This is a genomic window from Caulobacter sp. GW821-FHT11A05, assembly GCF_058809015.1.
In genome coordinates this window covers 1-48,545 of record NZ_JBXASF010000024.1, presented here as the reverse complement: position 1 = coordinate 48,545, position 48,545 = coordinate 1, and the positions used below count along the sequence as shown (strand labels likewise).

Below are 48,545 nucleotides of genomic sequence, written 5' to 3'. Positions count from 1 at the left end.
ACGCCGGCAAGCGGCGCGGCGACTGCGCGGCCGCCCGGGCCGGTCTGGCCGAGGCGGGCCGGCGCGAGCGCATGGCCGCCTATCGGCGAGCCTTCTAAAGGAGGGGCGGCCATGCAGTTCCGGGTCTTCGAGCCGAGCTACGACTTCATCGACGCGCGGCTGAACGACTTCCTCGGCGACCGGCTGTCGTCGGTGATCGCCCAGGTGGAAGGGCCGCTGCGCGTCGCGCTGGTGCTCTATATCGTGCTCTACGGCTACGCCATCTTCCGGGGCGCGATCAGCGAACCGATCATGGATTTCGCGATCCGCGGCATCAAGCTGGTCTTCATCTACCTGCTGGCCACCACCGCCGCTTACGGCGACTTCGTCACCCGGCCGCTGTTCACCGACCTGCCCAACGCCCTGACCCAAGCGATCAGCGGGGCCGGAACGCCCAGCGTCGGCGCCGCCTTCGACCAGTTCTTCGCCTATGCGGCCTACCTCGGCGAAAAGATCAGCCGCGACGCCTCCGCCTTCAATCCCGCGCCCTATGTGGTCTCGGCGGCGGTGTTCATCATCGGGGCCCTGGCCGCGGCGCTCGGCTTCGGCGTGGTGCTCGTCGCCAAGCTGGCCCTGGCCCTGCTGGTCACGCTCGGACCGATCTTCATCGCCTGCGCCCTGTTCGACGCCACCCGCCGCTTCTTCTTCGGCTGGTTGAGCCAGGCGGTGAACTATCTGGTCCTGTTCGCCCTGATCATCGTCATCTTCCAGCTGGTGCTGGCCTTGGTGCGCGACCAGTGGGGCGCGATCGAGGGCGGCGACCCGATGATCGGCGGCTTGATCTTCATCGCCCTGTGCCTGCTCGGCGCGATCTTCTTCCTGCAGACCCCGGCCATCGCCGCCGGCATCGCCGGCGGGGCCAGCGCCGGCCTGGCCGATTTCGCCAACGCCGCCGCGCTCGGGACCAGCGGCTCCGGCCGCGCCCTCGGACCGCAGGAAGCAGGCCGGCAGCCGCCGCGCGGCGGCGGATCCATTCGACCCACCGGAGCCCGCTCATGACCTTCCCCCGCCTTCTGATGCTCGCCGCCGCCGCCACGAGCCTGACAGGGTGCGCCAGCCTCGGCGGCGACGACGCCCCGGTCTGCGACGGCCGCCATCGCCGGCCGGCCAATCCACACGGCTCGACGCTGATCGCCGCCCCGGCGCCGGCGCAGCCGCAGCCCTCCGAGGCCGCGCCCCCGTCCGGCGGAGGCTGCGCATGACCGGCGTTCCCGCCCCTGATCTGAAGACCTATTTCGCCGAGGCCCGGCGATGGGACCAGGACCGCCTGGCCGAAGCCCTGCGTTCGCGCCGCCTGGCCTGGGCGGCGGCCGCAACGGCGGCGGCCCTGGCGGCGATTTCGGTCGCCGCCGTGGCGGCGCTGACGCCCCTGAAGACCACCGAACCGTTCGTGATCCGCGTCGACCAGGCGACGGGGGCCGTGGACGTGGTCCGCGGCCTCGGCGGGGGCGAGGGCCCGGCGACCTATGACGAGGCGATCAGCAAATTCTTCCTGGCCCAATATGTGCGGGCCCGCGAGGGCTATCTCGACGCGGCGGCCGAGGACAGCTTCCGCCTGGTCTCGATCCTGTCGGGCGGCGGCGAGCAGCGGCGCTGGGCCGACGTCTACCGCGGCTCCAACCCGCAGAGCCCGCAGAACCTCTACGGGCCAGAGGCGGAGGCGGTGATCTCCATCCGGGCGATCGGCTTCATCAACGACGGCGTCGCCAACGTGCGCTTCCACCGCGTGGAGCGGCGGGCGCAGCAGGTCGTCGAGAGCGACTGGATCGCCACCATCGCCTTCACCTACACCCGCGCGCCGATGTCCGAGGCCGACCGCCTGCGCAATCCGCTCGGCTTCCAGGTCACCTCGTACCGCGCCGATCCGGAGGTCATCCGATGAACCGTCTGCTGCCTGCCCTCGTCATGGCCCTGGCCGTGTTCGGGGCGCCCGCCGCCGCCCTCGCGGGCGATCCCGCCGACCCGCGCATCCGCGTCATCGACTACGACCCCGACGCCATCTACCGGGTCGTCGGGGCCTACCGCACCGCCACCCAGGTGGTGTTCGCGCCCGACGAGACCATCCGCCATGTGGCGGTCGGCGACAGCGTCGCCTGGGAAGTCGCCGCCGAGGGCTCGGTGCTGTTTCTCAAGCCCCGGGAGCGGCATCAGGCCACCAACCTGCTGGTGGTGACCGACCGCGGCGGCCAGGCCCGGCATTACGCCTTCGAGCTCGCCGCCGGCGAGGCACGCGGCCGGACGCCCGCCTATCAGATCCGCTTCCGCTATCCGGCCGACGAACAGGCGCGGGCCCTGCGGGCGGTGGAAGCGGCGGCCGCCGCGGTCGAGGCCCGCCTGGTCGGCCTCGCCCTGCAGCAGGGCGCGGCCGAAGGCCCTCGCAATCTCGCCTATTCCGTCCAGGGCTCGGCCGACCTGCAGCCCAGCGAGGTCTCCGACAACGGCCGCTTCACCGTGCTGCGCTTCCCCGGCGCCCAGGCGGTGCCGGCCATCTTCGCCGTCGCCGAGGACGGCAGCGAGCGGCTGGTTCCGTTCGATGTGCGCGGCGACTACGTCGTCATCCACGGCGTCGAGCGCGGCCTGCGCCTGCGGCGCGGACGCCAGGTGCTGTGCATCTACAACGAGGCGTTCGACCCCAGAGGCGTCGGCGGCCAGACCGCCACCGCCTCGCCGCAGGTCGAGCGCGCTCCCGCGGGAGGCCGCCCATGACCGCCGAAAATCCCAAGCCCCCGGCCGATGAAGGCCCGGCCAGAACCGCTCCGGCGGAGGCGGACCGGGCGATCTCGCCGATCGCCGGCCGTTTCGGCGGGCAGCGGCGCTGGATCAGCCTGGCGGCCCTGGCCGCCGGCTGCGGCGTCTTCCTGCTGGCCACCTGGGACCGCGACGGCGCCGCCGAGCGGCCGGCCGACGCCGACGCGCCGGCCCGGCAGCTGGTCCCGTTCGAGCCGGCGCGGCGCGAGCCCCCGCCGCGGCTGGTCGACGCCGCCACTGACCCGCTCGCCCCCGGTCTCGGGAGCGAGCCGGGTCCCGAGGTCCCGGCGCTGGAGCCCCGCGCCGCCGGGGCCGGCGCCGCCCCGGCCGATGCGCGACGCACGCTGCTGGAGAGCGCCCAGCGGGCGCCGGTGCTGGCCTACAGCCGTCCGGCCCTGTCGGCGCCGGCCTCCGTGGGGGCGGCTTCGGTCCCGACAGCGCCAGCCGCGCCGCCGACGTCGCTCGACACCCTGCGCCAGGCGGGCCCGGTCGCCCGGGCGCGGGCCGACCGGCTGCCCGACCGCAACCTGCTGCTGGTCGCCGGCGCCGCCCTGCCCTGCGTCCTGCAGACGGCGATGGACAGTTCGACACCCGGCTACGTCAGCTGCGTCGTCCCCAAGGACGTCTATTCCGACAACGGCGCCGTGGTGCTGATGGAGCGCGGCACCCGGGTGCTGGGCGAATACCGCGGCGGCCTGCAGCAGGGGCAGGGCCGCCTCTTCGTGCTGTGGACCCGCGCGGTGACCCCGACCGGCGTCACCGTCACCCTGGCCTCGCCGGCGGCCGACGCGCTGGGGCGGGCCGGCTTCGACGGCGACGTCGACACCCATTTCTGGCAGCGCTTCGGCGGCGCCCTGCTGCTCTCGGTCGTCGACGACGGCGTCCAGGCCGCCATCGGCGAGGACGGCGCGAGCGGCACGACCCGGCTGCCCTCCGACGCCGCCGGCGTCGCCCTGCAGGGCTCGATCGGCATCCCGCCGACCCTGCGCAAGGCGCAGGGGGCGGAGGTGTCGATCTTCGTGGCCCAGGATCTCGACTTCGCCGGCGTCTACCGGCTGCGGGCCCGCTGATGGACGACACCGCCGTCCTCGACCACTACCTGGCGCCGATCCGCGTCTTCCTCGAGCCGGACGACGTCACCGAGGTGGTCATCAACCGGCCCGGCGAGGTGGGAGTCGAGCACGCCGGCCGCTGGGTCTGGCACGAGGCGCCGCAGCTCACCGAGGCGTGGCTGCGCACCCTGGCCACCGCGGCGGCGGCCTTCACCAAGCAGGACGTCGGCGCGGAGCGGCCGATCTGCTCCACCGTCCTGCCCGGCGACGAACGCTGCCAGATCGTCCTGCCGCCGGCGACTCCGGCCGGCGCGGTCTCCCTGACCATTCGCAAGCCCTCGCGGCGCCAGCTCGGGCTGGCCGATTTCCAGGCCGCCGGCCTGTTCGACCAGGTGGCCTCGGCGCGGAGCGGCGACCAGGACGGGACCGATGCCGAGCTGGTGCGGCGGCGCGAGGCCGCGGACTGGGCGGGCTTCTTCGCCCTGGCGGTGCGGTCCCGGCGCAATATCCTGATCTCGGGCGCGACCGGCTCGGGCAAGACCACCTTCGCCAAGGCCCTGGTGGCGCTGATCCCCGACCAGGAGCGGTTGCTGACCATCGAGGACACCCGCGAGCTGGTCGTGCCGCACCGCAACGTCGTCCACCTGATCTATTCCAAGGACGGTCAGGGCTTGGCCAAAGTCACCGCCAAGGCCCTGCTGGAAAGCGCCCTGCGCATGCGGCCCGACCGCATCCTGCTGCAGGAGCTGCGCGACGGGACCGCCTTCTTCTACCTGCGCAACGTCAACTCCGGCCATCCCGGCTCGATCACCACGGTGCACGCCGATTCCGCCGCCCTCGCCTTCGAGCAGCTGACCCTGCTGGTCCGCGAGTCCGAAGGCGGGCGCGACCTGCCGCGCGACGACATCCGCGCCTTGCTGCACCTGCTGATCGACGTGGTCGTGCAGATGAAGAAGGTCGACGGCGTCTTTCGGCTGACGGAGGTCTGGCATGAGCCGGCTCGAAAGCGCCAGCCCGGCGGCTAGGGCCGCCCTGATCGTCGCCGCCCTCCTGGCGCTGCTGGCGACCGCCGCCGTCGGCACGGCGCTGGTCGCCTTGGCCGGCCTCGGCCGGCTGGAGGCGGACGTCGACCTCACCCGCGCGCCAGCCTGGTTCTGGTACTACCGCGAGGACCCGCAGGTGCGGCGCTGGCTGCGCATCGCCGCCAGCGCCCACGGCCTGCTGCTGCTGGTCGTCGGGGTCGCCGTGGTCGTCAACCGCCGCCGGCCCCTGCACGGCGCCGCCCGCTGGTCGACCCCGGGCGAACAGCGCGCCGCCGGCCTTCGGGCGCGCCAGGGCATCCTGCTGGGCCGCGCCGGCGGCGGCCTGCTGATCTCGGGCGGCCCCGAGCACGTCATGCTCTATGCGCCCACCCGCACCGGCAAGGGCGTCGGCGTGGTCATCCCCAACCTGCTGGCCTGGCCGGGTTCGGTGGTGGTGCTCGACATCAAGCGCGAGAACTTCGCCGCCACCGCCGGCTTTCGCGCCGCCGCCGGCCAGACGGTGCTGCTGTTCGACCCTCTCGCGCGCGACGGCCGCACCGCTCGGTTCAATCCCCTGAGCCACGTCGATCGCGAACAGCCCGGCGCGGTCCTCGACGAACTGCAGCGCATGGCGGTCATGCTGTTCCCGGGCCACGACCATGCCGATCCGTTCTGGGCGGAGGCGGCCCGCGTCGGCTTCATCGGCGTCGGCGCCTATGTCGCCGAAACCCCGGAGCTGCCCTTCACGCTCGGCGAGATCTTCCGCCAGCTGACCCGGGGCGATCCGCGCGCCCGCTTCCCGGCCCTGATCGCCGCGCGTCGGCGCGAGGGCCGGCCGCTGTCGGGGCCCTGCGCCGCGGCCCTCACCGACTTCTGCGCCTCCAGCGAAAACACCTTCGCCTCGATCCGCCAGACGATCACCACGCGGATGGGCCTGTGGCTGAACCCGGCGGTCGACGCCGCCACGGCCGCCAGCGATTTCGACCTGCGCGCCCTGCGCCGGGGCGGGGTGTCGCTCTATCTGGGCGCCACGCCGGACAACATGCAGCGGGTGGCGCCGCTCTACAGCCTGCTGTTTCAGCAGCTGATCGACTTGAGCAGCCGCGCCCTCCCCGGTCCCGACGACCGGCCGGTGCTGGTGCTGCTCGACGAGTTCGCCCGGCTGGGCTCCGCGCCCGTGCTGGCCCACGCCTTCTCCTTCGTCGCCGGCTATGGGCTGCGGCTGTTGCCGGTGATCCAGAGCCCCTCGCAGCTGCGCGCCCTCTACGGGCCGGACGTGACCGAGGAGATCCTGACCAACTGCGGGGTCGAGGTGGTCTTCGCGCCCAAGGAACTGAAGGTCGCCCAGGACCTCAGCGAACGGCTCGGGTCCTACACCTACAGCGCCCGCAGCCGCAGCCGGCCGACCGGCCTCAGTCCCGGGCGACGCAGCACCACCGCCTCGGATCAGCGCCGGCCGCTGATGCTGCCGCAGGAGCTGATGCAGCTGCCCGCCGACGCCCTGCTGGTCCTCAAGGCCGGCCTGCCGCCCACCCGCGGGCGCAAGATCGTCTACTGGCGCGAGAGAGCCTTCACCGACCGCCAGCGCCCGCCGCCGGAAATCCCGGTGGCCCCCCGCCCGTCGCCGGGCGAGCCGGTCGAGAGCGACCTGGTCGCATCTCATGAGGACGACGCGCCCCCGCCGCTGGAGTTCGACGCCATCGTGCGCGCCTTCGCCGAGGAGGGCGTGCCGCCGCCGCGGGCCGGCGCCACCGAGGAAGAGGTGGGCGACTGGCTGGACCGGATGGTCGATGCGGCCGTCCCGCCCGTCTACCCGGAGCGCGAACCATGAGGCCCCCGTCCCGACCCGACAAAACACCAACCGATCCTGCGCCGAACCGGCTGGCGCCGTCAGGCCAGCCGGCCGCCGTGTCGCGGCTCAAGGGCGATCTGCCGCCCACGCTCCTCGACCGCTATCTGATCGAGCACGACGGGCGCGGGCGCGCCGAGCGCTTCTTCCGCGACCATCGCGCCGCCGAGCCGGCGTTCCGGGACGCCGGTCGCGTCCTCGTCGCCGCCCATGCCTATCCCGACGTCGTCGCCGATCTGCTGAAGATCGCCCGCCATCGCGGCTGGACGGCAGTCCGGGTGCAGGGCGACGCCGCCTTCAAGCGCGAGGTCTGGATCCAGGCCCAGGCCCTGGACATCACGGTGAAGGGCCATCGGCCGGGCGAGCGCGACCGGCAGGCCGCCGGCCAGCCCGCCAGGGCCCAGGATCGGCGGACCGGACGCGCGCCAGACGACGCGGCGCCTCTGCGCGCGGCCGATCTGGAAGACCGCCTGCGGCGCGCCGCCGTCGTCGTCCGCGGCCTGATCGGCGATCCGGAGGCGCGGGCTCGCCTGCTCGCCCGGGCCTGGAGTCGCGCCGCCGAACATCTCGAGCGGAATGCGCCGGTCCGAGGCCGCTCCGAACCGCCCGGCCCGGTTCGGATCGACGCCGGGCGACGCCGGGACCGCGACCGGTAGGGGCTCAGCCGCCGACCGGCGCAGCCGCGGCGTTGGCCCGGGCCGCCAGGTCGGCGCAGGTGTCCATCAAGGCCTCGAAGGGCTCGGCGTTCTCCTGGAGCAGGCCGTCCTCGATCATCCGGCGATAGTCCTCGCCCAAGGCCTCCAGCGAGGCCCCCTCCGGCTTCAGGCGCAGCCCGCCTGAGACGGCCTGGCCGTAGTCGATGACCTGGCCGTCGGCCGTCTCACGGAAGAACATCGCCTTGTGGCGCGCGACCGCCGTCGCCAGTCCCCGATCAGCGATCGCCGTCGCGGCGAAGCCGGCGGCGTCGAGCCGCGCCAGATCGTGCCAATGCCGGGAGAAACGGTCGCCGCGCAGACGCCCCTGCGCACAGTAGACGTGCGCCGCCGTGGCCTTTTCCCAGAAGGTCCGTTCGGCCGCCATCACCCGCGGCGTGGCGGCAGGAAAGACCAGCCCGACCAGGTGCGGGGCGGCGTCGCAGGCCACCGGCCTCGGCGCGCTCGGCTCGCCGGTCGCCCGCGCGCCGAACTCCAGCATCACGCTGGGCGAGACATAGCCCGTGCCGGTCCGGGTCGGCGCATAGTCGATGAAGGCCTTGGCGTCCTCGATGCGCACGGTCGCGGCGATCCCGTCGGCGACCAGGCGCGCCTCCAGCGCCGGCCGGACCTGCGCCTCGACCCACTCGGGCAGGCGCCGCCGAACCTCGTCCGACCAGCGCCTTTCCTCGGCGCGACTGGCCGGCAGGGGATCCTCCCCGGCCTCGGCCAGGGCCGGCAGCAGCCGCCGGATGTCGTAGGTGAGATCGACGTCCTCGGAGAAGCGCTGGATGACGTCATAGGCCTTGGACAGGGAGGTGCCGCCCTTGAAGACGAGGTGTTCCCCGAAGGGCGCCTCGAACAGGGCCTGCAGGGCCCAGACCACCCAGACGTCCTTCTCCAACAGGTGGGCCGGACGGCCCGAGGCCTCGGCGGCCACGCCCAGGGCGTCGCGCCGCTCCGCCTCGGACAGACGCAGGAAGAGCTCAGCCATGCGCCGCCGACTGGCTGACGGACCGAGCCAGCCAGGTCGGCAGGCGCGGCCCCACCGCCACCAGTTCGCCGAACGCCGAGGGGCCCAGCTTGCGCTTGAGCACTTCCAAGGCCCGCTCAGCCTTCTCAGGCCCCAGCCAGACGAGCGCGCGCACCGCCTCCCCGGCGGGGCGGCCGGCGAGCAGGAGTTGCCAGGGCGGCGCGTGTTTGAACTCGATGGTCTGCTTGCCGAGGCTGAGGGTGCGATTGGGTCCGCTGGTCAGATAGACCATGCGGATCGGCACCTGGGTCGTCAGGCCCAGGGCGTTCGCCGCCGCCGCCCCGTTGGCGGCGATCACCTCGCCACGTTGCGCCCCGACCGCCTGCACCACCTTCTCGACGGCGGGCGGCCGAATGCCGAAGCGGCTTTCCAGCGGACGGACATAGAGGCCGCGGCCGGCGCGCAGCAGCCGGCCGGCGCGCAGCAGTCGTGACAGCGCCTGGTCCACGGCCGCGCGGCTGCCCAGGTGCAGCAGCGCCTTGGCGGCGATCGGCGCGCCTTCGGGAAGCGTTTGGGCGCGTTCCATGATCTGTTCGGCGAGAGCTTGCACGGCGGGTCTCCTGTCAGAAACATAGAGGAGTTTCTGACAATATTCAAGAACCGCCCGCGCCCCGCCCGTCATCGCCGACGCTCCGGCCCGGCCGCCCCCTCGTCGCGACGCGTCTTCCCGCGCCGGACGATCGCCTGCTCGATCGCCTCCTGGCGGGTCCGCACCGGCGGCATCGCCTTCACGAACGCCTCTAGGTCTCCCGCCAGAGCCTGATCGACCGCCGAGGGCGAGCGCCGCAGCGCCAAGGCCTGGGCGACATAATAGCGCCGGACCTTCGCCTGCCGCTGACGCAGGGCCTCGGTCCATGCTCCGGTCGCGCCCTCCGCCATCGCCTCGCCCCAGGCGGCGCGATCCCGGTCCGACGGCGGCCCCGCCCCCGCCTCGAACCGGTCGCGCAGCTTGCGCAGGGGCGTGCGCTCGGCCTTGCGCACCACGCCGCGGGCCCGCCGGGGCGTCGCCTCGGCCTCGATCCCGCGCGCCCGCAGGGCGGCGGCGAAGGTCTCCCGCCACTGCTGCAGGTCGGCCTTGCGCGGATTGAGGCGCCGGCCGTCCTCCCCCAGCATCCGGACGGTCAGATGCACATGCGGATGCCGCTCGTCGGTGTGACAGGCGAAGACGTAGGGGTGCGTCCCCCCGAAGGTGCGGGCGGCGAAGTCGCGGGCGGCGTCCTGGGTCCGGAACGCCTCCGTCCCAGGTGGCATGCTGAGCACGATCGACAAGCTGACGCTGCTGTCGCGCCGCCGGCCCGGCTCGGCGGCCACCTCCGCCATCCAGTCCTCGGCCAACGTCCGGACCGCGGTCCGCCCTTCCAGCCGCTCGCCGTCGGGGCCCTCCAGCGGCAGGGCGCCGTTGCGGGAAATGTAGAGCAGGTGGCTAGAGAGGTGGCCGCCGTCCCGGGTGCGGCCGGTGATCTTGACCACCACCTCCGGGACGCGCCGCGCGATCCGCCCCAGCCGCGCGCCCGGCGACGCCTCCCCGGATCGGACGCTCGCCGGCCCCGTCCGGTCGGTGATGCGGGCGCGCCGCGGATCGATCGGCGGCCGCACCGCCTCCTCGAAGCCGCGCACCTGAATGAAGTCGCTCATCCCGCCGCATCCCAATAGCCGAGGTCGCCCTCGAAGGCGGCGCGCAGACCGCGCAGCTCATCGCGGATCTGATCGCCCAGGCCCTTCATCTGCGCGATCTCCAGGTCGAGCACCCGGCCGGGCAGGACCGCTGCGTTGAGCGCGCGGGCGATCTGGTTGACGTTGACCCCGATGCGCCGCAGCTCGCGCTGCACGCCGATGAAGGCTTGGGCCGACGGCGGCGTCAGCTGCGGCCGGTCATGCAGGCGCCGGCGCAGCAAGGCCACGGTCCACTGCGTGCGGCTGAGCCCCACGCGCCGCGCCTCCCGCTCCAGGGCGGCGAGGTCCGCTTCGGTCAATCGCAGGGTCAGCTTGGCGCTCGTCGGTCCGTCTCGGCGAGCAACCACCCCGTCGCCCGCGCCCGCCGCCGCCGCCGCCTCGATGACCCGGCGCAGCAGCCGCGAGCGCCCGCCCCGGCCGGCGGCGACGGCGTCGAACCGGGCGGCGAGATCGTCGTCGAGCCTGACGCTGAAGTGGGGCAAGGGAGCGGTCTCTGTGTGACATTGCCGGCGCAAAGCCTATCCTGCCCTAGACCGCGATCCCCCTCGCCCCGTAGGTCTCCGGTGCTCCCCGCCCTCCCCTCGGCGACCGCAAAAGCGGACGCTCGCCCGCCGCCCTGCAGGGCGCCCCAGCCGGGCGGAGAAAAGCCACGGCCACCCAAACGGCCTGTTCGCGCCCGACGTCGTGACGCTACGGTCGCGGCTCACCAGGACCCCAGCCATGCCCCTTCCCGCCCTCCTCGCCGACCTTGTCGCCACCGCCCGCCACGGCGTTCGCGAAGCCGGCCAGCACTCCGATCCCAGTGTTCCGTTGGGCCGCGCGGCTTGGGCCGTCGCCGAGGTCATCGGCAAGGTCGAACCGGATGCGGAGATCGAAGCCGCCGCCCAGGGCGTTCACCGCGCGCTGGAGGCGACGCTGACCAAGGCCAATCACGTCGCGCTCATCATGAGCGGACTGGCCGATGAACAGGAAGACGCGCTGGCCGCCATTACCGCTCTGGAAGCGGCGCTGACACGCGCCAGGCCGAACGCGATCACGGTCGCCCTCGGCCTGGGCTGGTGAGGCGGTCGCGGTTCAGGCCGTTGACGCCTGGTGAAGGAAGGCCACGCCGCGCTGGGCGTGCGCCGCCGCCGAAACGATGAAGCGCTTGTCGCCGCGCAGCACCTCGAGCCAGTGGTCGAGATAGGCCGCGTGGTCCTCGCGCGGCTCGAGCGCCAGCCCGAGGTCGGCGCAGAGGAAGGCCGCGCCGAGTTCGGCGACGAGTTCTTCGCGGGCGTAGGCTTGGGTCGAGCGGCTGAAGTCGCGACCGAGACGAGCGGCATGGCCCGTCCAGTGCACGCATTCGTGGCCGAGGGTGGCGTAGTAGCTTTGCGCGTCGTGGAACTGTTCGAACGCCGGCATCTGCACATGGTCCATCGATGGGACGTAGAAGGCCGAGCCGCCGCCGTGGCGAACGTCCACGCCGAGGGTCGCGAACCAGGCCTCGACCTGAGCGATCCGGGCGTCCGGATTGACGGCCGGTACGGGCTCCGGCGCCTGGCCTTCGCCGAGGCCTTCGATCTGCTCGACGTTGAAGACCGTGTAGGCCTTCAGGAACGGGATGCGGCGCAGCTGTTCCTCGCCGGTGTCGTCGGTCTCCGCGCGCGCCAGAGTGTTGGCGTAGACGACGGTGGCGCCGGTCTCGCCCTTGCGGACGTGGGCGCCCAGGGCCAGCGCCTGGCGGAAGGTCATCCAGGTCGGCGCCTGGAAGCCACGGGCCATGGCTTCGGACCAGAGCAGAAGGACGTTGATGCCGCTGTAGGCCTCGCCGTTGTGGCGGAGCGGGCGGCTGACGCTGGTCGAAGCGGTCCAAGGCTGGGTCCAGGGGCGAACGCCCGTCTCCAGCTGGGCGATGATCTTGTCGGTGATCCGGCTGTAGAGGTCCGGACGAGCGGGTTCGTTGGGGCGCGACATGGCGGCCTCCGGATGAAAGGGGTTTTGAGGAAGAGGCGGCGGCGCCTCAGCGCCGCCGCGGCTCGGTCAGCGGGACCAGATCAGGCTGTGTCCGCCGTCGATCTCGACCAGGGAGGCGTAGATCGGAGCGGGGAAGCTGGGATCGTCGAGCTTGACCGACAGGTATTCGCGGTTTTCGCGGGACGTCTTCTTCCAGGCGGCGCCGAACTCGGTCTGGCCGGAGAAGATGCGGAAGTCGGGGGCCTTCTCGTCGGTCTTTTCGTTGGCCCGCAGCTGGGCCGCCTTGACGTTGAGGGTGAGGGTCTTGATCGAACCGCTGTAGCTGCCGTCCGCTTGCTGGGTGAAGGTGCCGATGGTGGCCATGGAAGTCTCTCCTTGCTGATCGGGCCACGCCTGCCGCGGCCTCGATGGCGATCGGCGGACCGGAGGCCGGACGGCCCGCAGGGCGAGCGCAGCGAGCCGCCCGCAGCGGAGCGGAGGACCGGGAGAGAGGCTTTCTTGTTTCGCGAGGAAGGCCGTCAGGCCGGGGAAGAAAGCCGAGCGGACGGTTGCGGAAGCCGGCCGGCGTCCGGTCAGATCAGGCCATTCAGAGACCGCGCACGGCTGGCGCGGCGCAGGAGGAACGGACCACCGCCCTCACCTTCAGCCCAAGCGTCCCTCGGAAAGCGGGGCGCGACCCTCGGCCTATAAGCGCGCCGGTAGCCGGCCATGGCCGACAGCGACCGAACCAGGCACCACTGTCTGAACCAGGCCGGCCAATCTCGGCGATGGTAGGCGGCGTGACGTCAATGCCGACGCAATCTCTCGGTCATGAACGGTCACCCAGCTTCCAACCCTTCGTAATGCAGCCTACGCCCCCGTGCTGGCACGGCGGAAGTCGGTGATAAGGTCGCGCGCCGTCAGTCTCGCTCGTGAGGCTGGTCGGAATTCTGTCGGCGGATTTGGCATATGGGCAGGCCCTTCAACGAGACCATCGACAGGATCGCCGGCTTCACCGGCGTCAGTCTGACGAGGACGCTCGCCCGAATTGAGAGCGCGGCTTCAGGTGTGACGCGTGACGACTGCCCGTCCTTTCTCGCTCAACATGGCGCGGACGCCCCGACACTGGCTGCAGCGGCTGACATCAAACGCCTCGCCGGTCAGATCAATGTGACGATCCATGCTCTCGGGATCCTGAGATGCTTGCCGCACATTCTCGAGCCGGGCGAGCGTGTGGAGTATGTCTCGCTCGGCGCCGGCAATACTGGGCGACTGTTTGATCTTGAGACCGACCGTCGCGTCGCGGAATTCAAGTTCATTCAATGGCGCGGTGGCCCGGAGTCTATTCGTCAGAACGCCGTCTTCAAGGATTTCGTCCTACTTGCTGAACACCCCACTCCGAAACGAAAGCACCTCTATCTGCTCGGCACTGACCACGCGCTGAAGTTCTTTCGAGGCGGTCGCGCGCTGACAAGCGTCTTGAGCCGTAACGACAAATTGCAGCAGACCTTCTTCACCCGGTTTGGCGAAGAGTTTCGTACCGTCGGGGACTACTTCGCCGCCCATAGCGACGCGGTTCAGATCAATGACGTGGGCCCGTGGCTAGGGGAGTTGGCCGAGGTTTTGGATGTCTGATGCCACCCGATCGCGAGCCATCAGTCCGTATGGTTTGCTTCGTCGCGCAACTGCTTCAGCCGTTCTTCGCAGACCGTGATCGCTAACCCGCGCAGCACCTCGACCCGCTCGGTCAGCCAGGCCAACTCCTCGGGGCTGATCTTGTAGTGTTTGGAATAGCGGGCCTTCACATAGGCCTCGCGCAACAGCTCGAAGCAACGGCGCTCAAACTTCGTCTCGCGCGGCCACGCGTCAGCAAGCCGCCGGTCAATCGCCTCGGCCTTCCTGCGCAGGAAGGCGAGGTTGTGAGCCTTGCCGCTGTAAAGCGTCACCACCAGCAGGATGCAGTGATAAAGGTGCTCGGCGGCCTGATGCAGGCTGAAGGCGGCGAGCTTGTTGTTGCCCCGCTCCGCATAGAAGCCTGCCCCGGCTTGGAATTCTTTCGAGCTCCCGGTCCACTCCGCGAAGAACTCCTCCGCCTCAGCCAAGGCCACCTGCGCCTTGATGTCCGCAGGCTTGTGCAGCTTTGCGCCCGGCGTGTCGTACAGCAGCACGCCTTCACACAGGATGTCGGCGAAGAAGTAACGGCCCCGATCCAGCTGCTCGTTCACGTCGTCCAGGCTGTGAACGATGATGCTGACTGGCGTCCGGATCTCGCCCTCGCCCGGCATGGTCCGGTTCTCAGCGTCATGCCAGAACTCGCCGTCAGTCAGATCTTCATGGTCGACGACGGCCAACAGGTCGAAATCCGAGAAGTAGCGCCCGACGGGATCATGGACCCAGTCACCCCGGGCATACGATCCGTACAGGATGATCTTGAGGATTTTGCCGTTCTTCAGGCGAGCCGCGCGGCGCGTCGAGATCGCCTCCTCGAACGCCCCTCGGATCACCTCGACCACGTGGCGCAGCTCCGCCTGCTTCCGTGGCGGCAAATGATCGAGGCCCTTCTTCATTGACCGGAGTCTCTCCGATGGCGAGGCCGACCGCAAGGTGCGCAGGTATCGATATTAGGCATCCCGTCGCCGATCTAGCAGCACTCAATCCGCGGAGATGGCCCGCACTTGTAGAACTATCCTGCGAGTAGAGCCTGCACGCGAACAGAATCGACTGGGCTCCACAAAATGCGGCCTCAGGCGGTCAAATCCCTGTACAGCAGCCGATCTCGGTGTTGACCAAGATTGGCAACGGTGCGACTCTGTCGCCCCAGTAGAAGGATGCGTGCATGGAGCCGACCGCAGGCCTTATCAAGCGACGGCGCGAAGCAATGGGATACTCGCTTCAGGACCTCGCCGATGCCGTCACCCTTAGCAAGTCCTACCTGAGTCGTATTGAAAGCGGCGAACGCGGGCTCACGGATGAACAGGCGCGAGCCCTCGAGACCGTGCTCGGCGCGCCGGCCGAGCTGTTGCTGCTCGAAAGCGGCCGCCTTCCGGCCGACGTCCAAGGCGCCATCGCCGCCGACGCCGCCGGCGTCACCACCGCGCTACGGGCCCGAACGGAGCAGGGCGCGGTCGCCTATCCCTCAGCGCCGACGCGCGCCTTTATCGTACGCGAGGAACCTCGGAAGCTCGCCCCCGATGCGGACGCCGCCATCCCTCCGCGCATCGAAGTGACCAAGGCGACGACGACGTATCGCGCGCACAGTTATCACACCAAGGTCCCGCCCTCGGCGATCCGACCGTTCATCGAGGCCTTCACCGATCCGGGCGACCTCGTCAGCGACCCGTTCTGCGGGTCTGGGATGACCGGTGTCGCCGCGCTCGAAACGGGCCGCGACGCCCTGCTGTCGGACCTCTCTCCGGCGGCCGTCCACATCGCGCGGAACTACACCGCTCCCTGTGATCCCAAGGCGTTCCGCGCCGCGTTCGATCGGGTGAAGACCTTGGTCGAACCAACGATGCGGTGGCTCTACACGCCTATCGGTTCGAGTAGCAGGGTCGAGTACACGGTCTGGAGCGACGTTTTCGCCTGCGACGCCTGCGCCTCGGAAATCACCTACTGGGACGCCCTGCACCATGGCGAGGGCTCGGAACTGGTGTGCCCGGTGTGCACCGCCGTCCTGAGAAAGCTGGACCTCAAATGGGTCGGCGAGCGGCCCGTCCAGACCCACGTGTCAGGCGAGGGACGGCGCATTGTCCACCACGCCCCCACCGCGGCGGAGAAGGCCTTGATCGAGGAGGTCGAGCGAACCGCCATTCCCTACTGGACGCCGCAACTGGCCTTCGGGCCGGAGCGCGAGATGTGGCGCTCGGCGCATACGGCCATGGGCATCCAGGACGTGGCCGGCTTCTACACCCGCCGCAACCTGCACGCCTTGGCCGCCCTGCGGCACGCCATCGTCGAGGCCGCCCCGGAAGGGCGGCTGCGCGAGGCCCTGCTGTTCGCCTTTACAGCCTGCGCTAACCGCGCGTCCAAACGCTACCAGTGGAACGCCAAGCGCCCGACCAATGTGATGACGGGGACCCTCTACGTCTCCTCGCTGCGCTACGAATGGAACGTGTGGAGCCTCTTCCGCCGCAAGGCGGGAGACGTGATGCGCTTCTTCGAAAGCCGGCAGAAAACGAAGTCGAAGGCTGAGGTCTTCCAGTCCTCAGCCACCCGGCTCGATGGCGTGCCCGACGGGGCGGTGGACATGGTCTTCATGGATCCGCCGTTCGGGTCGAACATCTTCTACGCCGACAGTTCCTTGCTCTGGGACGCTTGGCTCGGGGCGGAGACGGACCAAGGTGCCGAGATCGTCGTCAACCAGCGCCGGGCGCGGACCGCGGGCGGCAAGACTCTGGACCTGTACGGCGACCTGATGGCCCAGGCCTTCTCCGAGGCTGCGCGAATCTTGCGGCCCGGAGGGCGCGCCGTCCTAGCCTTTTCCAACACCGACGACCGGGTCTGGACCGAAGTGCAGGACGCCCTCGCCGACGCAGGCCTCGAAACCCGTGGCGTGCACATCCTCGACAAGGGACAGCCTTCGATCAAGGGTGTGAAGGGGTTGCTCGGCCAGGAGCGGGTTACCCGGCTCGACCTGACGCTGACCCTGGCGCACCGCTCCCGTCCCCGTCAGGAACGTGCTCGCGTCCCGCAGTCTTTCATCGACGCTTCAATCCAGAGGGCGGTCAATGAGGGGCTGACGGCCCAAGACCACGTCTATTCGGCGGTGCTGCGCGACGTGCTGCAGGCGGACTTCTCGGCCGTGGGCGTCACCATCGCCGCCACGGAGAAGCGGCGCGCGCTGCTGGGCGGCCGCGCCGCACCGGTCAGCGACATGCCCGATTTCGTGGCCGGCTACCTCGAGACCGGGGATCTGCCGGCCTCGGCCCGGCCGACGTCGCCAGACGCGCCGCCTTCGGCGCGGGTCGTCCCGGGATCGCGTAACACGGCGCTGTATTCGGCCCACAGCTACCACACCAAGGTCCCACCGGAGGCCATCCAGCCCTTCATCGAGCACTTCACCCAGCCAGGCGACGTGGTGCTCGACCCGTTCGCCGGGTCCGGGATGACCGGCGTCGCGGCCGCCATGGCCGGCCGGCGCGCCATCCTCAACGACCTTTCGGCCGCAGCCGCCCACCTGTCTTGGAACCACACCCACCCGTGCGACGCCGAGGCGCTGGGCAAGGCGTTCGAACGGCTCGAGGCCCGGATCGGCGACGATCTGGCACCCCTCTACGCCACTCGCGACGAGGCCGGCCGGCCCGCCGAAATCCGCTGGACGCTGTGGAGCACGAGCCATAGCTGCCCCCGCTGTCAGGCCGAGTTCTTGTTGTGGTCGACCATGGACCGGGACAGCGGCCGCATGGGCCGGTCCACAGTCTGTCCTGTCTGCAGTCACGAGGCCGACCGGCGCCGGTTCGAAGTGGTGGCGAACGCCCCCGCCTGGATCGCCTTCCAGCGCGCCAACGGGACCCGCGGCGAGCGGGCGGCCGACACCCAGGATGTCTCGGACGCGGCGCACCTCGCGGAGCTCGACGACGACGCCCCCTATCCGAACGTGCCCCTGGGTCCGGACCGGGAGATGTATCAGCGCTGCGCCCTTCACCTGCAGGGCGTCAGGTCGGTCCGGGACATGTACACTGACCGCAACCGTATCGCATTGGCGCGGCTCTGGCGCGCGGTGCTGGAGGAGCCGGACGAACGCCTGCGACGCGCCTTGGCCTTCGCCTTCACCAACACCGCCTGGCACGGCACCCGGATGCGCCGGTTCAACGCCCGAGGCGGCCACCGGCCGCTAACGGGGACACTCTACGTGCCCCAGCTCTCCGCTGAGGCCAATGTTCTTGAGGTCATGCGCAAGAAGATCGGCCAGCTGAAGGCCTATTATCGGGCTCTGGGACCGGTCGAGCCCGTTCCGCATGTGCTGATGGGGAGCGCCACCGAACTGTCCGGCGTGGCGGACGGCTCGATCGACTATGTCTTCACCGACCCGCCGTTCGGTTCGAACATCTTCTACGCCGACTGCAACCTGATCTGGGAGTCCTGGCTCGGCCGCGTCACCGACCCGACCCGTGAGGCGGTCGTCAACCGGTCGCTCTCTCCGGCCGACGGCGGCAAGACACTAAAGGATTATTCGAGTCTGATGGCCGCCTCGATGCGGGAAATCGCCCGGGTGCTGAAGCCGGGCGGCTGGGCCACGGTGGTGTTCCACAACACGGATGGTGATGTGTGGTCGGCCCTGAGCGCGGCGGCCCGCGAGGCCGGCTTCGAATTCCACGAAGCCGCTTCGCTTGACCGCAAGCAGCAGAGCCACAAGGGTTACAAGGGCCGCGAGGGCGCCGAGAACGTCGCCCACTTCGACGTGGTCATGAATCTGCGCAAGGCGGGTGAGGCGACGCCGGCCCCGATCGGGGATCGGCTGGATCTGAAGGCCCTGATCGAGGAGGCCCGATCCTCCCCCGACGTCGTGGCCCGCGGCGTCCAGGGCATCCATGCGGAGATCATGCGCCGCCTGATGTCCGAGGGACGTTCTGATTTTCCAGCATTTTCGGACGTACGGAAGGCTCTGAGAACGCCGTGACTTGACTCTCAATCCCCCTGGGCTGACATTCAGCTTATATGACGCTGTCGTTTGTCGCATGAGTGCGCCGATAACAGCCTAAGGGAAAGTTGGGTTTGGTCGATATCCTCATCATTCGAGACGTCGCCGCGCGCCTGAAGCTGGCCGAGCGGACCGTCAACGCAATGCTGGCCGATCGGGAGCTTCCGGGCTTCAAGGTCCGCGGCCAATGGCGCATGCGCAGCGATCATTTCGACCGCTGGCTGAACCTGGTCGGCGCCGGCCGCGAGCCCGAAGAGGCCACCGCCCTGATCATGGCCGCGTCGGAGACGTTCGATGCCGCCGCCCCCCCTTCCGATCCCGCATCCGCCGGACCGCCCCTGTTTGCCAGCGCGGCACCCGTCGTTCCGCCCGCCGCCTTCGATAGCGGCAAACAAGAGAGCCCCCGGATGCAGCTGCTTACGGAACGGGTCACCCAGAGCGAGCTTCACCGTCGCTTCGTCGTGGCGCTCGGCGACAAGGTCGAACGCCACACCAATCTGGAACGCAAGCCGCTCGAGCTCGACCTCGCGCCTCCTCTGCCGAGCCGCGTGCGTGTCTATCTGTTCAATGCGACGCGTCCGCCCGGCGGCCGTCCGACCGGCGAGCACAAAGTCCAGCTAATCATGCCCGGTCAGAAGCGCGGCGAGCGCGGCCAGTTCGACCAGAGCGACAACCGGATCGTCCTCCTCGCCGGCTATGCGGCGGAGGAAGACGTCTTCGTCCTTTGGGACGCCGGTCTCTATCCTGACTTCGCCTGGTCGCGGAACGTCCAGGTCAAGGCCGAAACCCTGTTCGAAGCGACCGCCGGCAAGATCGCTCGCCAAGTACGCCGGCTGCGCCCCGGCGAGGGCGAGGCGGTCGCCGAGACCCTGCTGGCCTGCCCCGCCAGCCTGCTGGCGGAGGCCATCCGGCTGCGTCAGGACCTCACCCATGCGCGTCTGGCCGAGATGTAGGCCATGCGACTGCAGGATCATGAATTCCGTCGGGCGTATCACAAGCCTGAAGACGACATCGCGGGGGACTTCTATCTCCCGGCGGTAAGCGCTGCGGTGCGTTACGATCGGGCGGTCGGCTTCTTCTCCAGCACCGTCTTCCTGCTCGCCTGGCCGAGCCTCAAGGCCTTCGCCGCCGCCGGCGGCAAGATGCGGCTGATCTGCTCGCCGATCCTATCGGACGACGACCACGAGGCGCTGCGCGACGGTTACTCCGCCAAGGCGGAGACGGCCGCGGCGGAGGCGATCGCCGAAGCGTTCCAGCGGCTGCTGGCGTCTGAGGAGTTCCACAAGCCGGCTGTGGTGCTCGCGTCCCTGGTCGCGGCCGGGGTGATCGACTGCAAGATCGCCTGGGTCGGCGCCGAGGCGGGCGGCCGTCCGAAACGTCTGTTCCACGACAAGGTCGGCATCCTGACCGACGCCGCCGGAGACCAGCTGGCCTTCAAGGGATCGATGAACGAGACCTGGCCCGGCTTGGCCCGGGACGGCAATCTGGAGTCGGTTGACGTCTTCGCCGGCTGGCGCGACGAGGGCGAACTCAGTCGAGTGCGGGACGAGGCGGCCTACTTCGAACGGCTGTGGAACGACGCCTGGCCCGGAGTGACGGTGCGTCCCTTCCCGGAGACGGCGCGCAGCGCCATCGTCTCGTCAGCCGACGCCGGCCACTGGCCGGAACTTGTCGACGAGATCTGTCTCGACCTCGAGAAGGCGGCCCGCTGGTCGGCCGAAGCCGGCAAGGCGGACGGACGGACGCCGCGCGCCCATCAGGTGGCGGCGCTCGACGCATGGGAGGCGCGAGGCCGCCGGGGAATCCTGGAGCACGCCACCGGATCTGGAAAGACCTTCACGGCGCTCTGCGCGATCGGCGACGCGATCCGCCGTCGCGAAACCCCGCTGATCCTCGTGCCCAGCGATCTGCTGCTCAAACAGTGGCGCACCGAACTGACCGAGACCTTCGGGTCCGCCCTGCAGCTGATGACCTGCGGCGCCGGTCATGATCGGTGGAAGATCGGCGGCGGGCTTCGCAGCTGGACCCGCCCGTCGTCCGGCGCCGCGCCGCGCGCCGTGCTGGCGACCCTGCAGACCGCCTCGCGCGACGAGTTCCGGGGGCTATGCGCCGAAGGGGACCACCTGTTCATGGTGGCCGACGAAGCCCATCGCCTCGGAGCCTCCGCCGCGCGCCAACTGTTCGATTTGCATACGGGACCGCGCCTCGGCCTGAGCGCGACGCCGGTGCGGGCCGGCGATCCTGAGGGTACGGCGGCCCTGATGGCCTATTTCGAGGGCGTGGTTCCCCCGCCCTTCTCTTTGGCCGACGCTATCAGGGCCCAAACGCTGACTCCGTACGCCTACCATGTGCATACGGTCCGTCTGGAGGCCGAGGAGCGCGAAGCTTGGGACAAGCTGACCGAACGCTTCCGCAAGCTCTACGCGCGGCAGGCGTCGGGCGGCGACGGCGAAGCTGAACTATCCGCCGGACTGAAGCTGCTGCTGATCCAGCGGGCCCGGATCATCAAGGGGGCCCAGGCGAAGACCGCCAAGTCCGCCGAGGTGGTCGGCCGTCACTATCAGCCCGGCCAGCGCTGGATCGTTTATTGCGACGACCAGGGCCAGCTCGCTGCGGTGAAGGCAGCGATCCAGGCCGCAGGCGTGCGGGACGTCTACGAGTATCACTCGGCCATGCCGGGCGACCGGACGGCGACCCTGGAGACTTTCAACGATCGCGGCGGTGTTATCGTCTCGATCCGGTGTCTGGACGAAGGCGTGGATATCCCGGCTGTCTCCCACGCCCTGATCCTCGCTTCGTCCCGCAATCCCCGGGAATTCATCCAGAGGCGCGGGCGCGTCCTGCGCCGCGCGCCAGGAAAGCTCCTCGCCCATCTTCATGACGTGCTGGTGGTCCCCGACCTCCAGGACGCCGACGATCCCGGCGCGACCGTCCTCAAGGGCGAACTGGCCCGCGCGATCGAGTTCGGCGAATCCGCCATCAACCCCGGCGCGGTGACGGACCTGAAGCGGCTGGCGATCGCCGCGGGCTTCGACTGGGCCGAACTGACCCAAGCCGGCTTCGAACCCGACGACGACGACGTGGCCGACAGGCCGCAAGCAGAACAGGAGAGTGATCATGTCCGACAAGCCTGACGTCCCGCGCGACGCCACCGTGAGCGATACGGTCGAAAGAATCCGGGCCGAACGTTTCCCCGACATCGACCGCGCCCTGGTGCTGGACCTGATGAGCCTGCATGGCTCCGGCGAACCGCCGGAGAACCTGAGCCGTCTGGTCGACGAAGCGATCCAGTCGCAGGTCCAGGGGACCCGCTGATGCTGCATCTCAAGTCACTGCACCTGACGAACTTCGGCGCTTTCAAGGGCGAGCAGTCCGTTGATTTCCCCGAGGGCGCGGGCGTGTCGGTCTTCTATGGCGAGAACATGCGGGGCAAGACGACCCTGTTGAACGCCATCCGCTTCGCCCTCTTCGGCAAGATCACCGGCCGCGGACGGCGGCCGATCTCGCTCGAGGACATGATCAACCTTGAGGCCAAGGTCGACGGCGTGCGGACGTTCGAAGTGCGGCTCGAGATGACGCATGCGGGCGCCGCCTATCGCTTGACGCGCACGGCTCGGCCTTCGGCGACCACCGTAGGAGAGTACGAGGCCCGCTACTACTTGGAGCGTGGCGGCCACATCCTCCCGCCGGACCAAGCCCGGCAGGAGCTCGAACGAATCCTTCCGGCCGAGATCGCCCGGTTCTTCCTGTTCGACGGCGAACTCCTGCAGGAATACGAGGATCTGCTCAATCTCGGCAGCGACACGGGACGCCAGATCAGCACGGCGATCGAACGCATCCTGGGTCTTCCGACCCTGACCGGCGCCCGGGAAAGCGCCAAGGCGGCGCTGGACCGCGCGGAGCGCGATCTGGCGCACGCTGCGCAGGGAGACCTCAAGACGCGGGAACTGGGCAATCAGCTGGCCGCCCTCTCCGCCGACCGCGACGTGCTCCTGGCCGACCTCAATCGCCATGAAGCGGACCTCAGCGAAAGGCGCGCAAGGAAAGCGGCCATCGAGGACGATATGCGCCGTCGTGAGCGAATGGCGGCGATGCTCGACAAACGGGATCGCCTGAACATCGAGGTTGACGCAGGGGTCGAGCGCAAGGCCGGTCTTCTCGTCGAGATCCAGCAGGCGATGTCGCCGGCCTGGGTGACGATTCTGCGCCCGCGGTTGCTGGCCACTGCCAGCGACTTGCGGAGCCGCGAGGGCGATCTGCAGGCGGCGGTCACGCGAGCCCAGGTTCTGCGAAGCCTCGCCGAGGGTCACGACCCGGATTGCCCTACCTGCCTTCAAGCCGTCGGTGCGAGCGCGCAGGCCGAGATCCGGCGCCGCGTCGAGGCGCAGGACGGCGGCGCGCCACAGCAAGATCTGGCCGCCGTGCGTCGCCGCCTCGACGCCCTGGACGGGCAGCTTTCGCGCAGCAACCCGCAGGTCCTGGCCCTGATGTGGTCCTCGCTCGAGACGCTCGAGAACGATCTGTACGCCCGCCGGGCTGAGATCGAGGAAATCGAAAAGTCGCTCAGCGGCGACGCCGAGGATGAACTGCGCGGGCTCCGCAGCGACTACGACGCGGTGGTCCGCGACATCGTCGTGCTCGAAGAAGGGCTGGCTGAGACCCGCCAGCAGCTGGAACAGAAGGCCGTGTTCAGGGACAACATCCAGCGCAAGCTGGATAAGCTGGGCGGCGGCCAGCTGGATGCTATCAGGGCGCGGCGGGATCTCGCCGGTCGGCTCTATGAACTGTTCGGCGAGGCGGTGGACACCTACCGCGACCAGCTGCGGGTTCGCGTCGAGGCTGACGCCAGCAAATTCTTCCTGTCCATGACCACGGAGCCCGACTACGCCGGCCTCCGGATCAACGAGAGCTACGGCCTGACGATCCTGCATAAGGACGGGGCAACCATTCCATTGCGATCGGCAGGGGCCGAGCACGTGGTGTCCCTCTCCCTCGTGGCCGCCCTACAGAACAATGCGCCACTGAGAGGCCCGATCTTCATCGACTCGCCATTCGGCCGCCTCGACGGCAAGCACCGCGAGCGCATTGTGGCCGCCCTCCCCGCGATGGCAGATCAGGTCTCGCTGCTCGTCTATGAAGACGAGATGCCGCCGGTTCGCGCGCGGGCCGCTCTCAAGGATCATCTGCGGGGTGAGTGGCGGCTGGAACGGCGCAGCGCACGTCACACCGAAATCGTGAAGCAATAGGAGCCAGGTCGATGAACGATAAGGCGGACAAGAAGACGATCGGAATCGTGCCGGAGCTTTTGCCCACGCTCCAGAGCCTCCTCGAGGCCGGCCACTTCGAACATGAATTCGACGCGGCCAAATTCGCCATGGCTTTTGCCATCGAACAGGGCGCGCAACCGGGCTCCGCCGACGGCGCCGGCACCAAATGGAACGTCGGTAGCTTCGATGGGGACGGATCGCTGCGCTCGGTCATTGAGGCGCTCTATCCGGAAGAGTCCACGCCCTACCGCTTGGTCGAGCACTTCATCAACGACGGGCTGCGGCGCCTCAAGCGTTCGGACGGCTTGGCACCGGACGTCGCCGGCCTTGTGCTAGCGTCGGCGAAGGGTTGAGACGACGTCACGGCTAGGAAGCTCTACCGAGATCGCACAGGGCGTCCGATCGAACAGTTGTCGATCCGTAATGTTTGGTCGAACATCTGATGAATGAAGGCCAATCGCGTTTGGATGGTGGTCAAGCGCCCGACTTTGTCGGCGTCCCGCCCCAGGCTTCGACAAACAGGTATCGGACAACTGCATGGCGCGATTGAGCAAAGAAACTCTCATCGGCACCGTGCTGGGGTCGCTGGAAAATGCCGGATGGTCCATCCAGCGCCTTACTCCCTCAGGCGTCCATCCGGCCGAATTCATCATGCAACAAGGCGACCGACGGCACGCGGTGCGGCTCTATGTCTGGAATCTCACGCATGGAGGCAAAAGCCGTTCCGACGACGAGTTCAGAATTCAGATCACAAGCGGCGTCGGCGGGTTTGAGGAGGTCGCCGATTTCACCACCCTGATCTTAGGGTGGGATGGCTCGTTCGGGGTTTTTGCCGCCTTTGATTTGCGGCAAAGGAAGGCGGCGCTGGGGTCCTCTCCTTCGGTGCAGATATCCCGCCAGACGTTGGCGGCCGCCCAACAGGTCGGCTTAGCCGTTCAAAGCAAAGGCGCCGGAGAGTTCGCCGCCGCGATCAGGCCTGACCGGCTGGCCGAGTATATCGAACGTCAGAGATGGGTGCATGGCGGCATGCCGAGCGCCGATGGCCAGACCCCTGCACCAGACTTGCTGGCCGCGGCAGCCGAAGGCCGGCTTGTCGGACATTTTGGAACCCAAGAGGAACGCGAAGAACGTCATCTCGTACTCGAGCGGTTGGATGCCGTAGAGAGGCAAATCCGAGACCTGGTGTCGCAGCCCGGAGGCAGAGGGCATAACAACCCACCGGAGCTCATTGCCGAGGACGCGGTCGCTCCGTTGATCGAAGCGACCAATGATATCCGAAAGGAATTGGCAAAACCGGCCCCCGATCTGACGGTGATCGGTCGAAGCGCAGACTTCCTCGGACAGGTTCAACGAGTGGTAAGCAAGGGTTACGCGGAGGTTGGGAAGTTCGCCGGAAAGGTCAAAGATAAGACGCAAGACAAGATGGCAGAACTTATCGGCGGCGTCCTGCTGGGTGCCGGGATTGCTTTTGGCAAAGTCATTGCCGAGGTGCTGAACGCCCTCCTTGCCCAAATCATCCATTGGCTGCAGATCATCTCGTAGGGTTCCTAGGCGCGGCGAGATGCGGCTAAGAGAAGGCCGCGCACCCCCAAAGGGTGCGCGGCCGAGTTTTCCTCCGGTTTCTCCCTTCCCGCTATTCCGCCGCGAACGAATAGGCGTCGTCATCCCGGGTCGAGGCTCCCTCCTGCGGCACCTCCGGTTCACCCACCGTTCGCAGCAGCGGCGGCAGCCAGCCCTTCCCGGCGATCAGCGTATCCGCCGCCTCGGCCATATCCGCCTTCTTCATCCCGGCGATGCGGTCGGCGTCGGGCTTGGAGACGCCCTCCTCCACCGCCTCCAGCACCCGCGCCTTGGACACTCGCGCGAAGTAGGATGCGGCGGTCGCCGTCCACGTCGTGGTCATGTCCAGACCGAGCGCCGTCGCCAGCGTGTCGGCGTGGGACCACGCGCCCGGCCTGCGGTCGTGCGGGTCGCGGACGGCGTTGACCGCCAGCGAGGCGCAATGCGCCAGCAGGTCCAAGAGGTCCGAGGGCAGCATGGCCGCCAGAGCCGCCCAGAGGTCGCGCGCCGCGTTGGGCAGGCGCGCGGCCCACGCCTCGCCGCGCTCTGCGATGCGCCGTCCGGCGCGGCCTTCGCCGACGCCGGGCGCGTACCGCTCCAGCCCCATGACGCCCAACCGGACCTGCAGGACGGTCGGTTGGTCGTAGGGCGGATAGAAGACCTGCAGGGCGAAGGCGTGGACCACCACGGTCAGGGCCGTGGTCGCGTCCGCCGCCAGCGCGTCCCGCAGGCCCGCCGTCCGGTGGGCGGTCAGGTCGAGCAGCAGCTTCTCGGAGAGGGGCGCCAGCCCCTCATCCGCGCCCGGTTCGGCGCCCTCCCCGTCCCCAACCGGGGCGTTGTCCTCCGCCTCGCCGCCGCCTTCGGTGTCGGCTTCCGCCGTCTCCTCCGGCTCTGGCAGGGCGTCCTCCAGCCGCACCAGACCGCGCTCGAAGCGGGCCACGCCATCGTGGCCGAGGGTGACAATCACGCCCGCCCGCGCCAGATCGTCGGGCCGGTAGGCGAAGTCCGGGCCGAAGGCCTGCAAGGCCTTGTCGATCTCTTCCAGCCGGGCGTCCACCTCGGGCGGCAGCATTTCGGCGGCGTCCGTCTCCGAAACGAGCCGATCATACTCCTCCGACAGGGCGGCGACCGCCGCCACATCCGCCTCCGACCGCGCGACCGCCTCCGGATAGACCCGGCCCAAGCCGAGACCATGCGGGAAGTCGGGATGGGCCTCGGCCCACTTCCAACCCTCCTGCGTTCGGACCTCCTCGGCCAGCCCCGCCAGCTTGTCAGCCACCAGCCGGTCGAGCAGGATCACGTCCTCCAGCCAGCCCCCGCCGTCCTCGGTGAAGAGGTCGCGCAGCACCGCCCCGCCCGCCTCGGCGTAGGCCTCGACGCCGACGAACCGGACCCGCCGATCCTCGACCTGAACCTTGGCCTCGGTCATGGCGCGGCGGATGGCGTAGGCGGGCGTATGCGGCCCGATCTGCTCGAACACCTGCCGCTGGCGCTCATGATCTTCGCTGACCGCGAAGGCCATCAACTGGTCCAGGGTCACGCCGCCGCCGCGATAGGCCGCCATCAGTTCCGGCGCCGCCGCACCGAGCCGCAGCCGCTGGCGCACCACTTGGGCCGACACCCCGAAGCGGGCGGCGATCTCCTCCGGCCCGTAGCCCCGCTCCTCGGCCAGCCGCCGGAAGGCCTCGAACTGGTCGGCGGGATGCATGGCCTCGCGGGTGACGTTCTCGTCGAGGCTGATCTCGTGGGCGTCGTTGTCGGCGTCCACGATCACCCGCACCGGATGGGTGCGCTTGATCTGCTTGCGCTTGGCGAGCATCCGCAGCGCCTGACGGCGCCCTTCGCCGATGGTGACGAGGTAGGCGCCGGTGGGCGCGCCCTCCCCGTCCCGCTCGATCTCCACCACGGGCGGCTGCAACACCCCCTTGGCCTTGATGGAGGCGGCGAGGGCCTCGATGGTCGCGAGCGCGTGCGGGGTCTTCCTCGCGTTCTTCGGCGAGGCCTTGAGCCGGTTGAGCGGCACGCTGATCTCCGCGCCGTGCTGCGGCGCGGTGACGACGGTTTCGATGGGTTGAGCAGTCATGTCTGCCTCCTTTGGGCATGGGTTGCAGGCACGCGAGGCGCGCGCCTGAAACCCTGCCCGTCGGCGAGACCGGGGTAGCAAAGGCCAGGGCGGACCGGCCGGAGGGGGATCGCCCGGCCTGCACAAGCCTGACCGCCATGACGATGCTGATGCTCCTCGCCGGCGCGGAAGGTCGGGGAGACCGGCCGGTCCGGCGGCGCAGCCGCTTCACCCTGACCTGCGCGAGGGCGGAGCCCTTAGCCTCTTTCGACCTCGGAAGGCTCGCGGCCTGCCCGCAATGGCTCAGGGCCGCCAGTGTCAGACGTGACGGCGGGCTGGACGCGGATCGGTCCGTCGCCCGATCGTGTCGCGTCGCCGGCGTCGTCGAGCGAGGCGGCGCTGATGATCGCCCGGAACTCATCGACCAGCTCGGGATGCCGGGTGGTCAGGTAGCGCTCGATGTGGGCGTTGCCCAGCAGGCGATTGAGGTAGCCGCTGGCGACGACGAGATGCAGGACGTCGTCCCCATAGGAAGCCTCGATCGCCCTGAAGTCCTGCGTCAGGGACGCCATCTCCCGCTCCATGCGCGCCATCTGATCGGAGGTCATGCCGCCGACGCGCTTGGGCTTGTCCTGACGCACGAGGTCGGCCTGACGGGTCGCGGCCAACAGCGCCTTGGCGTAGGCGGAGGTGAAATTGTTGGCCGACAGCATCAGTTCGGCCGCCTCCACCTGTCGCATCGGCCGCATCTTGCGCAGCACGTCGAAGGTCACCGGATTGACCGTGTGGTTCTTCAGCAACTCGACGACCTCGGGGGCGACGCCTTCCAGGAGGCTGCGGCGACGCTTGATCGCCTTGACGTCCACGTCGAGGGCCTTGGCCAGCTTCTCCTCGGACACCCCGCGCTCAAGGGCGCGGACGATCATGTAGTGCTCCTGGATGGTCGCCAGCCGGTTGACCCGCCGGTTGTAGGTGAAGGCCTCGTCGTCATCGGCGACCAGGCAGCGGGTCTCGGTCTCGCCGAGGTCCTTCAGGATCGCCAGCCGGACATGCCCGTCGAGCAGCATCCAGGCGCCGGGCGATTTGGGCCGTGCCACCACGAGCGGCTCGATGACCCCGACCTCGGCGACCGACCGGGCGATGCGGCGATATTTGACCGAGCGGATGACCTCGTCGGCGAGCCGCCGCAGGGGGAGGATGTCCGAAAGGCGAAGGGTTTCGAGGCGGGTCTCGAAGGCCGCCCTCACGGTCCCGCTCATGCTAGCGGTCCGCGGCGCCGAGCCGCTCGGCGAGCGGTCGCGGCAGGGTGTGCATGGACTCGGCGCGCAGCAGGGTGACGAAGTGGTCGTCGTCGAGCAGGCGGCGCAGGGCGTTGACCACGAAGACCAGCCGGCTCTGGGTCAGGGCGGCCTTCTTGACGAGGAGCTTCTGCCGGTCCGTCTCCTTGCGGTAGGCGCGCACCAGGGCGTCGGCCGTCACCCGGACACGCGGCCCCCCGCCTTCCCTCGCCCCGGACCGTCCCGCCTTGCCGCTGGTCTTGCGCTGTTCGATGATCTTGCGGATGGCCAGCACCTGGTTGCCCGGCAGGGCCTTGCGCTCATAGGCCTCCGCCAGGGCGTCCTGGACCTCGCGGTCGCCGGCCCTGGCGATCTCCATGGCCACGGTATGGGGGATGACGCCGCGCTCGACCGCCGCGATCAGCCGCTCCTCGCCATTGTCGAGCAGGAAGCAGATCGCCCAGACATATTCGGCGCTGAAGTCGGTCTTGGTCGCGATCTCCTGGGTCGAGTATCCTCGGTCCTTCAGGGCCCCGATCTCCCTGACCAGCTCCAGCGGTCGATGCTGACGCCGGGCGAGGTTCTCAACCAGGCTCATGACGAAGCAGTCTTCCTCGGAGGCCTCGGTGACCACCGCGGGGATTTCGCTCTGCCCGAGGGCCACGAAAGCCTCCAGCCGACCCTGCCCGCAGATCAGGTCGTAGCCGCCGTCCGGTCGGGCGCTGACGGTGATGGGCTTCTTCAGGCCGAGGTTGGCGATGCTGGTGACCAGTTCCTGGAACACCCGCTTGTTGCGGGTGCGCGGGTTCAGCACCGTGATCGCCGCCACCGGGATGCTGCGGATGTCAGGCGCGCCGTCGGTCATGCCGCCACGCGGATCGCGGCGCGCCGGGTGAGGTCGAAGAAGGGTTCGAGACCGTCGAAGCGGAAGGCGTCGAGGAAGACGCCGTTCGCTTCACCCATGCGCACCTTGCCCATCGGCCCGACGTCGAGCCAGGGCAGCAGGTAGTAGTCCCGGACGTCGGTGTTGTCCGCGTCCATGCGCACGGCGATGGTGATGTCCGGCTTGAGGCTGGAATCCAGCCGAACCTTCCAGCGCAGTCCGCCGGCGGAGGTCCTCGAACAGCGGATGACGGTGACCGAGACGGTGAACTCCTGGTTCACCGTGAGCAGATCGGTGGCGGGATCGACGACCACCGAGCCGCCCAGATGCTCGATCTGGGCGATGGTCTTGGCGACCACCTCGGGGTGCAGCGCGCGCAGGACGCGGTTGGTCTCGAGGAACCGATAGTCGCGGTCCGGCGAATAGCCGACCAGCGCATAGGCGCGCAGCAGCGTCCCGAAACGCTGGCGGTAGGTCGAGCTCGACGGCATGTCCTCGACCTCGTCGATCAGCAGTCCCGACAGGCAGCCCTTCTCACCGAGGAGCACCGTCAGCCGGTCGAGCAGCTGCTCGTCGGTGAACCGGCGCGTCCGGTCGGCGATGATCCGCTGGGCGGCGGCGAAGAACTCCGGGTCGACGATGCCGTCGAAGACGCCATCCGCCCGCACCCACATGTCGGGCGCGTTGAGCACCCGCTTCTTCTTCAGCTTGAAGGAGACGCGGTTGTAGACGTTGTTGCCGATGTATTTCTCGTTGGTCAGGACCTGGTGCACCGTCCCGCGGGTCCAGGGCCGGTCGAGGTCGGTCAGGACGCCTTCCGTATTCAGCAGGACGGCGATCTCCCGCTCCGACCGCCGCTGCAGCACGAACATCCGGTAGATGCGCTGGACGACATCGATCTCCTCCTGCGGACCGGCGGTCAGAACGACGCGGTCGGTCTGCAGGCTCTTGTGTTCGCCCCGGTCGAGCAGGGCCTTAGGCCTGCGCTGCTCGTCGACGAGTTGTCGGCGCAGGCCGAACCCAGCCGGCCCGCCCTGGCGGTAGCCGAGGCTGATCAAACGGCACTGGCCGGTGAAGACCTTGGCGGAGAGCTCGCGGCTGTACTCGCCGGCCATGGCCCGCTTCATGCCTTTGATGATGGTGGCCGTGAGGCTGCCGTCGTTCTCGAACTGCTCGGCGCAATAGTGGACGCTGATACCGGCCTCGCGGCACAGGTACTCGTAGTAGGCGCTCTCGTCGGCGTCCTGGAAGCGGCCCCAGCGGCTCACGTCATAGACCAGGATGACCTTGTAGTCGGCGCGCCCCGCCTGGACGTCGGCGAGCAGTTGCTTGAGCGCCTCGCGTCCGTCGATCCTGAGGCCGCTCTTGCCCTGGTCGGCGTAGGTCCGCACGATCTCGAAGCCGCGCTGCTCGGCGTAGACCTGGATGATGTCGGCCTGGTTCTCGGTCGAGTATTTCTGATGCTCGGTCGACATGCGGACGTATTGCGCCGCGCGTACAGGGACGCCGTCGGTGACGTTCGGACTGGACTCCCAACGGCTCATTAGGGGTTCCCCTGCCTCCAGGCGTCTCACCTCCATCAAGCGGCGGCGTCGCGACATCTACGGGGGAGAGGCGCTGAATGTCGCCTACGCAGAAGGACCGAAAAGTTCGGTCGGAATCCGGAAGAAGTTTTCTTCAGCGGACGCCTCCGGAGCCCGAGCCCAGCTTCGCCGAGGCCATCGCCGACGCGCTTCGGCGGGAGTTCGGCGGGACCCCCGGCGCGGTGAAGAAGGTGGTCCGGCTGACGCGCGCCAACGAGCGCGCCGTCCGCAACTGGTTCGAAGCCAAGAACGCGCCCAGCGGCGAGAACCTGGTGATCCTGATGCGCCATTCCGACGAAGTCTTGGAGGCCGTTCTTCGGCTAGCGGACCGTCAGGACCTGGTCGCGGCGCGGAAACTCTCGGCCGCCCGGGAAAAGCTCCAGGAGATGCTGGCGATGATCGACGAAATCCAAACCGGATGAAAGCCCAATGGCCTGAAAGGAGAAGGGCCGAACCGGACGCTTGACGTCCGCTCAATGTTCCCTCTTTGTTCGCGTCATGCCTTACCGGAAAACCGTGCTGGTCGAATGGCAGTGGGTGGGGGAGCGCCGGGCCTACTTCGTCCGCCCCGGCACGCGTTCGCGGCCCTGGATCTGGTTCAGAGACGGAGAGGTGCCCGCCTTCGAGGAGCAGACCGCGCGCTTCATCGTCGAGAAGCGCGCCGGCCGTTGGGTGGCGGTCGAGAAGCTCGAACCGTCGGCGGATGGGCTGCGGCAGGAGCGATAGCTCCTGACGCCCTGTTTCGGAACTTCTCGACCGTTCGTCTTCGGGTTTCTCGTTCGCCGCCTTTCGATTTCGATTCCACGAAACGACTGGAGACAACCGATGACCCAGGTTCAACCGCCGCTGAAACGCACGATCAAGAAGCCGGAACTTCGCCAGATGGTGCCGCTCGCCGACAGCACCATCTGGGAGATGGAGCAGCGCGGCCAGTTCCCCAAACGCTTCCTGCTGACCCCGCGCTGCGTGGTCTGGGACCTTGGCGAGGTCGAGGCGTGGTTGGCCCATCGCCGGTCCAGCCCGATCGCCCGCGCCGCGCCGCCGGACGTCCACAGGCGTCGCGCCCGGCCCGTTAAATCCCAGCCGGCCAGGCCCGATCAGATCGGGCTCTGAGCCGGCGCTGGGTCAAGCCAGCGGCGGCGGCGCGCCCTTCTGATCATGAGGGCCGCCAACCTGTCGGCCGACCGGCCTGATCCGCTCCCAGGCGGCCAGCACCGGCAGCACCACCAGCGTCAGCAGCGTCGCCGTCGTCAGGCCGCCGATGACCACGGTCGCGAGCGGCTTCTGGACCTCGGCGCCCGGGCCGAAAGCGAAGGCCATCGGCACGAAGCCCAACACCGCGACCAAGGCGGTGGTCAGAACGGCCCTCAGGCGACTGACCGCCCCGTCGAGCGCAGCCTCGGCGGGAGGAACGCCCTCGCTCAGCCGCTGACGGATCGCCTGCATCAGCACCAGGCCGTTCAGCGTCACCACGCCCGAGACGGCGATGAAACCCACGGCGGCGCTGATCGACAGCGGCATCCCCCTGATCAGCAAGGCCAGCGCACCGCCGACCAGGGCCAGCGGCACGCCGGCGAAGACCAGGGCGGCGTCTCTGAACGACCGCAGCGCCACGACCAGCAGCAAGCCGATGGTCAGGAAGACGACAGGCACGATCAGTCCGAGCCGGGCGCTCGCCCGTTCGAGGTTCTCGAACTGGCCGCCCCAGTCCAGCCAGCCGGCGGGGGGCGGCCTGACCTCGCGGGCGACCCTGGCGCGGGCCTCGGCGACGAAGCCGCCCAGGTCGCGGCCGCGGACGTTGGCCTGCACCACGATGCGGCGCTTGCCGTTCTCGCGGCTGATCTGATTGGGGCCTTCCGACGTGTCGAACCGGGCGACCGCCGACAGCGGCACGGTCGGCGCGCCGGACTCCGCATCCTCAGGCATGACCGGCAGCTGGGCCATGACCGACGGATCGTTGCGCAATGGATCGGCCAGCCGTACGACGACGTCGAAACGGCGGTCGCCTTCAAGGACATGCCCGGCCTCGCGCCCGGCGAGCCCGATGGCCAGGGCGTCGGCGGCGTCGCTGGCATGAATCCCCTGGGCGGCGGCCACCGTGCGGTCCACGGTGGCGGTGATGGTCGGCTGGCCGGAAATCTGCTCGACCCGGACGTCGGCCGCGCCGTCGATGCCGCGCAGGATGGTCGCCACCTGCTCGGCGGTCGCGCTCATGGCGTCGAAGTCGTCGCCATAGACTTTGACCGCCACGTCCGATCTGACCCCGGCGATCAGCTCGTTGAAGCGCATCTGGATCGGCTGGGTGAACTCGTAGCTGTTGCCCAGCAGCTTGCCGAGTTCGGTCTCCATGCGCTCGACCAACTCGGCCTTGGGCAAGCTCGGGTCCGGCCATTCCTTGCGCGGCTTGAGCATGACGAAGGTGTCGGAAATCGACGGCGGCATCGGGTCTGACGCCACCTCGGCGGTGCCGGTGCGGGTGAAGACCAGGGCGACCTCGGGCATGGCCTTCAACGTCCGCTCGACGCGGAACTGCATGGCCTGGCTCTGTTCGAGCGAGGTCGACGGGACGCGCAGCGCCTGGACCAGCAGGTCGCCTTCGTCGAGCGTCGGCACGAACTCGCGGCCGAGCATCAGGAAGGCCAGCACGCCGGCCAGCAGGGCCACAGCGGCCCCGGCGAGGATGGTCCGCGGCCGTTCGATGGCCCAGGCCAGCAGCGGCGCGTAGCGGGCCTTTGCGAGGCGCGTGACACGGGTCTCCTCGTGATCGGCCTTCGGCTCGCGAACCCACAGGGCCGCGACCGCCGGGACGAAGGTGAAGCTCAGGACGAAGGCGCCGAGCAGGGCCAGCATGACGGTCGCGGCCATCGGCCCGAACATCTTGCCTTCGACCCCCTCGAACATCAGCAGCGGCGCGTAGACCAGCAGGATGATCGCCTGCCCGAAGGCGGCCGGGCGGGCCATCTCTCGGGCAGACGAGGCGGCGACCGACAGACGCTCGGAGGGGGTGAGGGCGCGGCCCTCCGCATCCCGCTTCATCGCGAGCCGCCGCAGCGTGTTCTCGATCACCACCACCGCGCCATCGACGATCAGGCCGAAGTCGAGCGCGCCCAGGCTGAGCAGGTTGGCGCTGATGCCGAACCGGTTCATCGCCGAGGCGGCGAACAGGAAGCTGAGCGGGATAACCAGGGCGGTGATGATCGCCGCCCGGACGTTGCCCAGCGCGAAGAACAGCACCGCGATGACCAGCGCCGCGCCGAGGGCGAGGTTGTGCTCGACGGTGCGGATGGTCGCCTCAACCAGCTGGGTGCGGTCCAGCGCCGGGCGGATCATGACGTCGGGCGGCAGGCTGGGCGCGATCTCCTTCAGGCGCTGGCCGACCCTCTTGGCGACTTCGCGAGAGTTCTCGCCCTGCAGCATCAGGGCGGTGCCGACGACGGTCTCGCGGCCGTTGGCGCTGGCCGAGCCGAGGCGCGGAGCGCGGCCGATCTCGACCGTGGCCACGTCCGACACGCGGATCACCTGGCCGCCGCGATTGAGGATCGGGGTCCGCGCCAGTTCCTGCAGGCTCTTCACGCGGGCGTCGGCCCGCACGATGTAGGCCTCGCCCGCCCGGTTGACGTAGCCGGCCCCGGCGATGCGGTTGGCGTGCTCCAGCGCTTCCACCAGTTGGACCAGCCCGACGCCGTAGGCCGCGAGGCGCGCGGGATCGGGATGGACCGCGTATTCCTTGACGTAGCCGCCGAGGACATCGACGCCGGCCACGCCTCTCACGGTCTTCAGCTGCGGCGCGACGATCCAGTCCTGGACCGTGCGCAGATAGGTCGCCTTCTCCTCGTCGGTGACCAGCCGCTCGCCCTCGGGCGTGATGTAGGGGACGCCGGTCCCGGCCGGCCTGCCCTTGAACTCGATGGTCCAGATGTAGACTTCGCCGAGGCCCGTCACGACCGGCCCCATGGAGGGCGTCAGGCCGTCGGGCAGGTCTTCCCGCGACGCCTGCATCCGCTCGTTCACGAGGCTGCGGGCGAAGTAGATGTCGGTGCTGTCGGTGAAAACGGCGGTGATCTGCGAGAAGCCGTGCCGCGACAGCGAGCGGGTCTCGGTCAGGCCGGGCAGCCCGGCCAGCGCCGTTTCGAGCGGGAAGGTGACCTGGCGCTCGACCTCCTCCGGCCCGAGGGCGGGAGCGACGGTGGTGATTTGCACCTGGCGGTTGGTGATGTCCGGCACCGCGTCGATGGGCAGCTTGATCAGCTCCCGCGCGCCGAGCACGGCGAGGACGGCGGCCAGCAGCAGCACCAGCCAGCGGAAGCGGACGGAGGCGTCGATGATCCTGTCAAGCATGGTCAGTGTCCGTGCTCGGCTTCGCCCTTGGCCAATTCGGCCTTGAGCAGGAAGGCGCCGGGACCGGCGATGCGCTCGGAGCCCGTGAGGCCGGAGAGGATCTCGGTGCGGCCGTTGGCGGTGCGGCCGGCGGTGACCGGTCGGGCGCGGAAGCCCTCGCCCTCGACCACGAAGACGGACGGCCTGCCCTCGACGGTCTGGACCGCCTCGCTGGGCACGACCAGCGCGCCAGTCCCCTGGCTGGACGTCAGCCGGGCGGAGAGCACCGCCCCGGCCGGCGGCGTGAAGCCGGTCGGGCGGGCGCGAACGGTGACGGTCCCTCTTTCGTTCGCAGGGGCGATGGCGGTCACGACCCCCACCACGACCTGCCCGTCCGCCGTCCGTCCGGTGACGGTGTCGCCGACCTTCAGCAGGCTGGCGGCGGCCGGCGGGGCGTCGAAGACCAGTTCGATCCGGCTGGCGTCGGAAATCGCGGCCACCTCCTGATCCTCCTCGTGCAGCACCTGGCCGGGCGAGGTGGTCAGCCGGGTCACGACGCCCGAGACGGGGCTGCGCACGACGACCCGGCCATCGGAGGCGGGAGAGCCGTAGGCGGCCAGCCGGGCGCGGGCGGCGCGCAGTTCAGCCTCGGTCCGGCGGGCTTCGGCCTCGGTGATGTCCAGCCGGGCGCGGGCGATGAAACCGCGCTCGAACAGGGCGCGGTCGCGGGTCAGGGCGGCGCCGGCCGCATCGGCCGACGCGGCGGCGGCGTCCACCGTCGCACGGGCGCCGGCCCCCTCCGGGCTGCGCAGGGTGACAAGCGGCGAGCCCGCCCGCACCGGACTGCCCGGGCCGACATGAACCTGCAGCACGGTCCCCGGCAGCGGTGCGTCGACGACCGCCTCCGCCCCCGGCGCGAACTCGACCCGGCCGGGCAGCACCAGCTCCGAGCCGCCGCCGCGTTCGAGCGCGACGACCGTAACCCCCGCCGCGGCGGCCTTGGCCGGCGACAGGGCGACGACGCCCTCCTCGCCGCCTTCCTCGTGGCCCTCCTCCTCGGCGTGCTCGCCGTGCGCCTCGGTCTTGGCAGGCGCGCCGGGCATCAGCTGGGCGGCGCCGAAACCCACGCCCAAGGCGACCACGACGGCGACGCCCGTCAGGAGCCAGTGTCTTTCGATATTCATGTCGGTTCTCGCTCGGCGCGCCGCGCCGGTGGGCGGCGGCCAGACTGATGTGCGCGTGGGCCCTCGCAGCTTCGGGCGGCCGCGGAAGGCGTCTCAGGTCAAGGGCGGCGGCCGCGACGCGGGGGTCAGCAGCCGACGCGCGCCATCAGGCGCGAGGCGGACGTTCCAGCCCCGAGGACGGCGCGAGATGGAGCGCAATGGCGGCGGGCCAGGCCAAAGCGCCGCTGAGGGCGGTGGGGGTGAGAGCTTGGGCAGAGCCCGGCATGACGCCAAGATGGGGCGCGTGGCAGCACCCGTGCGCGCAGGCCGCGGCGCAGTCGCCGCAGCCGTCCTCGCCGCAGGGGTCGGTCTGGACGCTGCCAATCCGGTCGTCGACGGCCAACTCGACCCCGGCAGGAGCCGGCGCGCAGGCCTGGCTCTCGACGGGCAGCGCGACGGTCGCCAGGGCCAGCAGCAGGGCCCCGACGAAGCCGAGCCGTCCAAACCGGTGCAGGGCCGCCTTCAACATGAGGCTGGCCGTAGCACGACCATGGGCGCCTGTCTCTCGGCGCGGCGCAGCATTCAGGAGGTCCCGCAAAGCGCGGCCAGATCAGCGGGCAGCGGCATGGGTCGGGTCGGAGGGACGTCCGCCCCGCCGGTGTTGCCCTCGGGCAGCCAGCCGAACAGCGACAGCACGCCGCCGCCCGCGAGCCGAAGCAGTTGGCCGCGAATCTCTCGCGAATCCTTCCGGCGCCACCCGACCTTCAACATCAGCCAATGCGACGCGGTGTGTGGCGCGAACCAAGGCTGGCCGAGAATGTGCGCTCGTTCGAGTATGCCAAAGCAGCGGTCCAGCTCACCGGCCCAGTAGGCAAGGCGGGCGGCCTCGATGGTTTCGCGGTAGGCGGCCAGGCGGGCGGGCGACTTCAACGGGGGCATGATCAGGGTCTCGCGGCAATGGCGTCATCCCGGCGTTCCTGCCGGGCCTGCGCGACGATCTGCCAGGCCGACCGCAGGAAGATGACGGCCAGCACCAGGCCGACTATGAGATCGGGCCAGCGCGAGCCGGTCAGCCAAACCGCGGCGCCGGTGATGGCCACCCCCAGGCACTGGATAAGGTCGTTGCGGGTGCAGAGCCACACGGACCGGACGTTGGCGTCGCCGTCGCGGTACTTGGCGAGCAGGATCGCCGCGACGAGGTTCGCCGCCGCGCCGAACAACCCCAGGCCGGTGATCGCCAGAGCTCCGGGCGGCGCGCCCTCGATCAGCCGCCAAAGGGCGAAGCCGAGCACAGACAGCCCGACGACGCCCAGGCTGGCGCCCTTCACCAGCGCCGCACCGCTGCGCACGGCGACGCTCTTGCCGATGGCCCATAGACTGAGAGCGTAGGTCGCCCCGTCCGCCAGGAAGTCGAGGGCGTTGGCCGCGACCGACGCGGAGCCGGCCAGCAGGCCGCCGGACGCGACCACCCCGAAGGCGCCGAGATTGATGGCGATCACCCAAAGCAGGGCGCGACGATATTCCGGTGTCGCGCCGTCGAAGGGCGCCGAGTGGCCGCAACAGGCTGAGACGGGTTCGGCGGCGGGGTGGGGGGTGCTCATGACGCCACCCTGCATCCTCTAGCCACTAGAGGATCAAGCCCCCATGTTGCTGTTTCTGACCGGGAGACTTCCATGAGCGCGCTGACCATCGGCCGATTGTCAAAGGCCGCCGACGTGAAGGTCCCGACCATCCGCTTCTACGAGCAGATCGGCCTCATGCCCGAACCCGACCGCACCGACAGCGACCGCCGGGTCTATGGCGAGCCAGCGGTCCATCGCCTCAAGTTCATCCGCCATGCCCGCCAGCTTGGCTTCGAGATCAAGGACATCCGGGCCTTGCTCGGCCTCTCTGATCGGCCGGACACCCCGTGCGACGACGCCGACCGCATCGCCAACGCGCACCTGGCCCTGATCGACGAAAAGATCGCCCAGCTGAGCCGGCTACGGGACGAGTTGACCCGGATGGTCGGCTGTGCGGCGGGCACGGCGAGGGACTGCCGGGTGATCGAGGTGCTGAGCGATCATTCCCTGTGCGGTCCGGGCGCTCATTGAACGCCATGACTTGTCGGCCGCGGACGGCGCGGCGCGAGGATTTCTGATCGTCGCCGTCCCAAGCCGCGTCGTCGGCGCGGCGCTCGTCCGGTCAGAGCCGCGGATCGAAGCGAGGGCCGGCCGTTTCCGGGATGACCAGCACCGGGGTGTAGGCCCGTCCCGCCTCCCACGCCTCGACGGCGTTGGACCACTCCTGGGCCATGTGCCGGCGCTGCGCCTCGAACTCGGCCTTGTTGTAGACGCCGCGCGACGACCGCTCCTCGTGGGCGAGGCATTTCTCGATCCAGTCGGAGTTGAAGCCCATCTCGTGCAGAAGCGTCGAGGCGGTCCGCCGCAGGTCGTGGACGGTGAAAGGCTCCAGTGGCAGATCCTTCTCGCGTGCCCGCTCCGCAATGGCGGTGGTCACCCGGTTGAAGGTGGCCCGCGACATCGGCGCATCGGCGTCGTAGCGCGACGGAAGGATGTAGCGGGAGTTCCCGGCGCAGGTCTTCAGCGCGATCAGGATGTCCAGCATCTGCGTCGACAGATAGACGTTGTGCGGCCGCGACCGCTTCATCCGCGCCGCCGGGATCGACCAGACCGCGCCCTCGAAATCGACCTCTGTCCAGACTCCGTCCTGGAGTTCGCTCTTCCTGACCATGCTCAGCAGGATGAACTTCAGCCCCAGCCGGATCGTCGGCAGCGTCGCAACGTCGCCGAGAAGCCCCAGCATGATCCGAATCTCGGTCGGCGACAGCGACCGGTCCCGCGGACGAAAGGTGGCGATCGACGCGGGCCCGACCCCGTCGGCCGGATTGTCGATCCTCTCGCCGTGCAGGATGGCGTAGGCGTAGATCTGTTTGACGATGTCGCGAACGTGGATGGCTGTGGCCGGCGCGCCGCGATCGACGATCGTCTTGCAGTGCGCCCTCAGGTCGTCCGGCGTGATCTCGCTGAGCAGCCGGCTGCGCCAGGTCGGCAGCACCTCACGATTGAAGATGGCCCGTCGCATATTGCGGGTGCTGTCGGCCATGGGCGCATGGTCCATCCATCGCTGCGCGACGTGCTCGAAGCTGCGGGCCTCCTTCAGGCGGCGCTTCGCGCGCTGCTTCTCCAGCGCCGGAGACACCCCGTCCGCGATCAGCCGCTTCGCTTCGATCACCTTTTCCCGCGCCTTGGCGAGCGATAGGCCGGCCGGCCCGTAGGACCCGAAGGTCACCGTCTCGCGTCGGCCGTTGAAGCGGTAATCGTAGCGAAATGCGATCCCGCCGGCAGGCGACACCAGGACGTACAGACCGTCCCTGTCGGTCATTTTGTAAGACTTTGATTTTACGCGGATATTCCGCAGCGCAGCGTCCGTAAGCATGGCAAACTCGTCCCAAAATACCGTCAGGCCGTTTCGGGGTTTTTGGATGCCAATTTTCCCTTTTAAATCAGGAATTTGGTCCGAAAAAATACCGTCAGGCCCTCGACGTCAGGGTGACGGTATGGGCACGGCGCCGTACGGACAACGGGAAGCCATACCGTCAGAAATGACGGCATCACGCTTTCGAAACCCTCCGAAAGGCTCCGAAGGGTTGTGAGAGAATTCACTTTTTTGTCAGTGACTTAGCGGAATGTTCGGAAGCGGTGTCGAATGGTCCCGAAAGGCCCGGACTATTCCCACTCAATGGTGCCTGGCGGCTTCGACGTCACGTCGTAGACCACCCGGTTGACGCCGCGCACCTCGTTGATGATCCGCGTCGCCGTCCGGCCCAGCACCTCCCAGGGGAACTCGAAGAAGTCGGCCGTCATGCCGTCGGTCGAGGTCACCGCCCGCAGGGCCAGGACGTTCTCATAGGTGCGGGCGTCGCCCATCACGCCCACGGTCTTGACCGGCAGCAGCACGGCAAAGGCCTGCCAGATCTTGTCGTAGAGGCCGGCCTTGCGGATCTCGTCGAGGTAGATGGCGTCGGCCTGCTTCAGCACCGCCACCTTCTCAGGCGTAATCTCGCCGGGGATGCGGATGGCCAGGCCCGGGCCCGGGAAGGGATGGCGGCCGACGAAGTCCGGATGCAGGCCCAGCTCGACGCCGAGCACCCGCACCTCGTCCTTAAACAGCTCGCGCAGCGGCTCGACCAGCTTCAGCTTCATATAGTCGGGCAGGCCGCCGACGTTGTGGTGGCTCTTGATCACCGCGCTGGGCCCGCCCCGGGCCGAGACGCTCTCGACGACGTCCGGATAGAGGGTGCCCTGGGCCAGAAACTGGGCGCCCTCGATCTTCGCCGACTCCTTGTCGAAGACGTCGATGAACAGCTTGCCGATGATCTTGCGCTTGGTCTCTGGATCGCTGACGCCGGCCAGCCCGCCGAGGAATTCCTTCGATGCATCAACGTGCACCAGCGGAATATTATAGTGATTCCTGAACAGCGAGACGACCTGATCGCTCTCGCCCGACCGCATCAGGCCGGTGTCGACGTAGACGCAGGTCAGCTGGTCGCCGATCGCCTCATGGATCAGCACCGCCGCCACCGAGCTGTCGACGCCGCCCGACAGGCCGCAGATCACCCGCCCCTTGCCGACCTGCTCGCGGATGCGGGCCACCGCCTCGTCCTTGAAGGCGGCCATGGTCCAGTCGCCGGTCAGACCGGCGATGCGATGAGTGAAGTTGCGCAGCAGGGTGGCGCCGCGCGGGGTATGCGCCACTTCCGGGTGGAACTGCACGCCGTAGAACCGGCGGGCCGGATCGGCGATCACCGCGAAGGGCGAGCCGGGCGAGGTCGCCAGCACCTCGAAGCCGGGCGGGATGGCGGTGATCTTGTCGCCATGGCTCATCCACACCGTCTCGTGGTCGCCGATGTCGCCGAGGCCTTCGAGCAGGTCGGAGCCGCGCAGGATCTCGATCTCGGCGCGGCCGAATTCGCGGTGATGGCCGCTCTCGACGCTGCCGCCCAGCTGGGCGCACATGGTCATCTCGCCGTAGCAGATGCCCAGCACCGGCACGCCCAGCTCGAACAGCCGCTGGCTGGCGCGCGGCGTCTCGTCCTCATGGGCGCTGGCCGGGCCGCCGGACAGGATCACCGCCGCCGGTTGGAAGTCGTCGAGGATGGCCTCGACCTTGTCGAACGGATGGATCTCGCAATAGACCCCGCTCTCCCGGACCCGGCGGGCGATGAGCTGAGTCACCTGGCTGCCGAAGTCGACGATGAGGACGGACTGGTGGTTCATTTTTTGCGATCCAATAGCGCTGCGAAGAAGCCGTCCGTGCCGGCCGTGCGAGGGGTGAGACGCAGGTAGCCCTGCGGCGTCAGGTGCTCGGGGAAGAGCTTGAGCTTGCGGACCTTGAAGTCGGCGTTGCGGGCGACGAAGGCCTCGACCTGTTGCTCGTTCTCCTCGGCGAAGAAGGAGCAGGTCACATAGACCAGCCGGCCGCCCGGCTTCACAAATTCACTCGCCTGATCAAGCACCTTGCGCTGTTCGTTCAGACGGCGTTGCAGGCTGTCGGGGCTTAGTCGCCATTTGGCGTCGGGATGGCGCCGCCAGGTGCCCGAGCCGGTGCAGGGGGCGTCGACGAACACCAGGTCCATCTCGCCCTGCAGGCCGTTCAGCGGCTCCTTGTTCAGCGGCGTGCGCAGTTCCAGGTTAGTCACGCCCGCCCGGGTGGCGCGCGGGATGATGTCGGTCATCCGCCGCGCGTCGCTGTCGTAGGCGTAGATCTTGCCGGTGTTGCCCATCGCCGCCGCCAGGGCCAGCGTCTTGCCGCCGCCGCCGGCGCAGTAGTCGAGCACCTGCTGGCCAGCCACCTCGCCGGCTACCGCCGCCGCCATCTGACTGCCCAGGTCCTGGATCTCGAACCAGCCCAGGGCGAAGGAGGGATGGATCTCCACCGACGCCGCCCGCTCGGCCGCCGCCGGGGCCGGCACCCGCAGGGCGTCCGGCAGCACGCCCGCCGGTTCCGCGCCCATGTCGTCGAGGGCTTTGAGCACCTCATAGGCGTCGCTCTTCAGCCGGTTGACCCGCAGGTCGACCGGCGCCCGCTGGGCGAAGGCAATGCCCTCTTCGACGCGATCCTTGCCGAAGGTGCGGGCCATGCTGGCCTCGATCCAGTCGGGATAGTCGCCCTGCACATCGGCCTTGGCGCCCTTGAGCGACGGTTTGGCCTTCAGGGTGGCGGTCTCATGCTCGGTCAGGGCGCCCGGCCCATGCGGGTCGGCGCAGGCCTCGGTGATCCGCTCCAGCTCCCAGTCCCAGATCCAGCGCAGGGCCGCCAGCGCCCGGGCGCGGTTGCTCTCCTCGCCCATCATATAGGCCAGCGACCGCTGCCGGCGCAGCACGTCCAGCGCCAGCCCCGACACCCAGGCCCGGTCCTTGGACCCGGCATACCGGGCCCCGTCGCTCCAGGTCTTCAGCGCCAGCCGAACCGGCTTGTGGCGCAGCTCGATATCATCCAGCACCTGGATCGCCGCCGCGATGCGTCCGCCATCCCTCACTGGGTATCCTCACTCACGTCAATTGGAGCCCTGGTAGTTCGGGGCCTCCCTGGTGATCATCACGTCGTGCACATGGCTTTCGCGCAGGCCCGCGTTGGTGATCCGAACGAATTTGGCCCGCGCCTGCAGCTCAGGGATGGTCGGCGCGCCGACGTAGCCCATGGCCGCCCGCAGGCCACCGACCATCTGGTGGATCACCGGACCGATCGGACCCTTGTAAGGGGTCTGGCCCTCGATGCCTTCCGGCACCAGCTTCTGGGCGTCGGTGACTTCCTTCTGGAAGTAGCGGTCGGCGCTGCCGCGGGCCATGGCCCCCAGCGAACCCATGCCGCGATAGCTCTTGTAGGAGCGGCCCTGGTAGAGAAACACCTCGCCGGGGCTCTCGTCGGTGCCGGCGAACATCGAGCCCATCATGGCCGCCGAGGCGCCCACGGCGATGGCCTTGGCCAGGTCCCCGGAAGACTTGATGCCGCCGTCGGCGATGACCGGCACGCCGCTGTCGCGGGCGGCCCGCACGGCGTTCTCGATGGCGGTCAGCTGCGGTACACCCACACCGGCCACGATCCGCGTCGTGCAGATCGAGCCGGGCCCGATGCCCACCTTCACCGCGTCGGCCCCGGCGTCGATCAGGGCGCGGGCCCCGTCGTAGGTCGCCACATTGCCGGCGACGATCTGCACCCGGTTGGTCTCGCGCTTGAGGCGGGCGACCGCCTCGCTGACCTGGCTGGAGTGGCCGTGGGCGGTGTCGATGATCACCACGTCGACCCCGGCCTCGACCAGAGCCAACGACCGCTCGAACCCGGCGTCACCGACGGTGGAGGCGGCGCCGACCAGCAGCCGACCCTTCTCGTCCTTGGCGGCCAGCGGGTGGGCCTGGGCTTTCTCGATGTCCTTGACGGTGATCAGGCCGACGGCGCGGCCCTCCTCGTCGACGACGATCAGCCGCTCCAGCTTGTGGCGGCGCAGCAGCTCCTGGGCCTCGGCCCGCGACACGCCCTCGCGCACCGTGACCAGCCCCTCGGCCGTCATCAGCGCCGCGGCAGGCGTCGTGCCGTTGCTCTCGAACCGCATGTCGCGGTTGGTCAGAATTCCGACGAGAATTCCGCTGTCCGGCTCAACCACCGGAAATCCCGAGATTTTCCGCCGCGCCTTGATCTCGAGGATCTCGCTGAGCGTTGTCGTCGGGTTGATGGTCAGCGGGTTGATGACCATGCCGCTTTCGTAGCGTTTGACCTCGCGCACCTGGTCGGCCTGTTCCTCAACCGTCAGGTTGCGGTGCAGGATGCCCATGCCTCCGGCCTGGGCCATGGCGATGGCCAGCCGGCTCTCGGTCACCGTATCCATGGCGGCCGACACCAACGGGATGTTAAGCCCGATCTCGCGCGTCAATTTTGTTTCGGTCGAAACCTGGGTCGGCATCACATCCGACGGACCGGGTTCAAGCAAAACATCGTCGAAGGTGAGCCCTTCGCGAATCTCCATGAGACTCTCCGTTTTGCGGGCCGCGTATGTGTCAGCAGGCTGGGGAAGTCAACGGCTGTCAGGGCTTTCCGTCGGCCAACAACGCTTCCAGGTCGCGCCCGCCGTACAGAATCCGGACAATGCCCACCGTTTCGCCGGCGACCTCGAAGGCGATGGTCACCCGCCCCTCGAACCCCATGGTTCGCAGACCGGGTCGAATGTCTTCACGGAGCGTGCCTCGTTCGGGAAAATGCTGAAGGCGAGAGCAGGCGTCTCTGATCCGCCTTGTATAGGCCATCGCAACAGAAGGCGTTGCGTGTCGGGCGATATACAACGCCAGTTCATTCAAGTCGGCCTTCGCCGCTGGTCGAAACTCAACCCTGTGACGCTTCATTCTGCTGGACGATCATGGCCTGAAGCTTGGCTTCGAGTTCATCGAAGACCTCATCAGCCGGAATGCTCGGCCGCGGATCGTCCATAGCTTCCTGCACCTTCTTGCGAAGCCATTCATTGTAGGCCAGTTCCTTGTCCTCAAGCGCCCGCAGGCCGGCGCGGACGACCTCGCTCGCCGAGGCGTACTCGCCCGAAGCGACGCGGGCCTCGACCTTCTGTTGATAGGCGCCGAGGGTGACGGTGATGGGGCGGTTGGTCCGAGGCATGAGCGGCTCCCTATATGACATAGTCATACACTCACCTTTCGGACCGGCGAAAACGCAAAGTTGTGAGGGGCCTTGAGCACGAAACCAATGTTCCTTATTTGTTCGCGCCATGCAACCCACACTCTTCGGTCCTGCACCTGAACCACCCAACCGCGATCCGGTGTTCTTCGGCCTGCGTCCGCCGCCGGCCGCGCGAGAGGCGATCGCCGGAATTGGTCAAGCGCTGCGGAGGGCCCATGCTCTGAAAGGTCGCCCGAGGCCGACCGCCACGCTCCATCTCAGTCTGCACGGTTTGGCCGCCAGCGCGGACGAAGCCGCCTGGCTGCTGATCGACGCCTGCCGTGCTGTGGAGGCCGTCGAGACCCCAGCGTTCGAGGTCCGCTTCGACCGCGCCCTGACGTTCAGGAGCCGGGCGCTCAAACCCCTGGTGCTGCTCCCCGACGAGACCAGCAAGGCCGCCATAGTCCGGCTGTGGAGCGACATTGGCGAGGCGCTCCACCGCGCCGCCCTGCCCGCGGCCCGCCAGATCGAGCCCCACATCACCCTGAGCCGGGATCCGGACGCCTTGCCGGCGCGGGCCGTCCCGCCGATCGGCTGGACGGTGGAGGCGTTCGATCTGATCTGGAGCCACTACGGCGAGGGTCGCCACAGCTTGCTGCACCGCATCCCGCTAGGGCCGCGCCCCGAGAGGTGAATCGGCCGCCTGTTCAGCCGCCCTTGAACCCCGTCGCCGCCAGGAAGACCTCTGAACTGTCGGCCCGGCTGGCCTTGGGCTTGATGTGCTGCACCTTGTCGAAGTGCTTCTTCAGCCGGCCGATGACCTCCGCCGTCTCGCCGCCCTGGAAGGCCTTGGCAATGAAGGACCCGCCGGGTTTGAGCACCGCGACGGCGAAATCCACCGCCAGCTCGATCAGCCCGACGATGCGGATGTGATCGGTCTCGCGGTGGCCGACGGTGTTGGGCGCCATGTCCGACAGCACGATGTCCGGCTGGCCGCCGAGCAGTTCCATCAGGCGCGGGCCGCAGGCCGGGTCGGTGAAGTCCATCTGGATGATGGTCGCCGGGCTCAGGGGATCGACTTCCAAGAGGTCGACGCCGACCACCGGCCCCGCCCCCCGCTCCAGCGCGATCTGGATCCAGCCCCCCGGCGCGCAGCCAAGGTCGATGATCTTCGTGCCCTTCTTGATCAGCTTCAGCTTGTCGTCGATCTCGCTCAGCTTGAAGGCGGCGCGGCTGCGGTAGCCCTTGGCCCGGGCTTCGGCCGAGAAGGGGTCGTTGATCTGCCGTTCCAGCCAGGCCTGCTGGCTGGGCGTGCGTCGGTAGGCGGTCTTCAGCCGGGCCGGCTTGTGGCGGCCCGCTTCCAGCCCGCCGGATGGCGGCTTCACCATGCGGCGGCGCGGAGGTTCTTCGTCGGTCATGCGGCCGCTTCTACAGGTCTCCGCCCCCGACCGCCACGACGGCGACGACGCGGCCGTTGTTCGCTCATCAGACTCATCAGGATGCCCTCGCGCAGGCCGCGGTCGGCGACCCGCACCCGCGAGCAGGGCCACAGCTCCTGAACCGCCTGCAGAATGGCGGCGCCGGCCAGCACCAGGTCGGCGCGGTCAGGCCCGATACAGGCCTGGGCGGCCCGCTCGGCCGGAGTCAGGGCGATCAGCCGGTCGGCGGCGGTCTCGCACTCGGTTCGGGTCATCCACATGCCGTCGACGCGGTTGCGGTCGTAGCGCGGCAGATTCAGGTGCAGGCCCGCCAGGCTGGTGATCGCCCCGGAGGTGCCGACCATATGGGCGCGGTCGGCCTGGAACACCTCGCGCAACGGCTCGGCGTGCGGAAAGGCGGCCAGCACCTCCTTCACCGCCTCGACCATCGAGCGGAACCAGGCTTCGGAGGCCTTCTCCCCCTCGGGAAACCGCTCGGCCAGGGTGACCACCCCGATCGGGATCGACAGCCAGGCCTTGATGGGCAGCTTCCAGGCCGCGAACTGGCGGGGCCGCAGGTCCAGCCCCTGCCCCTTCAGGTCGACCCAGGAGAGCTCGGTCGAGCCGCCGCCGACGTCGACCACCAACGCCGCCTCGGCCTCTCGGTCCAGCAGGTTGACGCAGCCGGCGACCGACAGCTGGGCCTCTTCCTTGGGCGCAATGATCTGCAGCTTCAGGCCGGTCTCGTCGGCCACCTTCTGGATGAACGCGGGACCGTTCTCGGCCCCGCGGCAGGCCTGGGTGGCGATGGCCCGAAAGCGGACGCACTTTCGGCGGCGGACCTTTTCAGCGCAGACGGTCAGGGCCGCCATGGCCCGTTCCATCGCCGCCTCCGAGAGCCGGCCGGTCTGGGTCAGGCCTTCGCCCAGCCGCACGATTCGGGAATAGGCCTCGACGACGCGGAATCCGCCCGGCGTCGGCGTCGCCACCAGAAGGCGGCAATTGTTCGTGCCCAGGTCGAGCGCCGCATAGCACGGCGGCCCGCCTTGCCCGCGCGGGCCGGAATCCGGCCTGGGGCGGGCGCTTGGCGCCTCCGACATGGTTGTCACCTGTCTGCGCGGACGCCGTGGATCGGCGCCCGGTTTCAAGGCGACCTTAGAGCACAGTGTCGCAGGCAGGAAGGGCTGGGCTTGCCGACTCTTGCATGATGACTACGTTCAGCATTCAGTCAGGCGTGGGGCGTAGACTATGGCCACTATGAACACTCAGCTCGCCAAGTTCGCCATTGGACAGGTGGTTCGGCACCGGATCTTCCCGTTCCGCGGGGTGATCTTCGACGTCGATCCGACCTTCTCCAATACCGAGGAATGGTGGAACTCCATTCCTGAGGACATCCGCCCGCGCCGGGACCAGCCGTTCTACCATCTGTTGGCCGAGAACGACCAGAACACCTACGTGGCCTACGTCTCGGAGCAGAACCTGCTTCCCGACGACAGCGGCGAGCCGGTCGGTCACCCCCACACGGCCCTGATCTTCGACGGCTTCCAGGACGGCCACTACAACATGCGGCCCCGAGTGGCGCACTAACCCACCATCCCGTCATCCTAGGCCTTGTTGTTCAGCCCGGGGACATAGCGGACACCTGTTCGGGGACATGGCTGACACTTTGCGAG

General features: G+C 69.0%; 47 protein-coding genes. 23 read left to right on the top strand and 24 right to left on the bottom strand.

Going from position 1 to position 48,545, the window contains the following annotated elements:
• The first annotated feature begins 111 nt into the window (after positions 1-111).
• From AC1RSK_RS23155 to AC1RSK_RS23120, 8 genes are read left to right on the top strand one after another with little or no spacing between them, the layout of a single operon-like run.
• Positions 112-1,038: a TrbL/VirB6 family protein gene (locus AC1RSK_RS23155; RefSeq protein WP_492910050.1), complete on the top strand. Its 927-nt coding sequence runs from the start codon at positions 112-114 to the stop codon at positions 1,036-1,038.
• Complete coding sequence (locus AC1RSK_RS23150) at positions 1,035-1,241, top strand: hypothetical protein (protein WP_492910049.1); 207 nt, start codon at positions 1,035-1,037, stop codon at positions 1,239-1,241. Before AC1RSK_RS23155 ends, AC1RSK_RS23150 begins: the two co-directional genes overlap by 4 nt.
• Positions 1,238-1,921, top strand: coding sequence for a VirB8 family type IV secretion system protein (locus AC1RSK_RS23145; RefSeq protein ID WP_492910048.1), 684 nt, complete (start codon positions 1,238-1,240; stop codon positions 1,919-1,921). The genes AC1RSK_RS23150 and AC1RSK_RS23145 overlap by 4 nt, the downstream gene beginning before the upstream one ends.
• Entirely contained in the window at positions 1,918-2,745 is an 828-nt protein-coding gene (virB9, locus tag AC1RSK_RS23140) for a P-type conjugative transfer protein VirB9 (protein ID WP_492910047.1), read from the top strand. The genes AC1RSK_RS23145 and virB9 overlap by 4 nt, the downstream gene beginning before the upstream one ends.
• Positions 2,742-3,857 (top strand): type IV secretion system protein VirB10, encoded by a 1,116-nt coding sequence (gene virB10 / locus AC1RSK_RS23135; RefSeq protein WP_492910046.1) that lies wholly within the window; start codon positions 2,742-2,744, stop codon positions 3,855-3,857. The genes virB9 and virB10 overlap by 4 nt, the downstream gene beginning before the upstream one ends.
• The gene (virB11, locus tag AC1RSK_RS23130) at positions 3,857-4,864 is read left to right on the top strand and encodes a P-type DNA transfer ATPase VirB11 (protein ID WP_492910045.1); all 1,008 of its coding nucleotides are present in this window, start codon (positions 3,857-3,859) and stop codon (positions 4,862-4,864) included. Before virB10 ends, virB11 begins: the two co-directional genes overlap by 1 nt.
• Positions 4,830-6,692: a type IV secretory system conjugative DNA transfer family protein gene (locus AC1RSK_RS23125; RefSeq protein ID WP_492910044.1), complete on the top strand. Its 1,863-nt coding sequence runs from the start codon at positions 4,830-4,832 to the stop codon at positions 6,690-6,692. Before virB11 ends, AC1RSK_RS23125 begins: the two co-directional genes overlap by 35 nt.
• Complete coding sequence (locus AC1RSK_RS23120; protein WP_492910043.1) at positions 6,689-7,366, top strand: LPD7 domain-containing protein; 678 nt, start codon at positions 6,689-6,691, stop codon at positions 7,364-7,366. Before AC1RSK_RS23125 ends, AC1RSK_RS23120 begins: the two co-directional genes overlap by 4 nt.
• A 4-nt stretch (positions 7,367-7,370) precedes the next feature.
• On the opposite strand, the gene AC1RSK_RS23115 is transcribed toward AC1RSK_RS23120, so the two are convergent.
• The 4 genes from AC1RSK_RS23115 to AC1RSK_RS23100 form a co-directional block, all read right to left on the bottom strand.
• A complete protein-coding gene (locus AC1RSK_RS23115) occupies positions 7,371-8,396 on the bottom strand; it encodes a nucleotidyl transferase AbiEii/AbiGii toxin family protein (RefSeq protein WP_492910042.1) in 1,026 nt (341 codons plus the stop codon).
• Entirely contained in the window at positions 8,389-8,985 is a 597-nt protein-coding gene (locus AC1RSK_RS23110) for a DUF6088 family protein (RefSeq protein ID WP_492910041.1), read from the bottom strand. The genes AC1RSK_RS23115 and AC1RSK_RS23110 overlap by 8 nt, the downstream gene beginning before the upstream one ends.
• 68 nt (positions 8,986-9,053) lie before the next feature.
• Positions 9,054-10,070 (bottom strand): relaxase/mobilization nuclease domain-containing protein, encoded by a 1,017-nt coding sequence (locus AC1RSK_RS23105; protein ID WP_492910040.1) that lies wholly within the window; start codon positions 10,068-10,070, stop codon positions 9,054-9,056.
• Entirely contained in the window at positions 10,067-10,591 is a 525-nt protein-coding gene (locus AC1RSK_RS23100) for a MobC family plasmid mobilization relaxosome protein (RefSeq protein ID WP_492910039.1), read from the bottom strand. The genes AC1RSK_RS23105 and AC1RSK_RS23100 overlap by 4 nt, the downstream gene beginning before the upstream one ends.
• A 238-nt stretch (positions 10,592-10,829) precedes the next feature.
• Here AC1RSK_RS23100 and AC1RSK_RS23095 point away from each other — a divergent pair, with 238 nt between their 5' ends.
• Positions 10,830-11,171 (top strand): hypothetical protein, encoded by a 342-nt coding sequence (locus AC1RSK_RS23095; protein ID WP_492910038.1) that lies wholly within the window; start codon positions 10,830-10,832, stop codon positions 11,169-11,171.
• Positions 11,172-11,183: 12 nt separating this feature from the next.
• Here the strand turns inward: AC1RSK_RS23095 and AC1RSK_RS23090 are convergent, their stop codons facing one another.
• Entirely contained in the window at positions 11,184-12,062 is an 879-nt protein-coding gene (locus AC1RSK_RS23090; protein WP_492910037.1) for an ArdC family protein, read from the bottom strand.
• A gap of 66 nt (positions 12,063-12,128) precedes the next feature.
• Positions 12,129-12,425: a DUF736 domain-containing protein gene (locus tag AC1RSK_RS23085; RefSeq protein WP_492910036.1), complete on the bottom strand. Its 297-nt coding sequence runs from the start codon at positions 12,423-12,425 to the stop codon at positions 12,129-12,131.
• 585 nt (positions 12,426-13,010) lie between these two features.
• Here AC1RSK_RS23085 and AC1RSK_RS23080 point away from each other — a divergent pair.
• Complete coding sequence (locus AC1RSK_RS23080) at positions 13,011-13,676, top strand: hypothetical protein (protein WP_492910035.1); 666 nt, start codon at positions 13,011-13,013, stop codon at positions 13,674-13,676.
• A 20-nt stretch (positions 13,677-13,696) separates the two neighbouring features.
• On the opposite strand, the gene AC1RSK_RS23075 is transcribed toward AC1RSK_RS23080, so the two are convergent.
• Complete coding sequence (locus AC1RSK_RS23075; protein ID WP_492910034.1) at positions 13,697-14,608, bottom strand: HEPN domain-containing protein; 912 nt, start codon at positions 14,606-14,608, stop codon at positions 13,697-13,699.
• A gap of 269 nt (positions 14,609-14,877) precedes the next feature.
• On the opposite strand from AC1RSK_RS23075, the gene AC1RSK_RS23070 reads away from it, so the two are divergent.
• The 7 genes from AC1RSK_RS23070 (at position 14,878) to AC1RSK_RS23040 (ending at position 25,490) form a co-directional block, all read left to right on the top strand.
• On the top strand, positions 14,878-18,660 hold the full coding sequence (locus AC1RSK_RS23070; protein ID WP_492910033.1) for a DNA methyltransferase: 3,783 nt from the start codon (positions 14,878-14,880) through the stop codon (positions 18,658-18,660).
• Between the two features lie 95 nt (positions 18,661-18,755).
• Positions 18,756-19,634 (top strand): helix-turn-helix domain-containing protein, encoded by an 879-nt coding sequence (locus tag AC1RSK_RS23065; protein WP_492910032.1) that lies wholly within the window; start codon positions 18,756-18,758, stop codon positions 19,632-19,634.
• A gap of 3 nt (positions 19,635-19,637) precedes the next feature.
• Positions 19,638-21,815, top strand: a complete 2,178-nt coding sequence (locus AC1RSK_RS23060; RefSeq protein WP_492910031.1) for a DEAD/DEAH box helicase family protein — start codon at positions 19,638-19,640, stop codon at positions 21,813-21,815.
• Complete coding sequence (locus tag AC1RSK_RS23055) at positions 21,799-21,996, top strand: hypothetical protein (protein ID WP_492910030.1); 198 nt, start codon at positions 21,799-21,801, stop codon at positions 21,994-21,996. Before AC1RSK_RS23060 ends, AC1RSK_RS23055 begins: the two co-directional genes overlap by 17 nt.
• Positions 21,996-23,927, top strand: a complete 1,932-nt coding sequence (locus AC1RSK_RS23050) for an AAA family ATPase (protein ID WP_492910029.1) — start codon at positions 21,996-21,998, stop codon at positions 23,925-23,927. Before AC1RSK_RS23055 ends, AC1RSK_RS23050 begins: the two co-directional genes overlap by 1 nt.
• Before the next feature lie 11 nt (positions 23,928-23,938).
• The gene (locus tag AC1RSK_RS23045; protein ID WP_492910028.1) at positions 23,939-24,301 is read left to right on the top strand and encodes a hypothetical protein; all 363 of its coding nucleotides are present in this window, start codon (positions 23,939-23,941) and stop codon (positions 24,299-24,301) included.
• Positions 24,302-24,485: 184 nt separating this feature from the next.
• A complete protein-coding gene (locus tag AC1RSK_RS23040) occupies positions 24,486-25,490 on the top strand; it encodes a hypothetical protein (RefSeq protein WP_492910027.1) in 1,005 nt (334 codons plus the stop codon).
• Positions 25,491-25,581: 91 nt separating this feature from the next.
• On the opposite strand, the gene AC1RSK_RS23035 is transcribed toward AC1RSK_RS23040, so the two are convergent.
• The 4 genes from AC1RSK_RS23035 to AC1RSK_RS23020 form a co-directional block, all read right to left on the bottom strand.
• Positions 25,582-27,591 carry a ParB/RepB/Spo0J family partition protein gene (locus AC1RSK_RS23035; RefSeq protein WP_492910026.1) on the bottom strand — a complete coding sequence of 670 codons (2,010 nt, stop codon included), beginning with the start codon at positions 27,589-27,591 and terminating at the stop codon, positions 25,582-25,584.
• A gap of 236 nt (positions 27,592-27,827) precedes the next feature.
• Positions 27,828-28,829 (bottom strand): plasmid partitioning protein RepB C-terminal domain-containing protein, encoded by a 1,002-nt coding sequence (locus tag AC1RSK_RS23030; protein WP_492910025.1) that lies wholly within the window; start codon positions 28,827-28,829, stop codon positions 27,828-27,830.
• Between the two features lies 1 nt (position 28,830).
• Positions 28,831-29,712, bottom strand: a complete 882-nt coding sequence (locus tag AC1RSK_RS23025; RefSeq protein ID WP_492910024.1) for a plasmid partitioning protein RepB C-terminal domain-containing protein — start codon at positions 29,710-29,712, stop codon at positions 28,831-28,833.
• Positions 29,709-31,274 (bottom strand): recombinase family protein, encoded by a 1,566-nt coding sequence (locus AC1RSK_RS23020; protein WP_492910023.1) that lies wholly within the window; start codon positions 31,272-31,274, stop codon positions 29,709-29,711. The genes AC1RSK_RS23025 and AC1RSK_RS23020 overlap by 4 nt, the downstream gene beginning before the upstream one ends.
• Before the next feature lie 221 nt (positions 31,275-31,495).
• Between AC1RSK_RS23020 and AC1RSK_RS23015 the strand changes: the two genes are divergently transcribed.
• The 3 genes from AC1RSK_RS23015 to AC1RSK_RS23005 all read left to right on the top strand — a co-directional run bounded on the left by AC1RSK_RS23015 (position 31,496) and on the right by AC1RSK_RS23005 (position 32,426).
• On the top strand, positions 31,496-31,735 hold the full coding sequence (locus tag AC1RSK_RS23015) for a hypothetical protein (protein WP_492910022.1): 240 nt from the start codon (positions 31,496-31,498) through the stop codon (positions 31,733-31,735).
• Between the two features lie 94 nt (positions 31,736-31,829).
• On the top strand, positions 31,830-32,039 hold the full coding sequence (locus AC1RSK_RS23010; RefSeq protein WP_492910021.1) for a hypothetical protein: 210 nt from the start codon (positions 31,830-31,832) through the stop codon (positions 32,037-32,039).
• 99 nt (positions 32,040-32,138) lie between these two features.
• Positions 32,139-32,426, top strand: coding sequence for a helix-turn-helix transcriptional regulator (locus AC1RSK_RS23005; RefSeq protein ID WP_492910020.1), 288 nt, complete (start codon positions 32,139-32,141; stop codon positions 32,424-32,426).
• Positions 32,427-32,438: 12 nt separating this feature from the next.
• On the opposite strand, the gene AC1RSK_RS23000 is transcribed toward AC1RSK_RS23005, so the two are convergent.
• From AC1RSK_RS23000 to AC1RSK_RS22980, 5 genes are all read right to left on the bottom strand, one after another.
• On the bottom strand, positions 32,439-35,651 hold the full coding sequence (locus AC1RSK_RS23000; protein WP_492910019.1) for an efflux RND transporter permease subunit: 3,213 nt from the start codon (positions 35,649-35,651) through the stop codon (positions 32,439-32,441).
• A 2-nt stretch (positions 35,652-35,653) separates the two neighbouring features.
• Positions 35,654-36,814: an efflux RND transporter periplasmic adaptor subunit gene (locus tag AC1RSK_RS22995; protein WP_492910018.1), complete on the bottom strand. Its 1,161-nt coding sequence runs from the start codon at positions 36,812-36,814 to the stop codon at positions 35,654-35,656.
• A 145-nt stretch (positions 36,815-36,959) separates the two neighbouring features.
• Positions 36,960-37,322, bottom strand: a complete 363-nt coding sequence (locus AC1RSK_RS22990; protein ID WP_492910017.1) for a hypothetical protein — start codon at positions 37,320-37,322, stop codon at positions 36,960-36,962.
• A 53-nt stretch (positions 37,323-37,375) separates the two neighbouring features.
• Positions 37,376-37,732: a DUF3703 domain-containing protein gene (locus AC1RSK_RS22985; protein WP_492910016.1), complete on the bottom strand. Its 357-nt coding sequence runs from the start codon at positions 37,730-37,732 to the stop codon at positions 37,376-37,378.
• A 2-nt stretch (positions 37,733-37,734) separates the two neighbouring features.
• Positions 37,735-38,394, bottom strand: a complete 660-nt coding sequence (locus tag AC1RSK_RS22980; RefSeq protein WP_492910015.1) for a cation efflux transmembrane domain-containing protein — start codon at positions 38,392-38,394, stop codon at positions 37,735-37,737.
• A 72-nt stretch (positions 38,395-38,466) separates the two neighbouring features.
• On the opposite strand from AC1RSK_RS22980, the gene AC1RSK_RS22975 reads away from it, so the two are divergent.
• Positions 38,467-38,886, top strand: coding sequence for a MerR family transcriptional regulator (locus AC1RSK_RS22975; RefSeq protein ID WP_492910014.1), 420 nt, complete (start codon positions 38,467-38,469; stop codon positions 38,884-38,886).
• A 91-nt stretch (positions 38,887-38,977) separates the two neighbouring features.
• Here AC1RSK_RS22975 and AC1RSK_RS22970 read toward each other — a convergent pair whose 3' ends face one another.
• From AC1RSK_RS22970 to AC1RSK_RS22945, 6 genes are all read right to left on the bottom strand, one after another.
• Complete coding sequence (locus tag AC1RSK_RS22970) at positions 38,978-40,231, bottom strand: tyrosine-type recombinase/integrase (protein ID WP_492910013.1); 1,254 nt, start codon at positions 40,229-40,231, stop codon at positions 38,978-38,980.
• Positions 40,232-40,521: 290 nt separating this feature from the next.
• A complete protein-coding gene (gene guaA, locus AC1RSK_RS22965; RefSeq protein ID WP_492910012.1) occupies positions 40,522-42,072 on the bottom strand; it encodes a glutamine-hydrolyzing GMP synthase in 1,551 nt (516 codons plus the stop codon).
• Positions 42,069-43,334: an RsmB/NOP family class I SAM-dependent RNA methyltransferase gene (locus AC1RSK_RS22960; protein ID WP_492910011.1), complete on the bottom strand. Its 1,266-nt coding sequence runs from the start codon at positions 43,332-43,334 to the stop codon at positions 42,069-42,071. The genes guaA and AC1RSK_RS22960 overlap by 4 nt, the downstream gene beginning before the upstream one ends.
• An 18-nt stretch (positions 43,335-43,352) precedes the next feature.
• Positions 43,353-44,816, bottom strand: coding sequence for an IMP dehydrogenase (gene guaB, locus AC1RSK_RS22955; RefSeq protein ID WP_492910010.1), 1,464 nt, complete (start codon positions 44,814-44,816; stop codon positions 43,353-43,355).
• A gap of 58 nt (positions 44,817-44,874) precedes the next feature.
• Positions 44,875-45,189 (bottom strand): type II toxin-antitoxin system RelE/ParE family toxin, encoded by a 315-nt coding sequence (locus tag AC1RSK_RS22950; RefSeq protein WP_492910009.1) that lies wholly within the window; start codon positions 45,187-45,189, stop codon positions 44,875-44,877.
• Positions 45,170-45,454, bottom strand: a complete 285-nt coding sequence (locus tag AC1RSK_RS22945; RefSeq protein ID WP_492910008.1) for a type II toxin-antitoxin system ParD family antitoxin — start codon at positions 45,452-45,454, stop codon at positions 45,170-45,172. The genes AC1RSK_RS22950 and AC1RSK_RS22945 overlap by 20 nt, the downstream gene beginning before the upstream one ends.
• 109 nt (positions 45,455-45,563) lie before the next feature.
• Here AC1RSK_RS22945 and AC1RSK_RS22940 point away from each other — a divergent pair, with 109 nt between their 5' ends.
• A complete protein-coding gene (locus AC1RSK_RS22940; protein WP_492910007.1) occupies positions 45,564-46,148 on the top strand; it encodes a 2'-5' RNA ligase family protein in 585 nt (194 codons plus the stop codon).
• Positions 46,149-46,161: 13 nt separating this feature from the next.
• Here AC1RSK_RS22940 and AC1RSK_RS22935 read toward each other — a convergent pair whose 3' ends face one another.
• Positions 46,162-46,872, bottom strand: a complete 711-nt coding sequence (locus AC1RSK_RS22935; protein ID WP_492910006.1) for an RlmE family RNA methyltransferase — start codon at positions 46,870-46,872, stop codon at positions 46,162-46,164.
• Complete coding sequence (locus tag AC1RSK_RS22930) at positions 46,869-47,972, bottom strand: Ppx/GppA phosphatase family protein (RefSeq protein ID WP_492910005.1); 1,104 nt, start codon at positions 47,970-47,972, stop codon at positions 46,869-46,871. The genes AC1RSK_RS22935 and AC1RSK_RS22930 overlap by 4 nt, the downstream gene beginning before the upstream one ends.
• A gap of 157 nt (positions 47,973-48,129) precedes the next feature.
• On the opposite strand from AC1RSK_RS22930, the gene hspQ reads away from it, so the two are divergent.
• Positions 48,130-48,459 (top strand): heat shock protein HspQ, encoded by a 330-nt coding sequence (hspQ, locus tag AC1RSK_RS22925; RefSeq protein ID WP_492910004.1) that lies wholly within the window; start codon positions 48,130-48,132, stop codon positions 48,457-48,459.
• The last annotated feature ends 86 nt before the right edge of the window (positions 48,460-48,545 follow it).

What these genes read in the sequence shown, in the direction of transcription:
- AC1RSK_RS23155 (WP_492910050.1), top strand. Translation starts at nt 112, where the DNA reads ATGCAGTTCCGGGTCTTCGAGCCGAGCTACGACTTCATCGACGCGCGG.
- AC1RSK_RS23150 (WP_492910049.1), top strand. Translation starts at nt 1,035, where the DNA reads ATGACCTTCCCCCGCCTTCTGATGCTCGCCGCCGCCGCCACGAGCCTG.
- AC1RSK_RS23145 (WP_492910048.1), top strand. Translation starts at nt 1,238, where the DNA reads ATGACCGGCGTTCCCGCCCCTGATCTGAAGACCTATTTCGCCGAGGCC.
- virB9 (WP_492910047.1), top strand. Translation starts at nt 1,918, where the DNA reads ATGAACCGTCTGCTGCCTGCCCTCGTCATGGCCCTGGCCGTGTTCGGG.
- virB10 (WP_492910046.1), top strand. Translation starts at nt 2,742, where the DNA reads ATGACCGCCGAAAATCCCAAGCCCCCGGCCGATGAAGGCCCGGCCAGA.
- virB11 (WP_492910045.1), top strand. Translation starts at nt 3,857, where the DNA reads ATGGACGACACCGCCGTCCTCGACCACTACCTGGCGCCGATCCGCGTC.
- AC1RSK_RS23125 (WP_492910044.1), top strand. Translation starts at nt 4,830, where the DNA reads ATGAGCCGGCTCGAAAGCGCCAGCCCGGCGGCTAGGGCCGCCCTGATC.
- AC1RSK_RS23120 (WP_492910043.1), top strand. Translation starts at nt 6,689, where the DNA reads ATGAGGCCCCCGTCCCGACCCGACAAAACACCAACCGATCCTGCGCCG.
- AC1RSK_RS23115 (WP_492910042.1), bottom strand. Translation starts at nt 8,396, where the DNA reads ATGGCTGAGCTCTTCCTGCGTCTGTCCGAGGCGGAGCGGCGCGACGCC.
- AC1RSK_RS23105 (WP_492910040.1), bottom strand. Translation starts at nt 10,070, where the DNA reads ATGAGCGACTTCATTCAGGTGCGCGGCTTCGAGGAGGCGGTGCGGCCG.
- AC1RSK_RS23095 (WP_492910038.1), top strand. Translation starts at nt 10,830, where the DNA reads ATGCCCCTTCCCGCCCTCCTCGCCGACCTTGTCGCCACCGCCCGCCAC.
- AC1RSK_RS23090 (WP_492910037.1), bottom strand. Translation starts at nt 12,062, where the DNA reads ATGTCGCGCCCCAACGAACCCGCTCGTCCGGACCTCTACAGCCGGATC.
- AC1RSK_RS23085 (WP_492910036.1), bottom strand. Translation starts at nt 12,425, where the DNA reads ATGGCCACCATCGGCACCTTCACCCAGCAAGCGGACGGCAGCTACAGC.
- AC1RSK_RS23080 (WP_492910035.1), top strand. Translation starts at nt 13,011, where the DNA reads ATGGGCAGGCCCTTCAACGAGACCATCGACAGGATCGCCGGCTTCACC.
- AC1RSK_RS23075 (WP_492910034.1), bottom strand. Translation starts at nt 14,608, where the DNA reads ATGAAGAAGGGCCTCGATCATTTGCCGCCACGGAAGCAGGCGGAGCTG.
- AC1RSK_RS23070 (WP_492910033.1), top strand. Translation starts at nt 14,878, where the DNA reads ATGGAGCCGACCGCAGGCCTTATCAAGCGACGGCGCGAAGCAATGGGA.
- AC1RSK_RS23060 (WP_492910031.1), top strand. Translation starts at nt 19,638, where the DNA reads ATGCGACTGCAGGATCATGAATTCCGTCGGGCGTATCACAAGCCTGAA.
- AC1RSK_RS23055 (WP_492910030.1), top strand. Translation starts at nt 21,799, where the DNA reads ATGTCCGACAAGCCTGACGTCCCGCGCGACGCCACCGTGAGCGATACG.
- AC1RSK_RS23050 (WP_492910029.1), top strand. Translation starts at nt 21,996, where the DNA reads ATGCTGCATCTCAAGTCACTGCACCTGACGAACTTCGGCGCTTTCAAG.
- AC1RSK_RS23045 (WP_492910028.1), top strand. Translation starts at nt 23,939, where the DNA reads ATGAACGATAAGGCGGACAAGAAGACGATCGGAATCGTGCCGGAGCTT.
- AC1RSK_RS23040 (WP_492910027.1), top strand. Translation starts at nt 24,486, where the DNA reads ATGGCGCGATTGAGCAAAGAAACTCTCATCGGCACCGTGCTGGGGTCG.
- AC1RSK_RS23035 (WP_492910026.1), bottom strand. Translation starts at nt 27,591, where the DNA reads ATGACTGCTCAACCCATCGAAACCGTCGTCACCGCGCCGCAGCACGGC.
- AC1RSK_RS23030 (WP_492910025.1), bottom strand. Translation starts at nt 28,829, where the DNA reads ATGAGCGGGACCGTGAGGGCGGCCTTCGAGACCCGCCTCGAAACCCTT.
- AC1RSK_RS23025 (WP_492910024.1), bottom strand. Translation starts at nt 29,712, where the DNA reads ATGACCGACGGCGCGCCTGACATCCGCAGCATCCCGGTGGCGGCGATC.
- AC1RSK_RS23020 (WP_492910023.1), bottom strand. Translation starts at nt 31,274, where the DNA reads ATGAGCCGTTGGGAGTCCAGTCCGAACGTCACCGACGGCGTCCCTGTA.
- AC1RSK_RS23005 (WP_492910020.1), top strand. Translation starts at nt 32,139, where the DNA reads ATGACCCAGGTTCAACCGCCGCTGAAACGCACGATCAAGAAGCCGGAA.
- AC1RSK_RS23000 (WP_492910019.1), bottom strand. Translation starts at nt 35,651, where the DNA reads ATGCTTGACAGGATCATCGACGCCTCCGTCCGCTTCCGCTGGCTGGTG.
- AC1RSK_RS22995 (WP_492910018.1), bottom strand. Translation starts at nt 36,814, where the DNA reads ATGAATATCGAAAGACACTGGCTCCTGACGGGCGTCGCCGTCGTGGTC.
- AC1RSK_RS22990 (WP_492910017.1), bottom strand. Translation starts at nt 37,322, where the DNA reads ATGTTGAAGGCGGCCCTGCACCGGTTTGGACGGCTCGGCTTCGTCGGG.
- AC1RSK_RS22985 (WP_492910016.1), bottom strand. Translation starts at nt 37,732, where the DNA reads ATGCCCCCGTTGAAGTCGCCCGCCCGCCTGGCCGCCTACCGCGAAACC.
- AC1RSK_RS22980 (WP_492910015.1), bottom strand. Translation starts at nt 38,394, where the DNA reads ATGAGCACCCCCCACCCCGCCGCCGAACCCGTCTCAGCCTGTTGCGGC.
- AC1RSK_RS22975 (WP_492910014.1), top strand. Translation starts at nt 38,467, where the DNA reads ATGAGCGCGCTGACCATCGGCCGATTGTCAAAGGCCGCCGACGTGAAG.
- AC1RSK_RS22970 (WP_492910013.1), bottom strand. Translation starts at nt 40,231, where the DNA reads ATGCTTACGGACGCTGCGCTGCGGAATATCCGCGTAAAATCAAAGTCT.
- guaA (WP_492910012.1), bottom strand. Translation starts at nt 42,072, where the DNA reads ATGAACCACCAGTCCGTCCTCATCGTCGACTTCGGCAGCCAGGTGACT.
- guaB (WP_492910010.1), bottom strand. Translation starts at nt 44,816, where the DNA reads ATGGAGATTCGCGAAGGGCTCACCTTCGACGATGTTTTGCTTGAACCC.
- AC1RSK_RS22950 (WP_492910009.1), bottom strand. Translation starts at nt 45,189, where the DNA reads ATGAAGCGTCACAGGGTTGAGTTTCGACCAGCGGCGAAGGCCGACTTG.
- AC1RSK_RS22945 (WP_492910008.1), bottom strand. Translation starts at nt 45,454, where the DNA reads ATGCCTCGGACCAACCGCCCCATCACCGTCACCCTCGGCGCCTATCAA.
- AC1RSK_RS22940 (WP_492910007.1), top strand. Translation starts at nt 45,564, where the DNA reads ATGCAACCCACACTCTTCGGTCCTGCACCTGAACCACCCAACCGCGAT.
- AC1RSK_RS22935 (WP_492910006.1), bottom strand. Translation starts at nt 46,872, where the DNA reads ATGACCGACGAAGAACCTCCGCGCCGCCGCATGGTGAAGCCGCCATCC.
- AC1RSK_RS22930 (WP_492910005.1), bottom strand. Translation starts at nt 47,972, where the DNA reads ATGTCGGAGGCGCCAAGCGCCCGCCCCAGGCCGGATTCCGGCCCGCGC.
- hspQ (WP_492910004.1), top strand. Translation starts at nt 48,130, where the DNA reads ATGAACACTCAGCTCGCCAAGTTCGCCATTGGACAGGTGGTTCGGCAC.